Annotated in this window: 36 protein-coding genes (2 of these 36 cut by a window edge); 11 read left to right on the top strand and 25 right to left on the bottom strand. The window is 63.3% G+C overall.

The window, feature by feature from the left end:
* The 8 genes from HPY44_01300 to HPY44_01265 all read right to left on the bottom strand — a co-directional run.
* Positions 1-1,814, bottom strand: the 5' portion of a protein-coding gene (locus HPY44_01300; GenBank protein NSW54623.1) for a S8 family serine peptidase. Its footprint begins 1,558 nt before the window's first position; the window shows 1,814 of its 3,372 coding nt (coding positions 1-1,814); the start codon lies at positions 1,812-1,814; its stop codon lies off the left edge, out of view.
* A gap of 91 nt (positions 1,815-1,905) precedes the next feature.
* Entirely contained in the window at positions 1,906-3,069 is a 1,164-nt protein-coding gene (locus HPY44_01295) for a hypothetical protein (GenBank protein NSW54622.1), read from the bottom strand.
* Between the two features lie 15 nt (positions 3,070-3,084).
* Positions 3,085-4,995, bottom strand: a complete 1,911-nt coding sequence (locus HPY44_01290; GenBank protein NSW54621.1) for a hypothetical protein — start codon at positions 4,993-4,995, stop codon at positions 3,085-3,087.
* A 196-nt stretch (positions 4,996-5,191) separates the two neighbouring features.
* A complete protein-coding gene (locus HPY44_01285) occupies positions 5,192-10,435 on the bottom strand; it encodes a carboxypeptidase regulatory-like domain-containing protein (protein ID NSW54620.1) in 5,244 nt (1,747 codons plus the stop codon).
* A gap of 501 nt (positions 10,436-10,936) precedes the next feature.
* Positions 10,937-11,800, bottom strand: coding sequence for a hypothetical protein (locus HPY44_01280; protein ID NSW54619.1), 864 nt, complete (start codon positions 11,798-11,800; stop codon positions 10,937-10,939).
* A gap of 24 nt (positions 11,801-11,824) precedes the next feature.
* A complete protein-coding gene (locus HPY44_01275) occupies positions 11,825-14,686 on the bottom strand; it encodes a hypothetical protein (GenBank protein ID NSW54618.1) in 2,862 nt (953 codons plus the stop codon).
* A 76-nt stretch (positions 14,687-14,762) separates the two neighbouring features.
* Complete coding sequence (locus HPY44_01270; protein NSW54617.1) at positions 14,763-15,239, bottom strand: hypothetical protein; 477 nt, start codon at positions 15,237-15,239, stop codon at positions 14,763-14,765.
* A gap of 1,026 nt (positions 15,240-16,265) precedes the next feature.
* Positions 16,266-16,514, bottom strand: a complete 249-nt coding sequence (locus HPY44_01265; protein ID NSW54616.1) for a hypothetical protein — start codon at positions 16,512-16,514, stop codon at positions 16,266-16,268.
* A gap of 244 nt (positions 16,515-16,758) precedes the next feature.
* Here HPY44_01265 and HPY44_01260 point away from each other — a divergent pair, with 244 nt between their 5' ends.
* Complete coding sequence (locus HPY44_01260; GenBank protein ID NSW54615.1) at positions 16,759-17,778, top strand: glycosyltransferase; 1,020 nt, start codon at positions 16,759-16,761, stop codon at positions 17,776-17,778.
* An 18-nt stretch (positions 17,779-17,796) separates the two neighbouring features.
* Here HPY44_01260 and HPY44_01255 read toward each other — a convergent pair whose 3' ends face one another.
* Positions 17,797-18,864: a glycosyltransferase gene (locus HPY44_01255; GenBank protein ID NSW54614.1), complete on the bottom strand. Its 1,068-nt coding sequence runs from the start codon at positions 18,862-18,864 to the stop codon at positions 17,797-17,799.
* Between the two features lie 167 nt (positions 18,865-19,031).
* Between HPY44_01255 and HPY44_01250 the strand changes: the two genes are divergently transcribed.
* The gene (locus HPY44_01250) at positions 19,032-20,021 is read left to right on the top strand and encodes a pyruvate dehydrogenase (acetyl-transferring) E1 component subunit alpha (protein ID NSW54613.1); all 990 of its coding nucleotides are present in this window, start codon (positions 19,032-19,034) and stop codon (positions 20,019-20,021) included.
* Between the two features lie 15 nt (positions 20,022-20,036).
* Positions 20,037-21,014 carry an alpha-ketoacid dehydrogenase subunit beta gene (locus tag HPY44_01245; protein NSW54612.1) on the top strand — a complete coding sequence of 326 codons (978 nt, stop codon included), beginning with the start codon at positions 20,037-20,039 and terminating at the stop codon, positions 21,012-21,014.
* A 121-nt stretch (positions 21,015-21,135) separates the two neighbouring features.
* On the opposite strand, the gene HPY44_01240 is transcribed toward HPY44_01245, so the two are convergent.
* Positions 21,136-22,278 (bottom strand): glycosyltransferase family 4 protein, encoded by a 1,143-nt coding sequence (locus tag HPY44_01240; protein ID NSW54611.1) that lies wholly within the window; start codon positions 22,276-22,278, stop codon positions 21,136-21,138.
* A gap of 41 nt (positions 22,279-22,319) precedes the next feature.
* A complete protein-coding gene (locus HPY44_01235) occupies positions 22,320-23,033 on the bottom strand; it encodes a 2-oxo acid dehydrogenase subunit E2 (protein ID NSW54610.1) in 714 nt (237 codons plus the stop codon).
* Positions 23,034-23,687: 654 nt separating this feature from the next.
* Here HPY44_01235 and HPY44_01230 point away from each other — a divergent pair.
* The 4 genes from HPY44_01230 (at position 23,688) to HPY44_01215 (ending at position 29,593) form a co-directional block, all read left to right on the top strand.
* Positions 23,688-24,407, top strand: coding sequence for a DUF1559 domain-containing protein (locus HPY44_01230; GenBank protein NSW54609.1), 720 nt, complete (start codon positions 23,688-23,690; stop codon positions 24,405-24,407).
* Positions 24,408-24,539: 132 nt separating this feature from the next.
* Positions 24,540-27,614: a heparinase II/III family protein gene (locus tag HPY44_01225; protein NSW54608.1), complete on the top strand. Its 3,075-nt coding sequence runs from the start codon at positions 24,540-24,542 to the stop codon at positions 27,612-27,614.
* Between the two features lie 62 nt (positions 27,615-27,676).
* Positions 27,677-28,741 (top strand): Gfo/Idh/MocA family oxidoreductase, encoded by a 1,065-nt coding sequence (locus HPY44_01220; GenBank protein NSW54607.1) that lies wholly within the window; start codon positions 27,677-27,679, stop codon positions 28,739-28,741.
* Positions 28,742-28,912: 171 nt separating this feature from the next.
* Positions 28,913-29,593, top strand: a complete 681-nt coding sequence (locus HPY44_01215) for a DUF1559 domain-containing protein (GenBank protein NSW54606.1) — start codon at positions 28,913-28,915, stop codon at positions 29,591-29,593.
* Between the two features lie 76 nt (positions 29,594-29,669).
* On the opposite strand, the gene HPY44_01210 is transcribed toward HPY44_01215, so the two are convergent.
* From HPY44_01210 to HPY44_01195, 4 genes are read right to left on the bottom strand one after another with little or no spacing between them, the layout of a single operon-like run.
* A complete protein-coding gene (locus tag HPY44_01210) occupies positions 29,670-30,806 on the bottom strand; it encodes a hypothetical protein (GenBank protein NSW54605.1) in 1,137 nt (378 codons plus the stop codon).
* A gap of 31 nt (positions 30,807-30,837) precedes the next feature.
* Positions 30,838-31,281: an SRPBCC family protein gene (locus tag HPY44_01205; GenBank protein NSW54604.1), complete on the bottom strand. Its 444-nt coding sequence runs from the start codon at positions 31,279-31,281 to the stop codon at positions 30,838-30,840.
* Between the two features lie 37 nt (positions 31,282-31,318).
* A complete protein-coding gene (locus HPY44_01200) occupies positions 31,319-31,540 on the bottom strand; it encodes a DUF951 domain-containing protein (GenBank protein NSW54603.1) in 222 nt (73 codons plus the stop codon).
* Complete coding sequence (locus HPY44_01195) at positions 31,503-34,379, bottom strand: CHASE2 domain-containing protein (GenBank protein NSW54602.1); 2,877 nt, start codon at positions 34,377-34,379, stop codon at positions 31,503-31,505. The genes HPY44_01200 and HPY44_01195 overlap by 38 nt, the downstream gene beginning before the upstream one ends.
* 193 nt (positions 34,380-34,572) lie before the next feature.
* Here HPY44_01195 and HPY44_01190 point away from each other — a divergent pair, with 193 nt between their 5' ends.
* Positions 34,573-35,028, top strand: coding sequence for a hypothetical protein (locus tag HPY44_01190; protein NSW54601.1), 456 nt, complete (start codon positions 34,573-34,575; stop codon positions 35,026-35,028).
* A gap of 452 nt (positions 35,029-35,480) precedes the next feature.
* On the opposite strand, the gene HPY44_01185 is transcribed toward HPY44_01190, so the two are convergent.
* Positions 35,481-36,698 carry an MFS transporter gene (locus HPY44_01185; protein NSW54600.1) on the bottom strand — a complete coding sequence of 406 codons (1,218 nt, stop codon included), beginning with the start codon at positions 36,696-36,698 and terminating at the stop codon, positions 35,481-35,483.
* A 217-nt stretch (positions 36,699-36,915) separates the two neighbouring features.
* Here HPY44_01185 and HPY44_01180 point away from each other — a divergent pair, with 217 nt between their 5' ends.
* Genes HPY44_01180 through HPY44_01170 form a run of 3 tightly spaced genes read left to right on the top strand, consistent with a single transcriptional unit; the run spans position 36,916 to position 40,024 of the window.
* Complete coding sequence (locus HPY44_01180) at positions 36,916-38,010, top strand: DSD1 family PLP-dependent enzyme (GenBank protein NSW54599.1); 1,095 nt, start codon at positions 36,916-36,918, stop codon at positions 38,008-38,010.
* A gap of 44 nt (positions 38,011-38,054) precedes the next feature.
* Entirely contained in the window at positions 38,055-38,858 is an 804-nt protein-coding gene (locus HPY44_01175; protein ID NSW54598.1) for a 3-oxoacyl-ACP reductase FabG, read from the top strand.
* Between the two features lie 29 nt (positions 38,859-38,887).
* The gene (locus HPY44_01170; GenBank protein ID NSW54597.1) at positions 38,888-40,024 is read left to right on the top strand and encodes a class I SAM-dependent RNA methyltransferase; all 1,137 of its coding nucleotides are present in this window, start codon (positions 38,888-38,890) and stop codon (positions 40,022-40,024) included.
* An 80-nt stretch (positions 40,025-40,104) separates the two neighbouring features.
* On the opposite strand, the gene HPY44_01165 is transcribed toward HPY44_01170, so the two are convergent.
* From HPY44_01165 to HPY44_01125, 9 genes are all read right to left on the bottom strand, one after another.
* Entirely contained in the window at positions 40,105-44,313 is a 4,209-nt protein-coding gene (locus HPY44_01165) for a CoA activase (protein NSW54596.1), read from the bottom strand.
* Between the two features lie 188 nt (positions 44,314-44,501).
* Entirely contained in the window at positions 44,502-45,293 is a 792-nt protein-coding gene (locus HPY44_01160) for a DUF1559 domain-containing protein (GenBank protein NSW54595.1), read from the bottom strand.
* Positions 45,294-45,416: 123 nt separating this feature from the next.
* Entirely contained in the window at positions 45,417-46,130 is a 714-nt protein-coding gene (locus tag HPY44_01155; GenBank protein ID NSW54594.1) for a DUF1559 domain-containing protein, read from the bottom strand.
* Between the two features lie 225 nt (positions 46,131-46,355).
* Complete coding sequence (locus HPY44_01150) at positions 46,356-48,308, bottom strand: peptide transporter (protein NSW54593.1); 1,953 nt, start codon at positions 48,306-48,308, stop codon at positions 46,356-46,358.
* Positions 48,309-48,509: 201 nt separating this feature from the next.
* Entirely contained in the window at positions 48,510-53,585 is a 5,076-nt protein-coding gene (locus HPY44_01145) for a M28 family peptidase (GenBank protein ID NSW54592.1), read from the bottom strand.
* A 267-nt stretch (positions 53,586-53,852) separates the two neighbouring features.
* Positions 53,853-54,647, bottom strand: coding sequence for an ABC transporter ATP-binding protein (locus HPY44_01140; protein ID NSW54591.1), 795 nt, complete (start codon positions 54,645-54,647; stop codon positions 53,853-53,855).
* 180 nt (positions 54,648-54,827) lie between these two features.
* Entirely contained in the window at positions 54,828-55,553 is a 726-nt protein-coding gene (locus tag HPY44_01135; protein ID NSW54590.1) for an FtsX-like permease family protein, read from the bottom strand.
* A 256-nt stretch (positions 55,554-55,809) separates the two neighbouring features.
* Positions 55,810-57,273 (bottom strand): glycerol kinase GlpK, encoded by a 1,464-nt coding sequence (gene glpK / locus HPY44_01130; GenBank protein NSW54589.1) that lies wholly within the window; start codon positions 57,271-57,273, stop codon positions 55,810-55,812.
* Positions 57,274-57,320: 47 nt separating this feature from the next.
* Positions 57,321-57,671, bottom strand: partial view of a heparinase II/III family protein gene (locus tag HPY44_01125; GenBank protein NSW54588.1) — the 3' portion only. It continues 2,319 nt past the right edge of the window; 351 of the gene's 2,670 nt are visible here — the last part of the coding sequence; its start codon lies off the right edge, out of view; the stop codon is at positions 57,321-57,323.

Here is a 57,671-nt window from a genome sequence, read left to right as displayed (position 1 = left end):
CCTGTGGCCGCATCAAACACGATGTCGGAGGGGTTGATTATCTCGCCGTCGACTGTGAGCACGATGGTCGCAGGCTTGACGCCGCTACCGACGTCGCTCAGAAACGCGGTTATGACGGGCTCAGTAGTGCTGATCGTTTCCCCGCTGCGCGGGTAGGTGATCTGACACACCGGTTTCGCCACGTCAGTTCCGACGCGCAGATTCAGGCGGCCCTCACCGTAGGTGTTATTAGGGAGCGGCTCTGCCGGGGGCAGAGGTGGCGGAACGTCTACCGCGAGTCGAAGGATCGCGTCGCGCAACTCTATCTTGGACCGTGTGGTGTCCTCGCTCCACAGCAGTGCAAGCGCTCCTGCTACATGAGCAGCGGCGAAGGACGTGCCGAACGCGTTGGGGGCGATGAACTCGCCTCCCGCACTGATCGGCGTTGCTCCGACCGCGGCAAGGCTTGTGCGGCAGGCGTCAGGCGCGACCATATTGGGCTTCATCGCGCCAGTCACCGTGGGGCCTCGCGAACTGAAGGGCTCGATGTTATCCAGCGCGACAGCAGTCAGGTTGTAAGGGGCCGGGTCAATTGTTGTTCCGCGCACGGCGCCTACCGTGAAGGCTCCCGTTGCTTCTGCGGGAACGGGCAGGCTTCCCTCGGCAACCTGGAGGGTATCCGGTGAGATGTCCACGTCGGGGATGAAGAGCTGGAATGTGTCCGTGATGCTCTCGTCGATGGACACCGCTCTTATCTGCAGGTTGTAGGTTCCGGCCACCACTGTAGCATGCAGGCGCTCGCGCGGGTGGTCATCACCATTTTGAGTGATCGATGACTGCGCCACGACGTTTCCCTGGCCGTCCACGAGAACGAGATCATAGTCCTGGCTGGTCTTCGTGCCTGCAGTCTGATACCAGCTCAGGTAGGCGTCGAAGGTCCCGCTGTTGAGGGCCAACGATATCCCCTCGACGTTCTTATCGTACTCGTGTATCCCGTCGCCATCGTCGTCGGTATACTCACCCGACCAGTGGCGGCGAGCGAGGTTCCCGGCGGCCTGCACCCATAGCAGACCACTCGCGTCCGCACTGTTCACCGCGCGTGACAGAGGATGGGTGCCGTCGAACGGCCCCTCGACCACGACAAGACCTGACACGGCGATCTCAACACCGCGTCCTGCCACGAAATCAGCAGCGGCCTCAATCGACAGGGGAGTGTCCACCGCGACCAGCAGCAGGTTCGCGCCAGGGGCCATGTCGGCGACCGTCTCAGCCATCGCGGTGCCGTGATTGCTCGCAGTCGTCGATTGGTCGCTTCGAAGCGAGACCAGTTCGTAGCCCGCAGGTATCTCGGCCGCGGCGATACCGTTGAAGCCGATGTCGATGATCGCGATGGTTGCAGGTGCTCCGGAGAAGCCCGACATCTGCATGGCCGATGCGTTGGTGAACTGGACTGCCTCGCTTACCACGGCGCCGAAGCCTTGACAGGTGATGGGACGCGCCGGCTCACTGACTTGAGCCACCTGTGGCAGCGCCGCCAGAGCAAGAAGGTTGCGCGCAGGCACCAGGCACTGCGCTCGGCAGTCACGCCGGTATTCAACGATCGCGCCCAGAGCCGAGAGGTCGGTGCACGCCGCATCCTGTGGCGATCGGAAGGTCACCTCCACCTGTTGCAGGGCACTACCTGCGGACGTGAGTGCCCGCAGAGGCCCGGCCAGGTCATCCCACCCGGCAGGCGCCGCTGATGCGAACGCCGACGTGGCGATGAGCCCCGCCAGAATGATGAGGCTGGCCACAGGGGAGCGATGAGCACTGCGTTCCTGGCCGAAACGTCTCACCTTTGTTGCCTCCTTCTGGCAGTCCGACGCGCCAGTTCCGCGGACCCTCAGCGCTTTTCGCACCGAGGTCTCCCGGCCGTCCTGCGTAGCGTCAGGCTGTCGGTCCCAAGCCGGGCACCAAACGGCCGCAGTACTGGACATAGAACTCAATCAACCGATCGTAGCCAGTGCGCTTTGCAAGGGAACTCCACGATCCCAGGTCTGCGTGGCCGCATCCCAGCGCTCCGGGCAGGTATACCGTTATCCCACACGGGTGGCCCCTGCTATCCGCCCCTGCGGGCCCAAGCACGACGTGCTGGACTGCTGCCTGTTCCGCTGCCGTCGCGAGAGCCTGTCCTCGGTCGAAGAGGATCGTTCCCGGCTGCTCATTCCCGACTGTCCTGGCTAGTCTTGCGAGTTCGACCATTTCCCGGCGTTCCAGCATTGCCGAGGTGCTCGCGCGAAGTCGCAGCAGGCTCGCAGCACAGGTTTCAGGGCTTCGCTCTGCTGCCTCGCAGAAGCTCTGCAGCGCATCGACAACGCTCTCGAACCTTCCCGGCTGTACCCAGAGCAGAGTCCAGGAGCGCATCCATCTCTGTTCCGCGCCACGCGAAAGGTCCTCTGACAGCGAAGTATTACGATCCCCGGAAGCCGCAGCAATGACGGCCAGCGCCGTCGACGGCCACGGAAGCCCAGGACTCGGCACTTCGCCCGGGGCGACGAGGACAAAGTCGGCCACGTCGCGCAATGCGTAGATCGAATCCGCCGATGCACTGAAGCAAGTCTCAAGGACCACGACCGTCGTAGTGTCCGGCTCGCTGCCGAGATGCCCGCGCAAGCACTCTGCCAACTGGTCCGGCGTTATCCCCGGGTCGTCATCGGCGTGCAGCAACCGAAACGGGGCCGTTCCTGCGCCTGCCGCTGCGGGGGCTCCGTGTCCCAGGAGGCACACCAGACGGTTGTACCCCTGCGTTCTCGGCCGAACCCACTCGAGGAAATCAGACAGTCCTCGCTCAGACGAGATTGGAGCCTGCGGCGCACCGCCGGGGAACCGCGTCACCCGGCCGTTTTCCCGAGACCAGATTCCGCCACCCGCACCGCTGACAGCCACGTGTACCGGATTCGCTCCCGGCAGACGCAGCATGCCCCCAGCGTGCTCAACGGCGTCTGCGCCAAGGTCCCCTCGTCCATCCAGGTACGCCACCAGGGCCCAATCCCGGGCGCAGACCGGGCAGCATGCCATCAACACCAGAAAGAAAAGGAGCGCGTACGGCATTGCGGCCCTCACAGACTACTTCGGGCGGGTCGGCATCTCGCCAAATATCCCGCCGCGGTCGGTGGGACGCGGCTTGCCGCCGTCAACAGAGCTCGACGGCCCGGAAGGCGGAAGGACCGCTGTCGTGAACCGGAAGGGCTCGCTCAGCAGCCAGCCCGTGAAGCCGTTGCTGCGTACCCGGGCGGGAGTCTCCCCACTGCGGCGAGCAGCCACGAACCAGTAGTACTCGGTGGCCCCTTGAAGGTCCATGTTGAGCACCCAGTTCATCGTCGTGGTCGAGCCGGTGGAGTTGAGGACGGGGCTCTCCTTCACTGCGGTGCCCGTCGCCTGCGGGTTGGTGAAGATCAGGACCTTGTACTGATCGGCCCCAACCGATGGGGTCCACCGGAATGTGGTCCGCCCACTGCGCGGGTCAACGGTCTGGTTGCCGTTCGATGGCGTCTCCAGCTGAGGCGGATAGAAGAAGGTGATGGGCCCGGCAGGGCTGCTCGCGTCGCCCAGCGACTGAGGCGGATCGATCTCGAAATCAACGTCTTCCAGCTCATCCGCAGCCTGTGTGGTATCGGCGATCGGGATCTCGACGAACCCGGGGTCGACGATACGTCGCAGCTTGTAGAAGTAGGTCTGCCCAGCGGTCAGCGGAAGGTGGTTGTAGGTGATGCTGACGTCCCCATCCTCCTCGTCGCCGGCCCTATCGAAATACTGGAAGGTCAACTCGAACTCGAGGCCGGCCTGGAAACTGGGGTCGTCCTCGAAATTCGATAGCTTCGAACCGGGCACCGCGGCAACCAGGAAGTTGCGATCATCCACCAGGGGCGGGAATCCGGCCCAGCTGCCCCGGTACACGAGCCATGCATGGGTCTTTGCCGACCCGGGGAATGTCCCTGCATTGGCCTCAACCCGAATGCGGGGCTCGGCGCCCGGCGCGGATTGGCTCAGGAACGCGGTGACTCCGGGAGCGCTCTGGTTGTCATCCCCGGTCGCGACGGCGTAGATGCCCAGACCAAGGCCGAGGGCAATGAGCACCCGGCTCATCTGTTTCGTCTTGGCCTGGCGGGCTTGCATAGCAACCCGCTCGGAGGGACGATACATCACGTATACCTTGTCGGCCGTGCGAGGCAGGCTGCCACTCACACTGCGGCAGACGCAGTCATTCACCTCGACCCGACTGACCTCGATCACGCCGATCTTTTGCAGAACGACTTTCTCAATGCCGGCATTCCACACGCCACGCACTACCAGCAGTTGCATGCCGACTTCGATACCGTCGCGGGCACCGAGGTTCACGATGATGGCGCCGGAATTGTCAACCATATCCACATTACCGCGTGGTGTGCGCGTGGTCTGGATCTTGCGGACGCACTCCTCCGCAGCCGAGCGCAGGGCCTCGTTCATGGCACTGGCTTCGTCGCCCGTCCAGCCGGGGATCGGGCGCGTGGTATAGTCGGCAGTCGCGCCTTCCAGGAACTCCTGGGTGGCAATGTCCAGGAGGGTGAGGGTCAAGCGAACACGACACTGCCCATTCTTCTGGATGGACAGTGCGTCCACAGAACCGGACGCGACTTTCTCCACACGGAGTCGTTCCCCAAGACGGACCATCTGCTCGGTGGATACCGAATGACGGCCGGTCTCGGATCGCAGAATGCCGAGGGATTCCATCTCGCGACGGGTGTCTGCGCGCGTGGTGACCACGTACTCCTGGGAGTCATCGAGCGCCAGAGCCACAGCGTCAGTGGCCTTATCGGAGATCAGCAGGCTAGGGTTCCCGGAGCGGTTCGCGAAAGGCACAACCGCAACGGAAATGGCCTGGCTGATCTTCTGGGCATGCGCTGCGGGAGTGTCAGTGAACCCGAGGGCCAGCACCAGCAGTAGGGTGAGGACAGGAGCTACGGGGCCGGTTACGATGCAATGGTGCAATCGCCTCATGACGGTCGGTTCCCTCCCAGGCGTGTTCCGCTTATAGCCGGGGCAACGGCCCCGCAGTATAGCACACAAGTTTTCGCTTTGTAAACTCTGCGCAGGGGCCGCCGAAGCGCTCGGAAGCCCCTGTGAAAGCCTCGATCCCCGACCGTTACCGGGGCTGGCGGCCGCAGGCCGCCGACCAGCCGGTCGGGCTGAGCTGCTAGCGCACGACACTGAAGGCCTGAACCGCGTTGGCCTGTCGCCCATCGTCGGTGCGGGCGGTGATTCGAACAAGGTACCGTCCTCGCGGAACACGAGTACCAGCTTCGCTCACACCGGTCCACAACGCTGTATTCGCGCCCGCCGCCTGGCTCTCGCCTGCCAAGACCCGCTTCACCAGCCGACCGGCTACGTTCAGAATTTCAACGTCCACGTCTGCAGCGCTCGAGAGGGTGTAGGCGATTTGGCTTACACCACCGCGGGCTTGCTGAGCCGAAACTCCGCTGACTGTCAGCGGGGCCCCGGTTGCCGGGCCTACGGTGATCTCGAACTCGCGCGGCGCGTCGCCAGCAACGAAAGTGTAGCTGGGAGCAGTCCGCATGTACACGCTCTTCCCCGTGGCGAGATCGGTCAGTACAGGGCGGACCTCGGCGGGCACCGCACTCAAGTCCGGCCAGCGGAGTGTCACGCTGGAACCCGTCTGGCTCGTCGCGACCTTCATGGTCCAGCGGCTATCTTCGGCCTGTGCCGACCGCACGTCCACGGCATAGGAGCCCCCGGTGGCACCGACGAAGCTTGTGTAGACATACGGGCCCAGATCAGCCGCAGGCGGTTTGCTCATGTCGAGCCCGGCATCGTGCCCGGCGGAGGCAGATGCCGCCTGCCCGAACAGCGCAGAGCGGTCCTGCAGGCCATCCACGTAGGTTTCGATGGACGCCAACCAACCGTCCTCGGGCTGGCGGATGGCAGCCTTTGTCGCCGCGGTCTCGGCTGACAGCGCCCCCGCGGACTCGCTAACAATCAGTGTGACCGGTTTGTTGGCCTTGATCCAAGCCCCCACCCACGGGTTCAGTATCGCCGTGGTCTGGTAGCCGCCGAGTACGTAAGCGAACATGCCGCCGTCCACGGAGCCCTCGGTCAGGGCGGCCTGCATGGTGACGGTCACCCCGGCCTGATCACGCACCATCACGGTATACAGGTCGATGAGTCGCGTCGACGGGTCACCGATGATGTTCCACCCCGTCTCCAACGGAATCTCCGTCGGGTCCGGCGCAGGAGTTCCGGGCGTGGTAACATCCGTCGCGCTATCCAGGCGCAGCCAGTAACCCGTACCCAGGCGGAACTGGTCCGCAGGGGCGAGCGGGTAGATCCGATAGCGCTGTCGTGAGGCCTCCCAGGCAGCAAACTTCAGGTCGCCGGGAGCCACATTGAGGAGAGTCGCCGCGTCGATGCCCTCGTAGTCGTAGGGAGCGCTGACCAATTGCAGGCCCCGCGGGAAGACGTAGAGGCTGTTGAGAGTGAAGTTCACGTTCGGGACAAGCGCGCCACTGGCGACCGTGACCGTGCGCTCAGTGGGGCTTGCGGTGAAGCCAACCGGCGACGGCCTGACCACAACTTCGCCGGTCGGAACATCCTGATCGAAGATGTAGTTGTACTCCGGGTCGTCGCCCGCCGGATCAACGAAAGCGGCCAGCGTGCGGGTAGTAGCAACAACCACGTCGTTCACCAGCAGGCTGACAAGGATGTTGCCTACGGGAGCCCCACTTGTGGCCGAGACGATCTTCCCGGACAGGGCGCGCGCACCAGCCTCGGCGGTCAGGCGCACGGTGACCTCCGACGTGGTGATGGACTGGACCAGGGCCGGTTCGCCATCGGCCTGTCCGTAACCGGCGGCTGCCACACGCAGCAGGTAATTCCCCGGCTGCAGACTGAAGGTGGCCACCCCGGTGGCGTCGGTAGTGCCGGTCTGCACCCGCACGCCCGCCTGGGTGCGCACCTGGACGCTGGCGTTGGCGATGGGTGTGTCGTCCGCATCGTCAACCACGGTAACCTCGAGAGTGCCGTCGGCTGCAGGCAGTTCGAAGTCCTGCGTGGTGGTGTTTCCAGCAGTGATCAGGATCTCCGCCCAGTCGTCGCCGTAACCGATCCCTGTCCCGTCAGCACGGATGTAGTACCGGCCGGGAGGAAGGTCCTCGATCTTGTAGGTTCCGTCCACGCCGGTCTTGATCGTCTTGACCTTGCCGTTTATGGTCACCGGCTGCAGGGCATCCCAGTCTGGCTCGTCGCCCTTCGTCTGGGTGGTTCCTGCCGTGCCGCCCTCATCTTCATCTTCCTCAACCGGGATCTCGTAGACGGTCACATCCACGAGAGCCAGTGTCTCGTCATTGGCCTCGGAGGTCACGGTGCCGGTCACGACGCCGGGCCGGGCCCGCGTGATCGCGAAGTCAACGATGAACGGCTCCCACCCACCGTGGACCACATAGCCGTCATAGTGGTCTATGTCGTAGCCCGGACGGGTGGCTTCCATGCTGTAGAAGCCCGGAGGAATGCCCGAGATAACCCACGTTCCGTCGTCCTGGCAGCGCACCGCGTAGTCCGGCGCGGTGGTGCGATCGCCGGGGTTGTGGTTGCCCCGCCACAGCAGCACGATTGGGTTCGGATCGGTAATCGGCTTGCTTCCTGCTACATCCACGACCTTGCCTTGGAAGCTGCCGGTGCGCATCCAACAGAAGGCATTGTGAAACAGCGTCGCCCGATGGTTCTTGCAGTGCGCTGGCAGATTGGACGGAGTGTGGTAGCCGCGGTGGATGGACTCGAAGCCAAAGGACAGGAAGACAAGCCTGCCGCCGCTAATCGGGTCCTGGTATCTCAGGCCGGCCGTAGGCCCCTCCGCGCCACCGTAACCGTAGAGCTTGACCGCGTCCGGACCCGCCTGGATTACGTCCGGTCGCCAGGAGTATGGATGAGCATCATGAGAGGTAGGCGTCTGATCGCCCCAGTTTGACGGCGTGGTCAGACTGTCGGGCATGTCATCCGAGTCGTAGACGGCGGGTTGCGCCAGTGAGTGGTAATGGGACCAGGGGCCGGCCGACGTGCCTGCCCACGGGTCGAAGGTCACCGGGTCACTGCTACTGCCGACCACCGCCCAGTCCAGGTCAACGCGCTGCGACCGACTGCGGTTGGCACCCACCGGCGTATAGTACATCCAGTAGTTGCCCAGATAGGTATCGCTCACGAAAGTTGCTTTGAGCGTGTTGGTTAGGAAGTCGTTAGCAACCGTTCCGTTGAGGGTCAGCGCCCAGGCAATGTCGCTGCCGGAAACGAACAGGCGGCCGCTTCGCTCCAGGAACAGGTCCAAGTCCGCCTGGGTCCCCGCATCGATGAGGGATCCGTCGGCGACCCACAGGTTGCCCGCGTGGGGGCAGGCCCAGAAAATGCCGCGTTCGGCAACAGGCACGGTCCGTGTGGGAGCGGCGTTGGGCGCTCGCTGGGGATCGGCGGCCTCCACCGGATCAAGCTGCTGCTCAACCGTGGGCAGGTAGTACTGATATACGCCCTGAGGAATGGGGCCGCGACAGATGATGCGCCAGATGGAGTACTCCTCATCCACTCCCCAACCGGCAGCGTAGGTCTTGATGGTATCCTTCGTGACGCTGTAGGCCTCGGTCGTCGACTGGTTCGTCGCATTCGGGGAGTAGCCAGGATTGAAGGTGTAGAAGCTCTCGGTGTACCACTGGGAGCCTGCGTCATTATTGAAGCCCATCTCCCAGATGAACTTCTGGCCTTCGCAGTAGTCGTTGACGAAAAGGATATTCCCCTTGGGGCTGAACACCAGGCTCGTGAAACCGTAGATGCTGTCGTAGTTCTGGCCGTTCGCAGCTGCGCTGGCGTCAATGGCGAGGACATCGATCACGAAATCGCTGGCCAGACTGGCGGGGATACTCCACACGCCGCTGAAGACCCCATCGCCGGCGGTGAGGTCTCCGTTGGCCGGGTCGCCGTCGTCGAACAACTCCACGCTGGCGATCGGGTAGTAGTCATACTCCAGATACTGGTATCCCTCGAAGCCGCTGTCCCAGCTCTGGCTGCCCGACCAGTAGTCAATCACCCATTGCTTCAGGTCCGGGTCCTTGATGGTCACGAAGACCCGGCCCACTCCGCTTCCGGCATCGTAGACCGGCACGTGGAAGTAGACATCGTCGCCCGGCGAGAACTGGCGGATGCGCGTCATGTTGTCGGTGCCGCGGTTCACCCAGGGCAGGTCCCGCAGGATGGGGGCTTCGGTATCCGTGGAGAACGTGGCCCAGATGTCCGGCTCTGCGCCGACCCCGTCATTGCGCTTGGATTCGTAGACGATCCGAACCGGCTGGCGCTCCAGAGCCGCCGTCCAGGTGGGGTTCGTGTCGTCGGTGGTGTCCGCAACGTTGGTGTTGGAGATGAGAACCGCTTCGGGGCCACTGAGCTCGCCGATGGCGAACATAGACCAGATATTCCAGTCAGGCAGCGTGTCGCCTTCGGAAAGACGGTTGCTGGCGAAGGCGATGCGCTGGCCGTCCCAACTCCATGCCGGTTCCTTGTCGCTGGAGATGCCGCCGGCTGAGATGGTTTCGACGTCCCCGGTCTCCGCGTCCACCCAGTTGATGGTGCTGAGCGTGCCAGACTTGGCCGTGTACAGGATGGCATTCCCCGCAGGGCTGAGCGGATTGCCCACCGGGTTCCAGGCAGGATCAGTGTCGTCGTTGTTGGAGGTGGTGAGCTGCTGCTGGGGCAGGGAGCCGTTGGCCGGCATCTTATAGATGTCCCAGTTCGCAGCGCTGTCGATCCAGCACTGGTAGGCGATCCAGTTGCCGTCAGGGTTGAAGGTCGGGTGCATCTTCCGTCCGGGCTGCTTGTCCGTGAGACACTGCACGACCCCGGTTACGAGCTGGACCGTGTAGATCTCCCAGCGCCCGGTCTGGTTGCCGGCGAACGCAATGACATTGGACCCGGGGTGATAGGCGGGCTCGATCTGGTCGCCCGGCAGATTGGTGACGCGGAACTGCTCCGACCCATCCGGACGCATGATCCAGATGTCGTAGTTCGCATCAGCAGGAAGCGTGTCGTCGATGCGCCCGTCGGCATCCTCATCTACGCCGTTGGAGGCGAAGGCCACCCGGTTCAGGTTGTTGTTGGGAACGCCGGCAGGCTGAAGTTCCTGGCTGCCGGTGGCATTGAGGGTGAGGTTGACGTCCGGGTTGGGCCCGCCGGTCTGAGCGGTGCTAATGGCCCGGGGCAGGGGCGGAAGCGTGTGCCCGATGTACCGGTGGTGGCTCACGCGACCGAAATCGTCGTAGTGGGCAGTCGACGCTCCACCCACGGGAGGGAACGGTGCGGCTGCGGCCTCATAGGCCCCAGCCAAAGCGGCGAAGACGGCCAGCGCTATCAAAAGTCCGATGCCCGAGGACAGGGCGTGGCCCTTGCGCAACACGATCACTCCCTATGACACCTACTGCGGTGACGACCTGACGCGCGTGCCTGCTGCTGCGACGGTGCCTGCAGTCGCTCCCCGGCCCCCATTGTCCGACTGCTACCCCGGGCGAGGGCGCGCCCTACACGCAAACGAGCGCGTACACGTTGTCACGCTTACGCGCGCCCCGGTACGCGATCGCAGCTCTCTTGGGAGAGCGCATACCCCTGTAGGAACGTTCGGCGCCTTCCCTTGTTCCGACGCGCCTTCGTTCAAAGCTGAAGACGCGGCGATTATAGCACAGCGTTCGAAAATATGGCAAGCAAACCGCCGAGCCAGTCGCCCGACGCTCCAGAGCACACCGTTGTCAGAGCTTCCCAGGACCCTGTGCCGCCCCGACGCTATCACCACACGCCCACCACACTCGGCTTCTGTAAAGTAAGACCGCCGCCACTGCCAAGGGTTTCGCCGTCCCGTCACGTATACCTCTTGCCGATTCTGCTCACCGCGCCGGCTATCTTAGCCGGTGCAGACGATAAGGCTTCCGGGAGCGTCCGCATCGAACCCGTCGCGGATCCAGATGTTGACCCGTCGATCGACCGCAAACTGCACGGCTTCCTTCTGGATCACCTGGGGGAACGGGTCCCAGTCCAGCAGGTCAGACGCTTTGACTTCCGGCAGCTTGCGGGCATCAGGGTGCCGCCGCGGGTCTTTGTCATAGATCCCGTCCACGTCAGTGAACATGGTGCACTCACTCTGCCCCAACGCATGCGCAAGCGCCACCGCCGTCAGGTTCGAGCCCCCGCGGCCCAGGATTGATACATCGTTCCTGCCCAGCTTCGGGTTGCGGAAGTACCCTTGAAAACCCGCAATCACCGGGACCACACCGCGCTCGATGAGGCTGCGCGAGTAGCTCGGGTAAACCCTGCGCACCAGAGCGTCGACGTGCTGTGGGGTGGTGTTGATGCCCGCCTCGTGGCCGGTGAGGGAGCATGCCGGACATTCCATACACTGCAGGACCATCGCCAGGGCGGCGTTCGCCCGCAGCTCGCCGGACATGAGCAGACGTGCGTACTCCCGGTCATCCGGCTTCTCATGCACGCAGTACGCTAACTGCTGCAGTTTGTCAGTGGTCCAGTCGAACGCCGAGACAACGACCACCGGAATCACTCCGGCCCTGGTGAGGGGCAGAATGAAACTTTCGGCAATCTCACGCAGGCGTTTCGAGCGTGCCTGGTTGCGCCTTGTCTCAATGTGACGGTAGATGGCATTGACACTCTCAAGCCGGCGACATTCCTCGAGCAGTGCGGGCTCATCCGGGCCGAAACGCTCGCGCCCCTGTAGGGTCAGCCCGCCAAACTTGAGTACAGGTATGGGTGCCACTGCAAGCCCCCTTCCTGGGTTGCCTCAGACCTCGATATACAGACGCACCGGACCGAAAAGGCCTGACGGCAGGGACTCGGACATCATCGGCAGCGAGCGCTCGAAGTACGTGTTGAACCACCCGCGGTCCTTCGCTTCGTGAACCACGCTCTCCTTGCAGCACTGGTTGGCGAGAGTGTTGGTGACCTCCACCCGTAACCGGTTTTCGCCCTCCTGTAGAGCCGGCGTCACGTTGTGTACGAAGGGCGCCCATCCGTACAGCGGCAGTTCTTTCTCGTTGAGAATCACCCTGGCCACATATTTCACCATACCGAGATCAAGATATACTGGCCCGGTCAGATACTCGGGCGCAATCGTGAAGGTGAACTCATAGGCAACCGTTCCGCTGAAATCGATCAAGTCCAGATCATCCCAGGAACCGATGCGCAAGGGCAGATCGGCTTGGGGGGTCTGTCTCGTCCGAATGTCCATATCGCCGTCAATAATGCGGTAATCCGACACAATGCGTACCCGATCGGGTTCGTCGAGTACTTCGATGACCACAGGCTGGGATAGCTTGCGCACCTTATGAGCGGGGATCGCGGGCTGAGTGTCGGGGTCAAGCACCAGCAGTGCCGACTCTCCCGCTCGCATCCGGAAGGGCACGCGGGTGATCTCGGCGACCTCCGTATGCATGGTCAGAAGCTCGCGCTGGCCAGTGGCCGGGTCCCACTGCTCGAGGCTCACGGGCTGATCGCGCACGATCTCCAGCTCGAAATGGATCGGCTCCTGGCTCTCGTTCATCATGAAGGCGACCTGCAAGTCGCCCAGGTCTCGCACGGCCAGGCGCAATTCGGGCACAAAGCCGGAGACCTGGAAGCCGTAATGCCCGGCACGCAGTGCGAGCAGACGTGCCAGCCGGGCCAGCTCCACTTCCGCGACCAAGATGACCGCTTTGTCCTCCAGTAACTCTGACGGGAAGTAGTCCTGCCTTGACATGCCCAGCCCGGCGGCGAGTCCGTCCCAGCGCGCCGCCTCAGACAGCCCCTCGCGCGTGTCGCCTCCAAGTCTGCCGCTCTCGCTCTCCCTATCCATGGTCACTGCGCCCGCGATCAGGCCATCACGAGCGGCCTCGAACTCTCTCTGTTTCCCGAATTCCGCGGCCAGACGCGGCACATCATCCAGGAACACCACCCGGCCGCCGCTCTCGTAAAACGCCAGAAGCGTCTTCAGGACTCCAACCGGCAGCACGCTGGCCTCGGGCACCACAATGGTCCCGTAGAACTGCCCGTCTGTCTCAAGCGCACCTTCGCTGACGGCCGCCCTCTGGATCGTGTCCGCGTCGATGTAATCAAAAGCCACCTGTTCTTCGGTCAGCGCTCGGGTGATTGCCTGCAAGGACTTCCAGGCGCGGTCGGTTGAGGGCCCGCGCGGGTCGGCCCAGACGGATTCAATCGGGTAGTAGACCGCGATGTCCGCCAGAGCCACACCACTGCGCAACACAGAGCACAGCCGCCCCACGTAGTCTGCGTACCCTTTGAACAGCGGCCACAGGGGGTTCCCGGGACCCACGTGATCCATGGTCCGATACAGCCGGCCGCCCGCGGTGGTGTAGCTGTAGGACATATGCCCGATGAGATTGATGCCGCGCAGGCACTGGTAGTCCACAAGCCACCGCATCTGCTCGAAGGTCAGCCCGTATCCGTAGACACCGTTGGTTTCGGTGACAACCAGGTTATCGAAGGGGCTCTCTTCGTCCGGCGCGCCGCCCTGGCCGGGCCTTTGGTGTGCAGCCGATGAAGCGAACAGGGGAAAATCGAAGTTGTCTTTGTTCCAGCAGATTTGGCGCCAGATCGCGTCCACTCCCGGCGCGTGCAATGCGCCGGCCGTCTTGAAGAAGTGACCGAAACCGTGGCGCCCATGGTCCGGCAGGTTGTCCTCGCCGCCCACGTGGCCCGTATGAATCAGGTTATGGCGCTCGCACCAGCGGTTGATCTGCAGCCAGTACGCGGCATGGAACAGATCGGTCCAATGGTCGCTGAACTCGCAGCGAGCGCGGAACACGTCGGCTTCATCGAGATGATGCAGGACCTCGTCTGAGAGCTGGTCAGAGGCGAACAGCGCTGGAAGGAACGGGCGCAGGTCGAAGCCACGGTCGCGCTCAAATGTGAGCAGCATGTCCCCGGTCCACGGGATGGCGTCGGTACCCACGGCCCCCGATACCGCCGGCTCGTCGGTGAACATGCCCGGAATCACGCTGCCGAAATACTCCCCTACACACGGGACGTACTGCTCGTGGGTGACCTCGATGAACCGGGCGACAGCGGCGTGGCTGAGCAAGTCTACCCGGCCGTCACGCGTAACCTGACGGAACAGAAGCAGGCCGTGGGAAAGCGACGGTACGGTGACCGCGCCGGACACGATCTCCAGGACTTCGGGCGCATGGTCGCGGAACACCGCGAGAACCGCGACGGTCTCCGCCGGGCAGGCGAACTGAGTACCCGGGGTTGCGGCGACCTGTTCCATCTGCAGGACCTTGGCCGTGTGCTCGGGATGACCCTCCAGCACCTTGCCCTGAGCGGTGCCACTGGGCCAGCCCCCCTCATCGTACAACCACGCGTAGATGCCCTGCGCCGCTGCTTCCTCCGTGGCCCAGCGCACAGCCTGGAAGTACCCGTCCGACAGATACGGCGGCCACTGGCCCTCAATGAAATCCTTGAGTCGGAAGTTCTCGCCCATCGGGTGGATGAAAAACCCGCCGCAACCCTTCTCCGCCATGTCGCGGACCTGCGCGCGCACGGCTCGTTCCTCCAGCACCCCGTTCCAGATCCAGAACATCATCGGCCGGTATGCGGCGGGTGGATTCTCAAAGCGTGCCAGGACCGTCTCACGAGTCGAGGAAGCCATTCTGAGCCTTTCCTGCGCGGGGTGGGTTTTCGGGGGATTACTTCGCGACCGGGACGGGGTTTTCCTCCATCCGCGCTTACGGCGAGCCGGTCACCACGGCCGTGACCTTGCCGTCCGTCCCAATGAATACGAACTCCCCGTGCTCCAGTGTGGTGCGGTAATGCAAGACCTTGCAGAAGTCGGACATGCCCGGCTGATCGGGAGAGACATCGCGGTCGAAGCGCGTGTACTGTCCGCGCCCTGACAGGATAGGTTCGATGGATGAGCGGGTGAAAAAGCGTCGGTACGGTTCGCCGAACTCGGCGATGACTTCGTCCTCGCCCACCCCCGGCCGTACGAAGGCGCGGAACTCATAGTGCTCCCGGTTCACATTGCGCCGGACCGCATAGACCATGAGCGCGGCGAAGGCGCACAGTCCCGTAAGCGCCACCACTGTGACGAGGACGAGCATGCGGCGGCGCCGACGATCGTAGTCATCGCCGGCCTCCCCGCGTCCGTATTCATCGAGTGTGGGGAGCTTATCCGCGCCGGGCTGCGAAGGTATGTCAGGCATGGTCGACGACGTCCCTCTCATTGCCCTTTCAGGGCTGACTGCGTGACGGGAGAGAAGTATGCGTTCCCGCGAATGTGTTGTAAAGCCCCTCACGACCGCGTGAGCCCCCGGAGGGGGCGACAGGTCGTTCCCCTCGCACCGGGTTTCATCCGCCCCTACGGGGGTCACAGTTGGACGGCCCCAGGACCGCCGAGGCTGGACGCCGCCCACGCACGTAGGCCGGCACGCATACTGCAAAAGCGATGCTCATGCCGCGCCCGCGGGCGCTATGGACGGCTCTCGCGCGTACGACTATAATAAAGCAGTGTGGTTTGCGTCCCCGGACCAAGTCGTCTGTGTGCTGGGGTTCTGGAGGTGCAGAAGGATGCCGATGAATTCAGCCTTTTCCCGGTTGATTGCCGTGACCTTCGTGCTCTTATGCGGATGCGCGGCAGCGCAGTTCCAGTGGTCGGCTCCCACAGCCCCATATGGTGGCCCCATGCCCTCGCTCTACGGTAGTCCCACCACGCCTGCGTCATCCGCGGCACCCGCGCCGACGGCTAACCCGCTCCAGCCCTGGCTTGCTCCCGCTCCCACTGCCACCACAGCCCCGGCGGGGGCCGTTCCTGCCCCGGGCGCCGCGACGGGCGGATGGTACAACCCCTGGGGCACCACCCAGCCTGCGAACGCTGCCCCCTTGCCCACCATCCCTCCCGGCGGCGGTTTCACCGGCCCCGCGATGGGGGGCTGGTACACGCCGGCGCCAGAGACTCAGCAGCCGCTCGCGCCCAATCCGTGGGTCCAGCAGACACCGTCCAGTTGGTCACCAAACATCACTGTGCCTGCGCCCGTTTCTCCATGGTTACCCACAGCACCCTCTGTAGCCATTCCACAGAGCGGGTGGCAGCAGACCGCTTCACCGGGCGGCGCTGCCCCAACGGCGCCGGGCATCACTTGGAACACCGCGCCGACGCTGCCGCAATCCAACTCGGGGCCGCTCGCACCAGCCGACGGTCTCTTGCCCAACCCGTGGGTGAGCGCGGCCCCTCAGGCCACTGTCGCGCCGAACCCCTGGGTGAACACCGCAGTGCCAGGTCTGGCCGTCCCCCAGGACACAACGCTAACGCCCGGATGGCCCCAGCCTGCGACCAACGGGTGGCAGTACGTGCCGGCAGCACCCGGCGCGCCCGAGGTGCAGTCCACGGCGCCGAACCCGTGGATGACCACGCCTCCCAGCCAGGGAACAGCCACGGCTCCGACGGCGGCGCCCAATCCCTGGTTGCCCAGCGCAGCCACCACTCAGCCCCCGGCGGGTGCCTGGTGGCAGCGAGACACCGTTCCTACGTCGCCCGGCTTGTACGGCACGCCGGCGGCATTTGATGGAAACGCAACGAACCCAACTCCCTGATCGGGGGGCCAGGTTCGACTACTCAGGTAGCGGCGGGGGGGGGACCGCACGAGCCACTGCCCCCCTGCGAGCCTGCCGATGAACATCCTGTTTGTTGACCGGAACGCCAAGATTGGCGGAGGGTCCACTTACTTGCGAACGCTGGTCCCGGCCCTTTCTGATCTGGGCCACGCCTGCTACCTCGTATCATCCGGTGGCAGCAGTTACCACCAAGTGAGACCTGTCTTCCGCGATGTAGCGGCCCATCCCCCACTGCCCGTGCTGGCCTCGATAGCGGTATCCCGAGCCCTGGAACGCTGGTCCATCGATATCGTCGTCACCCAGACCCTCAACAGCGCAGTCCATGCGCTGGGCGCCTGTCGCCGGGCACGCATTCCGCTGATTATGAACATCCACAGCCTGCGGGACATGCGTCCCGGCTTGGAGGCCTTGGCGTACGCATCGCGGATCATCGGCATGAACCGGGGCACGGTCGAGCACATCCGGCGCGAAGTCCCCGAGTATGCCGACAAGGTCTACCAGTCGATTCTGCCGGTGGACTGCAAACACTTCAGCCCCGAACCGCGGGAAAGCACAGCAGACTTCACGGTGGTCCACTGCTGCCGCTTGAGCCGCACCAAAGGCGCGCAGGTGTTCGCCACGATCGCTGCCGTCGAGGCTCTTGTGCCCGAAATGCCCGATCTCGCGCTGGTGGTGGTCGGCGGCGTGGCCAACCGTCTCCGGATGGTCCGAGACGCCGCGGAGAGAGTCAACATAACCCAGGGGAAGATGGTGATCACCGCGCCGGGGCAGGTCGACGACCCAAGGCCCTACCTGCACCAGGCGGACGTGGTGATCGGTGCCGGGTACGTGGCTCTCGAAGCACTTGCGATGAACCGCCGCCTCATCGGGGTCGGTTTCGAGGGCGTCTGGGGGCATGTGGATGAGGCTGAATTCATGGATGCCCTGGCGGGCAATTTCGGGGATACCGCGGCGCGCCTCGGCGAGGCCAATCCCGAGATCATGGCCGAAATGATCCGGGATGCCCACACGCGGCACCGAGAGCAGGGGCAAATCACCTGGGGCAGCGGACTCGTGTGCGCCATGTGCGACCCTCAGAAAGTGGCAGCCGATCTTGTGCGGGTATACGAGGACGCCCTGGCCGGCAGATAGCCCACGGAGGCGCCCCTCTCACCTGCCGGCAACGGACGCGTAGACCCTCTCCAGATCGTCGCATGCCCGGGCGACACAGAACTCCTCACCAATCGCTTCGGAGGCCCACCCCAGAACCTTCTCGCGCTGCCAGGCTGCGTATGCGGCCAGTACCTGTGCAGCCAGAGAGTCGGCCGTCACGTTGCGGTCGAAGGCGTCGTGATCCCCGAAATTGGCCTCAATCGACGCTTCCAGATTCTCCCGCGTCACATATCCGGTCAGGCCCTGAATGCCCACCCCGATGGTATGCCGTCCGGTGGCCAAAGCTTCCAGCGCCACATACCCCGCCCCGATGACGCAGTCCGCCGAGGCGATCAGTGGCGCCGTGTCCAGAGTCTCCCCGGCATACCGCACAGCTTCCCGGCCCAGTCCGGCATTGGCCGCGCGCACGGTCCGCCCCATATATACCTGGCGCGAGCCCCCGCCGACGATGGTGAGGCGCAGACCCGGAATCTGCTTGTCCACCGCGGCCAGCATTTCCAGCAGGTCCTGAGCATAAGCCGCCTTCCTGCGAGACATCCGGCCGCAGTAGAGCACGTGGAAACCGCCATTCTCGTGCGGAGGGCACAGATGGAAGCGTGCGGAGTCTACGGCCAGACGACTGAGAAAGGTCTTTTCGGCAACCCCCTCGACCTGCCCCACCCAGTCTTGCACTGAACGGTTCATCACCATCACTGCCCCCGCCCCGCGCAGAACCGGATTGGCCTCGTCCAGCGGGATCAGGCTGTGGGCATGCTGGACAAGCGGCACTCCTTCTGCTCTGCAGGCCGCCAGGGCCAGCGCGCCAGAGGTGACGGTGTGGGCATTGACCACGTCGATTTGCCGAAGACGAATGGCCCGGCGCAGGACGAAACTGCCCGCCGCGCGCACCGGAGGAGCGACGATGACCCGGGTCTGAACGGCCTCGCGCAGTTTCGGCAGGAGCGGCCCGGGGCCGATGAGCAGGTGCACCTCATGCCCTCGCGCGATCAGTTCCGGCGCGACCGCAAGGATGTAAGTGTTTGCGCCGCCAATGCGGGCATTGCGGTGGACGATGAGGATTCGCATGGTCCCTGTATTCCAGCGAGAGGTGGACTGCCCCACCAGTATACACCAACAGGGCAAGCGCAACCCGCCCCAGTTGAGGAGCATCGGTTCGCAGGTCATCCCGTGTGCCGCGGCGAACTGGGCTGACGGAAGCCGGCACAGTTGGCGAGAAGGAGGCTGAAAAGGCCATGGCACGCAAGAAAAAGGACGCGGAGCTTCTCCTTCACTTCTATGAGGATATGCTGCGCATCCGCTTCTTCGAAGAGAAGATTCGGGATGTGTTGCTGCCCAAAAAGCTTTTCCGTGGCAGCTCCCACCTGGGCATCGGGCAGGAAGCGGTTGCGGTAGGCGCGATCCATGCCCTGCGGGAGGATGACCCGGTGATCAGCACCCATCGTGGTCACGGTCATGCCATCGCCAAAGGCGTGGACCCTTACGTGATGTTCGCCGAAATCATGGGCCGCCGCACCGGCTGCTGCAAGGGCAAAGGCGGCTCCATGCACATTGCCGATGCCTCGAAGCACTTCATGGGCGAGAATCCGGTGGTAGGCTCGAACGCAGGCATGGCGGCGGGCATGGCGCTGGCCGCGCGACTTGAGGGCAGCGGCCGCGTTGTAGCCAGCTTCTTCGGCGAAGGCGCGCTGAATACTGGCGCATTTCTCGAATCTGCGAATATGGCAGCGCTCTGGAGCCTGCCGGTGCTGCTGCTGTGCGAGAACAACCGTTATGCCATCTCCGTGCCCCTGGAGAAGTCCAGCTCTCTCATGGAACTCGAGAACCGCACCTGCTCCTACGGCATTCCCGGCCAGAAGGTCAACGGGATGCATGTGATGCAGGTCTACGAGGCGGTGTCCAAGGCCGCCGAGGAGATGCGCGCGGAGCCGGCGCCCCGGTTCTTCGTTTTCGATACCTACCGCTTCGAAGGGCATCACACCGCAGACAAGGAGAGCTACCGCACGGAAGACGAGACCATCGCGCAGTTCCGCGAACGCGACCCGATCCACATTCTCGAAGTCGAGATGATCGACGACCACACGGTTGATCTGGACACTACCATCGACATGCGGGAGCGGGTGCAGGCCGAGATCGACGAGGCTTACGCGCGGGCGGTGGAGGATCCCTGGCCGAACCCCGAAGATGCACTCACCGGCGTGTACGCGGAACCGGAGGTGGAGTAAATGAGCGAACCCAAAATGCGATCAGTCACCTATGCCCAAGCGATCCGCACCGCGCTGCGGGAGGAGATGAAGGCCGACGAGAAGGTCATCCTGTTCGGCGAGGACGTCGGGCAGTATGGCGGGGTCTACGGAGCCACCACCGGCTTGCAGCGGGAGTTCGGTGAGGACCGCGTGCGTGACACGCCTATTTCGGAAATGGCCATCGCGGGAATGGCTGTGGGCGCGGCCCTCGCCGGGTTCCGCCCGGTGGCCGAGATCATGTACTGCGACTTCCTCACCCACGCCTCGGACGCCGTGGTGAACAATGCCGCCAAGTGGCGCTACATGAGCGGCGGGCAGTTCCGCCTGCCCATCGTGTTTCGGTCGCCGGCGGGCGGAGGAGCGGGTTACGCCGCCCAGCACTCGCAGAACCTGGAGGCGTGGTTCACCCACATTCCGGGCCTCAAAGTGGTCATGCCGGGCCTGCCCCGGGACGCGCGAGGGCTCCTGCGGGCCGCGATTCGCGACGACAACCCCGTGGTCTTCCTCGAGCACAAGGCCCACTACACCTTCAAGGGCGAAATACCGGCGGAGAGTGAGGTCATTCCGCTGGGTGTGGCCAAAATCCAGCGCCCCGGCAAGGACGCGACCTTGGTCTCCTGGAGCCGGACGCTCACCTACTGCCTCGATGCGGCGGAAAAGTTGTCGGAGGACGGCATCGACGTGGAGGTGCTGGACCCGCTGACGCTCCAGCCACTGGATATTGATGCAATCTGCGAATCCGTGGCCCGAACGGGCAACTTGATCATTGCCCACGAGGCCGTGGTGTTCGGCGGGCTAGGCGCGGAGATCGCGACGCAGGTGACCGGACGGCTCTGGGGCAGCCTGAAGAAGCCGCCGCTGCGCATCGGCGCACCCTTTGTGCCTGTCCCCTACTCCGAGCCGATGGAACTGTTCGTGGTCCCGCAAGTCGACCGCATCGTGACCGAGGTGAAACAATACCTGGGTGGTTAGCCATCCGGAAGAAATCGGCCCGGAGAGATCCGTGCCACTGCTTCCGGCGCAGTCGAGGCAGTGTCTTGGCGAATAACAACGCCACGCCGGGCGTGGTTGCGGCACTTGCCGGGCGCCTCTCTCAGGCGCCCGGCGACGACAGCGCCTCCAGGAAGCGCCGGGCGACGCGGTCCCAGTTGAAATCGTGCCGGACACGCTGCTGTCCATGCCTGCCCAGCTCTGCCGCGTACTCGCGGTCGGTCAACAATCGCACCGCTGCTTTCACCAGCGCCTCATCATCCCCAGGTTTGACCAGCAGCCCTGAGACCCCGTCATGGACCGCATCAGCCACTCCGCCACAACGGGTCGCGATCACCGGCTTGCCCGCGGCGTTGGCCTCGAGATACACCACCCCGAAGCCCTCCAGGGGATCCCCTCGAACGTCTTTCGTGGGCATGATGAAGACGTCAGCCAGCTGGTAGTACGCCGGCAGGTCCTCGTCGGCAACGTCGCCTGCAAAGATCACGGAATCCAACAGCCCCAGGCCGGCTGCGAGATCGCGCAGATTTTTCTCTTCGGGCCCGGTGCCTACGATGAGATAGGCAACAGGCCCCGCCTGCCGGATGATGGACGGCAGCAGGCGAATCACGTCGGCGTGGCCCTTGCGCTCCACAAGGCGGCCCACAGTGAGCAGCACCGGACGGTCGCCTATGTTCAAGCTTTCGCGCAGTGGAGCCAGATCATGGGGCTCCATGAAGGGTTCAGGACGGACGCCATTGTTCACCACGCGAACGCGTTTCGAGGGCACTCCTGCGCGGATGAACTGCTCGGCGGTCCAGTGGCTCACCGCGATGCAGATGTCGACCTGCCGCAAGATATACTTCTGGGCCAGCCACTTCAGCGGGTTGCCGCCGGTCAGCAGGAACTCTCTGCCGTGTCCGATGAGCAATACCTTGGGGCGGTTGATCTTGATGGTGTTGATGGCCGCGAGGCCTTCGGGAAACCATTTGGTGGCAATGATGGCCCGTGGGCGCTCGGGGATCTGGTCGATCAGCCCCGACACGCCCGCGCTAAGGTTCGCCGCGACCTGCATCTTTGACCCGTCCGGCACGCGCACTACGGGGTACGGGCAGGTCTCATCAAACTCGGTTCCACCCTCGCGGCAGACCGTGACCACACCTACAGCCTCCCCTGAACGGTGGATGGCCAGGGGCAACTCATACGCCACCGTCTGGATCCCTCCCCGAGACGGGGGAAAATCCGCGGCGAGAAATACCAGAGACATGCACGGAACCTCACGATGGGTGTGGGTCGATCCCCTCGGGCTTACAGGCTTTCCAGGAACTCGCGGCTCTCGATGCGTTTCTTGATGTCCCGCAGGAAGTTGGCGCCGTCCGCACCGTCAGCTGCGGCGTGGTCCACGCTCAGGGTGCAGATCATGGTGCGTCGGACCGCCAGTTCGCCACCCACCACCACGGGGCGGGGCTTGACCGCGCCGATGCTCAGAATGCCGGTCTGCGGCGGGCTGATGATAGCGCTGAAAGAGTCCACGTCCGAGGGGCCGATATTGCTGATGCTGAACCCTGCGCCCATCTGGAGACTCGCCCGCAGCTTGCCGTCGCGGGCGAGAGCGATCATCTCCCGAGTCTCGGCGGCAATCTCCTGCATGCTCTTGGTGTCGGCATCCAGGACAGTGGGCATGAGCACGCCCTTCTCCGTGGCCACGGCGAAGGCCACGTTCACATGCTCCAGCACGTGCAGGCCGTCTTCGGCGACCCAGGCGTTGAACCGCGGGTTGTCCCGCAGCGCGAGGGCAACGCACTTGATGATGTAGTCGTTGTAGCTTGGGATGTCGGTCTGGCCCTGCTCGCGTAATGCCGCACGCAGTTCAGTGAGCGCGGTGGCATCCATCTCGCTGCTCATCCAGAAATGGGGCTTTTCATTGACACTCTTGAGTGTGCGCTCACCAATGGCCTGCCGCATGGGGGTATTGGTGAGGAGTGTGAAGGGCTGTTCATCCGGCCTTGGACGACGGGACATCTCTATCACTTCCCTTTGGATGTATCTGAAACCTGAATTCGCCCTGTCCCCCCGGTATACCTGCACCTGTGGCCACGCGCCGCCAGGGACTGCCGCCCGGATTTTGAGATAGTGTAGAGGGCGACTTATCCACAATGTGGAAAACCCGCGTGGAAAATGAAGCCCACCGTGGAATGCAGCCGCAAGTCACCCGGGGCACCAACTTCTGGCGATGGGCCGATAAACGCCTTTCTGGGGGATTCTAGCGGTGCGCTGACACGGCGGGTTGTGGAAAACCCTGTTGAAACTACGCTGCGTAGGTGGAAAACCCCCTTATATATGGGATGTTTGGCACTATCGGACCGATTCCCGATGAATTGTCGAGGCTGTGGCCCAGAGCGGAGAGATCGCCCCACAGGTCCCTGGCGGTGTGGGCGTTCCACCCGACGGAATGGATCAGAATACGTGTTCGCATCCGAGTTATCCACACCGGGAAGGGGTGCAATAGCGCTTGGTCAGTATTCCGTGTGGGCGAGGCGGGATGCCGCGGTCACGTTCATTCTGCGCGCGCGTCGCTAGCAAGGTTATACAGAAGGACTCACCCCGCAGACAAGCAGAATAGTATCGGATGGGAACGGCCGTGCGGCCGCGAAACTAGAGAAAGGATGGGTTCCTATGCAGGCGAGTCGGCGTGGTGGCTTCACTCTCATCGAGCTTCTAGTGGTCATAGCTATCATCGCAATTCTAGCCGCTATTCTTTTCCCCGTGTTCGCACGCGCTAGAGAGAAGGCACGGCAGACCTCATGTCTGGCCAACTCCAAGCAACTGAACCTCGGCGTGATCATGTACGTGCAGGACTATGATGAGTGCTTCCCGCCGCTTATGTTCGGGACCGCCACGGGTGTTGTTAGCATGTTCGACGTGGTCATGCCGTACGTAAAGAACAATCAGATCGGAGATTGTCCGAGCAGGAACGCGGCGATCAAGGTTTTCGCAGGCGGCGCGTGGGTAACGCCATCTGGTGGCGACGCGGGCATGGACCTGAGTCTGATCCAGCCTGGCCACCCTGATCCGAAACATTCCTACGGCCCCAATGACCGCCTGGTGCATGAGATCAACCCGGCAGGCGCCTCATATCAGCGCACCCCCACCGCGTTAGCCGAGGTGTCCAGTGTCGCGGAAGTGCCCCTGGTCTTTGAAGCAGTCGGGCACAACCACGGGAACCCCGCCACGACCGGCCCGATTGATCTGGCGACGATCAACGGCTGGGGCCCGGCGCGCAGGCATAACGAGGGCCTGAACGTGGCTTTCGTGGACGGTCACGCCAAGTGGTACGCCAAAGACAAGTCACCCGGATGGTATAACGTATACGACGAAATCTGGGGCATCTGGTAGGCCCCGGAACCGAAGAGCGTACTGCCGTGGGGTCCCTGAACTGGGACCCCACGCTGTTTTGGGGAAGGCTCTGAAGGTCGCAACGAGGCCCGGCGCGAATCATCCTTGTAGCTTGAGCCCCAGGAGGTTGGCATGACACACTGGATCGCCGCTGCCATCATTGCTGTTCTCTTACCCCTCTGCTGTTTCGCCCGGGATTCTGGGGGCATGTACACCCCCGAACGCCTGGCCAATGTACGCCGGAACGTGGAGAGACACGACTGGGCGAAGACGATGCGAGACCGTGCCGTGAGAAATGCTGCTTCCTGGGTAGCAAAGTCCGACGAGGAGCTCTGGCGGATGGTGCCCGGGCAGGACCTGCCCCGTTGTATCGACGCGACGATGACTTACACCAAGTCGGGGAAGGTCCGTCCCGGATGTCTTGTCTGCGGCGAGAAAGTGTTCAAGTTCGGCAATTACCCCTGGATTGTGGATCCTGCCGGGAAGCCCTGGAAGATCACCTGCCCGTCATGCAAGACGGTCTACCCTACCAACGACTTCGGCAAGTACTACGAGAGTGCCCTCGACGAGCACGGGCTGTTCGACCCCGAGAAAGGCGACCGCTCCTTGTTGTTCAATGCCGAACACCCGGACCCGGCCGACCCGCTGCACAAGTGGGGCGTGGATGACGGCTACGGATACATCGATGCCGACGGCAACTCCCACCGGTTCATCGGCTACTACACCTGGAAACACTGGCAGTACGTCTGCGCCGGCGTGGGTGTGCTCGCGGAAGCCTACGTGATGACCGGCGATCCGCTCTACGCTCGCAAGTGCGCGGTGCTCCTGGACCGCATCGCCGACGTCTATCCGGCTATGGACTGGGGCAAGTACGCCAAGATGGGCTGGTACCACTCGGACGGCGGGAGTGGACGCGGGAAGATCGAGGGGCGGATCTGGGAGACCGGCGTCCTGACCAACTTCGCGCGAGACTACGACAAGATCATCACCGGCCTCTCGGACCAGCCTGAGCTGTATGAGTTTCTGGCCGAGATGGGCCGCAAGTACCAGTTACCCACCGCAAAGGGCAGCCGTGAACTGCTCATGGCCAACATCGACGATAACATCCTGCGTTGCGGCGCCGAAGCGGTGCGCAACCAGCAGATCTGGGGCAATGAGGGCATGCACCAGCGAGCGATGGCCGCCTGCGCCATCGCCCTGAACACAGAGCCCGAGACGTCCCGGATGCTGGACTGGATCTTCGCTGAGAATGGCGGACATGTGCCGGGCATCATCGTCGGTGGTATCGATCGGGACGGCGTCGGCGCTGAAGCCGCTCCAGGCTATGCGCTGGGATGGGGCGCGAACCTCGGCACTCTGGCGGACATGCTGGCGGACTACGGCAAGTACGAGAAGCACGATATCTATCGGGACTTCCCGCAGTTTGCAAAGACCTTCACCGCGGGATCGCGCATCACAATCCTGGACTATGACACCCCCTCCATCGGCGATACCGGCGCGACCGGAGACATTGGCAAGGTCCAGAGCTCGCCTGAGTTCATAGTGCGAGGATACCGGTATCTGAAGGACGCGCAGATCGCCCTGGCGGCATACCGGGCCAACGGGAACTCAGCAGCGGGCCTCGGACGGTCCATCTTCGACGAGGACCCGGACCGTATCAGCCGCGAAGTGGAGCAGATCGCGTTGCAATCCCCAGCGCTGTCGGGTCTTGGCCCGCATCACATGCCGGGCTATGGCTTCCTGACCCTGGAGTACGGTCAGGCGAAGGCCGGCACCGGCCTGTTCATGTACTACGGGCGCAATGGCGGTCATGGGCACAAGGACCGGCTCAACATCGGCCTGTACGGGTTCGGCTTTGACCTGACGCCGGACCTGGGCTACCCTGAGTTCGCCACAAGCTGGCCTCAGCGCAATGAATTCACCGACCCCACGATTTCCCACAACACCGTGCTGGTGGACCAGATCCCGCAAGGCGTCAACTGGGTGGGCCACCCGCGGTTCTTCAAGGTACTGCCGGGCTTCCAGTGCGCCGAGGTAGAGAGCAGTGACGTGTATGCGTCCACCCGGGATTACCGCCGTACTGTGGCGATGATACAGGTCTCCGACTGGCTGGGCTACGCGCTGGATGTATTCCGGGTGGAAGGCGGCACCGACCACATGCGTGGTCTTCACGGCCCCGGGGTTGAGGTAACGACATCGGGCCTCAAGCTCACAGCCCAGGAGACAGGGACACTCGCAGGGCCGGATATCGCCTTCGGCACCACGCTTCCGGTGGGGCCGAAGTACGGGTATTCCTGGCTCGGGCGGATTGAGTATGACAACCTGCCTCCGGACAACTGGACGGTGGACTGGAAGGTGCAGGCCGGATACCGCGGGGCCACGGGCGCCGAAGATGTTCACGTGCGGATGTGGGACTTTACGCCGGCGGACGACGTGGTTCTCGCGGACGGCGAGCCCCCGCAGAACAAGGCCGGGAACCCGCGCTGGCTGCGCTACTGCCTCTCCCACCGTGCAGGCGAGGACCTCACCAGTACCTTCGTCGCGCTGCTCGAGCCTTACCAGGGAGACCCCGTCATCGACCGCGCCGAGCGACTGCCACTTCCCGGCGACCCGCACAATGGTCCAGTGGCCTTGCGGGTGTACCTCAAGTCCGGCGCAGTGGACACCCTCATCTATTCACCGGATGGAGCCGCCGTTACGGTGGACGACGCTATCTCCTGCCAGGGCCGGCTGGCAATAGTGCGGACCCGAGACGGTGTGGTGGAAAGCATGGCGCTCATCGCCGGGACCCGCCTGCAGTACGGGGACATAGTCCTGAGCGCGCCCGATGCCGGTCATACCGGGAAAGTAGTGCGTTTCGACAAGGACACGCTGGACGACGCGCGGCTCTGGGTGGACGCGGACTTGCCTGCCGGCAATACGCTGGTCGGGCAGGAGATCATCATCGAAAACGACCGGGCGCGAAATGCGTGCTACACCATTGAGCGCGTGGAGAAAGACGGCGACTTGACGCTCATCTCCCTGGGTCGCGTGAGCCTGGTGCGCGGGTACGTAGACCCGAACGACTACTCGAAGGGATTTGCGTACAATTTCAAGGAAGGTGCTTCCTTTGTGATCCCGAACCACATTTACGCCGAGTGCCGGGGTAACCAGGTGCTCAACGTCGAATCCACCACCCGGATGGATGTCTCGGTGAGGCAGCCGTAGGGCGCCGGTCGCGATGGGTTTCTGGGGAGTACTGTCTGGATTGCACCAGGAGGCACAGCAAAATGACTGACGTGCGTGTCGGTTTCGTAGGCGCCGGATACATGGCGCAAGTCGCACACATTCCCTGTTTTCAGCAGGCTTCCGGGGCAAGGGTCACGGCCCTCGCCTCTTCGCGGCCCGGACTGCTCAACCAGGTGGCTGACCGGTTCGGCATCGAGAAACGTTACGCGTCCCATTCGGAACTCGGCGCCGACCCGGAGATCGACCTCGCGGTGGTCGTCGTGCCGCCGGAGCTGAACGTGGACATCTGCGCGGACCTGCTCGAAGCGGGAAAGGATGTGATCTGCGAGAAGCCTGTCTCACTCCGGGCGGTTGACGCAGAGCATTTGCGGGACGTCTCCGCGCGTACCGGTAAGCAGCTCCTGGTGGGGTTCATGAAGCGCTTTGATCTCGGCGTCCGGGCAGCCAAGGCGGTTGTAGACCACTGGCAGACCACAGGCGAGGCGGGCAAGTTGTTGTACGCGCGGGCGCACTCCTTCATCGGCGGCGACTGGCAGGCCAACATCGGCGGTCTCTTCCCTACCATCAAGACCGATGAGCCGATGAGCGCCAAGCCCACGTCGCCTATGCCCGACTGGCTGCCCGAGAAGTTTGCGGGGGCTTGGGGCCCGTACTACTTCACGAACCACGTCCACAGCCACGACATGGACCTGCTCGCGTATTTCCTCGGGCAAGATTTCCGGGTATGTGATGCCGACTGGAGCCGGGATGTGAAGCGAGTCTGCATCGAATACGGCAATGCGGTCGCCCAACTGGAAATAGCAAAGTGCAGCGCCAACACGCGCTGGGACGAGGAGCTCGCGCTGTATTTCGAGGGCGGTTCGGTGCGAGTGAAGCTCCCCCCGCCGCTGCTCATCAACGTTCCGGCAGACGTAGAAATCTATGCGATGGGTGACAGGCAGGAAATCAGGCTGCCGCAGGTGAAGTATAGCTGGTCATTCCTCGAACAAGCGCAGAATGCGGTGGATGTGGTGGCGGGGAAAGCAGAGGCAATCTGCACCATTGAGGACGGTCTGACGCAGGTGCGGATGACGGAAGCCATCTTCACGGTACTGGCGGGGTCATAGCGGACGGCCCCCGCTTCGGGCCGGATACGAGCCCGCTGCGTACGGCGGTCTTCCGCAAATCGCCATTCTCTCGACCTACCGGCGGTGTAGTATAGGGTGAAATACCCGAGGAACCCGCCAATATCGTGCGTCAGACCAGTCGTCAACTCACAGAAGCAAGGAGGAGACAAGATGACCCGTCGCGGCTTCACACTCATCGAGTTGCTGGTGGTGATCGCGATCATCGCCATCCTTGCCGCTATCCTCTTCCCGGTGTTCGCGAGAGCGCGGGAGAAAGCGCGGCAGAGCAGTTGTCTGTCCAACGTAAAGCAGATCGGACTTGGGGCATTGATGTATTGCCAGGACCACGACGACCGCTTTCCCCCCAAGTGGTGGTGGTATGTGCACGTTCCCACCGGGTACACGTTGTCCACGAACTACCTGACATGGGCGGAGTGCATCATGCCGTACATCAATAACGACCAGATTTTCCAGTGCCCCTCATACCAGCAGACCCAGAACCAGATGCCCTATGCCACCTTCCCCTTCACATACAACTACAACGGTGCGAACCCGGACCCGGCACTGGGGATCGACTCGGCGGGTCTCGACTGGTGCCCACAAGGCAATGTGAAAATGCCCGCGACGACAATTATGATCTACGATGGATGGACCATGGACACGTGGTGGTATGCGCCCAACCACGCGGCGCTGTTCAACCGCGAACCGGGGACAACCGGGTGGACCTCCGTTCACTGGGATCTCGTCGAGCGCCACAATGACGGCGCCAACGTCTGTTTCGTGGACGGACACGGCAAGTGGCTCAATACCGCCACGGCGAGCATGTTCACCCGCGGAGCCGACCCGAACTAGGCCGCACCACACAGCACAGACGACAAGAGCGCACTCCGACGCCGGAGTGCGCTCTTGCTTTTCCCAATAGTCGGTCTCAGCGCGTGGCGAGGACTTCCCTCAATGCATCCAGGCGTGCCTTACCCTCCTGCAGCGTGGGCACAAGCCAGCCGCCCTCGTCATTTTCATTCCAGGCATAGATCAGCACTGCCCGGGCCGGCGCAGCCTCGGGGTTGGCATCCACCCAGCGCAGAGCGTCCCCGACATGTGCCGCGAGTTCTTGCGGGGTCGGCGCCTGGTAGTACCGCTCCATGCCCTCGCCGGGTCTCTGCCACGGTTCCCACGGATGGGGGCGCTCAATGCGCGGTCGACGATCCCACCCGGCCATGGCAAGGGGCACCACAGGGGCTCCTGTGGCCTTGCAGCGTTCCCACCATGCCGCCACGACTTCGGCCAGCTTCCGAAAAGGCGCCTCGTTACCGCCGCCGGCCATGGCGTAGGCCCCGATGGCGTCCATACCGAGCAGCTTCATCCTCTCGGCGGCCACGTCCGGCGACCAGTCCTGCACCACGAAATACGGAGTAGGAACCCCCGCTTCTGCGGTGGCCTGGCGCAAACGGTCAAAAGCCTGGCGGGCCTGTGTCCAGTCGGCGAAGCGCCCTTCGCCCACAAGATCGCCCACCGAGTACAGGTACACCAGCGGCCTGCCTCCGAGAACCGTCTGGTAGCATGGATCAGCGAAATACTTGACGTATCGCTCTACTTTCGCGGGCCAGGCAGCCATGCCGCCGGCGCTTTCCCACCCGCCCTGCAGATTCAGGCAGAAGTGGATGTCCTGCTTGCGTTCGCTGGACAGGTAGAGCTCCAGCCCTCTGCTCATGGGGATATCCGGGGGATAGGTAACAAAAGCCCAGTAGTCCAGCCCGGCTTCATGGGCGTAGGCGATCTCCCGGTCCATGATTTCCTGAGTGTCGCCGCGTATCTCCACCTGGTGGTCGGAGATGATTTTGGCGAAGAACGGCAGGCGACTGTGATAGCACTTTGGGCCGAGAGTCGCCTCCACCACTCTCCCGACGCTGGACGCTTCGCCATGCCAGGCATCCCAGCGGATGGCGCCGACGACAGTGCGCGGAACCGGTTGCGCTTCGGCAGGCGGAGCCACCGTCGGGTCATCCCCGGCGGCGAATTGCGACAGAAGGAGCAGCGAGAGCCCGCAAAGGGCGACAGTGGTCATGGCTATCAGCGGGTTGAGACCCGGCGCGGCTCTACCCCTGTTCGGCCCGGGCCTTGATGGCCTCCAGCATCGACTGCACGTTGGCCTGCATTTTCTTCAGAAGCAAGCCCTGGATCAGCGCGCCGATGAGTGGCACGGTGTATTCGTAGTTGATGGTAAGCCGCGCGATGGAACCCTCGCCGTCTGACACGAACTGCCATTCGCCCTCGTACCGGGTGAAGTCTCCTTCGAGCTGCTCCCACCGGCAGGTCTTCGCCGCGTCGTCCCAGTAGTCCGCTTCAGTCCAGGTGATGGTGCGGTTGAACTCTTTGATTATGCTGCCCCACTTGCTGACCTGCTTCTCGGGGGTCTGTTCGAGGATCTCCACGCTCTCGACGTCATCCATGAACTCCGGGAACTTCTCAATGTCCCGGGCAATCTGGTAGACGCGATCCACGGGCGCGGCCACGGCAATCTCAGCGTTGACAGTTGGCATTGGGTGTCGCCTTTCAGTGTGTTAGCGGGCGTCTTCTTCAGCTTTCCGACGGCGCGGAATCCACGGGTCCCTCGATCTTGCGGATGCGGCGCTCCAGTCTTGACCGCGGAAGCATCACCAGGCGGTCGCAGCCCTGGCAGCGCAGGCGAATATCCTGCCCCAGGCGAATGACTTCCCAGCGATTCGCGCCGCAGGCGTGCGGCTTCTTCAATTCTAACACGTCACCCAGCTTGAGCGGAACCGGTGGCCGGACGCCCATTGTCATCACTCCCGTCCACCGGGCGCAGGGGGATGGTGAACCGGAATGCAGAGCCCTTCTCCCGGGGCTCGGCATAGATGCGACCGCCCTGGGCCTCTACGAGATACCGGCACAGGAACAGTCCGATTCCGGTCCCCCGCACTCTCTCACGGGTTCCCGGGGCGCGACGGAACCGCTGGAAGAGGTGCTCGACGTCCTCCTTGGAGATGCCGATGCCCTCGTCGAGGACGGAAAAAAGCACGTCATCGCCACTGCGCTCGACGACGACTTTCACCTCGCCGCCGTCCGGCGAGTATTTCACAGCATTGCCCACGAGGTTCACCAGGACCTGCTCCAGCTTGCGCCGGTCTGCTTCGAAGGGCGGCAGTTCCTCGGCAACCTCGACCACGAACTCGTGGTCCTGAGTGGTCACCGCGTATAGTTCGAAGACTTGCTGGATCATGCCCTGCACATCGTCGATCTCCCGAAACTGGATGGACAGTGGCACGCCCGAATCGATGCGCGAGATGTCGAGGAAGTCCTCGACCAGCCACTGCATCCGCGTCGCCTGCTGGTTGAGGAACCGGATCAGGCGCGCATTGGGTGAATCCGCCTCGGTCTTCTGCTGCAGGAGATGGGCGAAGCCGCGGATAGACGCCAACGGATTCTGCAGTTCGTGTGAGACGAAAGAGACGAAATCGGTCTTCATCCGGTCCAGTTCCTTGAGCCGGGTGATGTCCGTGAGGAGCACGAGCTTGCCGAACCCGTCTTCCTCGGCCACCGTGTTCACCGACGCCCGCAGGAAGACAGTGTGCCCATCCACCGACATCTCAAGCTCTTCTGCGGCCCGTCCGCCCATGAGCGACAGCGGTCGGGCAAGGAGGTCAGACAGGCCGGGGTGGCCGATGAGCGCCAGGACCGGCTGCCCGATTGCCTGCTCGGCCCGGACTCCCAGGAGGCGCTCCACGGTGCGGTTCCAGGTGACCACCCGATCACGGTTGTCGGTGTAGATGACCCCCGATTCCAGTTCCGCGAGAAGGGTCTCCAGGCGGGCCTTCTGGCTGGTGATGTCTCGGTTCGCCCGGCGCAGACCTGCTGTGGCCTCATCCACCCGCCGCTGCATTTCGGAGTACAGTCGGGCGGTCTCCAGGAACAGCGCAGCCTGCTGGGCGATGACGGTGAGCAAGTCGGTGTCCTGGCTCGTGAATGGCCCCGAGCGCTTGTTCAGGGCCTCGATGACCCCGATCACCTCGCCGTGAAGAGCGATGGGGACGCAGAGGATCGACTGCACCGGGAAGTCCACGGCATCGGAGATGAATCGCTGGTGGCGGGGATCCGCTGAGGCCTTGTCCACGATAAGCGCTTGTCCGGTGGCCGCCACAGTCCCTGCTACTCCCTCGCCCAGCTCAAGTGAAAACGCCTGGACCTGGCGGCCTTTCTCGCCGGAGGCCACCTCGAAGACCAGCTTCCGCCGGCGTTCATCCAGGAGCAAAATCGACACTGCGGGCACGTCGAGTTCGCGCTCAACCCAGTGAACCACCTCGTCCAGCAGGCGCCGGCGATCGATGGTGGAGACGATCAGCGCGCCGATGCCCGTGATGGCGTCCAGGCGCGAATCCAGCCGGGCTTCGGCGCGTTCCCGTGCACGTTCGGCATAGGAGGCCGAGCGCACGATGAGCACCAGGCCGCCGATGACCACAGTGGCCAGGACATTCCCGGCGGGCAGCCATAAGCCGGACGTAAAGAGCAGTAACGCGACCACCAGCACCCCGGCCACCAGGGTTCCGCTCACCATTGCCGCGTAAGCCGCCCTGCCCTGCGGACATGCGAGCCCCAGAGCCAGCGCAAGCAGCAACGACACGAGCACAGGGACCCACGGCGCAGGCTGGCGCAACCAGCTGTTCTGCAGCAGATTGCCCACGGCGTTGGCGGTCAGTTCGACTCCAGGCATGACCGGGTGGATCGGAGTGCGCCAGTATCCCGTGTGGCTTGTTGGGCCAATCAGCACCACCTTGCCTGATACGGCTTCGCGCAGGCTCTCCGAATCGCTCTCAAGCACGTCGCGGGCATCCAGATAGGGGTAGTGCTTGTATCCCCCGGCGAAGTTGATGAACATCTCGCCTGCAGGGGTGACGGCCAGGTGGGTGTCTCCCAGGCGCACATTCCCCGCGCTAACAGCGGCGGAACCCGGCGGCAGACCACGGTGGACGCGAACCGCTTCCAGGGCCAAAGAGGGCCACAGGAGGCCGTGTGCGGAGGTGACCACGGGCAGCGTCCGGATGACCCCATCCACGTCAGGGTAAAGGTTCACGTGACCCAGCCCGGCGGCGTGCCGGGTGAGCTCCAATGCCGGCGCAAGCAGCACCCCGTCCACCAGCTCGGCCGGAACGGGGAGCGTGCCCTCGCCTAGACTGAACCGTGCCGGCACCTGGGGGTAGGTGCGCCCCGCGGCGATCCCCGGTGGCTCCAGGACGCACGGCAGGACCACATTCCGGGCCTGGCGGATCGCCTCTGCAAGTCGCCGGTTAGCCGGCGATCCGGCGCCGCGAGTGGCCAGCAGGGAAGCCATGGGCACGTCCAGCGCGATGGCCTGCGCGCCGCCGGTATGAAGGCGCTCAACCAGTGCGGCATACGTCGCGGCAGGTGATGATTCCGGCGCGCCGGGATCAGGGTACACGTCCAGGGGATCAAGTGCGATGACGGTCACCTGCGGCGCCGCAGGGCGAGTCCCGCGCTGGTGGAATGCCAGCGACAGGAGTCCGTTGTCCACAGAGCGCAGCCATCCGGCCCAGGAGAGCACCTGGGCAGCCACGAACCCCATCAGAGCCAGTGTCAGGGATGAACGTCGGTCGCGGAGCATCGGCCTATCCTTTCGAATAGCGCCCTCAGGCGCAGGGAAGTGTATGCCACTTGCCTGCGCCGGTCAAGCTGGCGCGGACCGGGGAGAAGGCCTCCCCGTGCGCCAGACATGGAACCCCGACATGGCCCGCGGTGCTATACTTCCCGGTAGCTCATGTCGTCATACACCCATTTGCACGCGCGGAGTGAGCTGGATGAGAGTCCTTCTTGGCGTCCTGGCCCTGGTGGTCGCCCTGGTTGCCGGCTACGCCTGGTGGCGCGCGCGTCCCACAGAACCCGACGAACTGCAGATCAACCGCGTCATCCTACAGGTGCAGCAGGCCGTTGAGAGGAAAGACGCGGGAGCCGTGCTCCGGCATGTTTCCGACAAATACGACGATGGCACTCATCGCAAGCGGGATATTACCCGCATGGTGGTCAGCGGGTTCCGGCAGCCCGAGCCTTTCCGGCTGCATGTGGAGCCCCCGCGAGTGAGTATCTCGGGCAAGAGGGCTCAGGCGGTAATCCGGGCGCGGTTCGCCGCGGGCCATCACAGTGAACTGGCAGACGGTATAGATTTGAGTGTGAAGGTGGATTTCGCTAAGGAAGGCGGGCTGTGGAAGGTCATCAGTGCCAGCGGCTGGGAACCGGCTGCCTACGAGTACGATTGAAGGGAGGCCATCCGGAGAGGTCGCCCGAGGCGCTGACAAGGCCCTTCGGCCAGCCGCACGGGGTATCACGGCCGCGCAGTGGGCCTGGAGGGGCCCCGTCCGGCCCGCCGTCGTTTTGCCAGATCAGCGCCCTCCGGGACCCTTCCCTGCCCGTCCGCCCGAAGACAGACCGCCAACGGGCGGGGTCACCAGCGATAGCATGCGGTCGCAGAGAGCCTTCTCGTCGCGCGGGTGCAGCCAATGGCCGGACCGGTCTGGGGGCTAATCGCGAAGAGGGGGAAACTTCACAGGGAGCGGTTGGGAGGGCGGGGAACCTGCGGGTATTGCGCCAGAGAGTTTGGGGGCGCACTCTCAGGGGTATATGAAGGACAGCCCTCCTCCCTATAAAGGAAAGCCGCGAGAGACCCTTCTGGTCCACGCGGCTTTCCTGATTCATGGGCGCAGATTGGCTGTCAGAGGCGCTCGAGGGCGTGTTTGCGCAGCATGAGCGCCACAGCGCCGCAGGCCAGGAAGACCAGCGCGAAGGTGTTGAAGGTGTGTGTGAACTCCGCGCTGGGGCCCATGAGGACCTTCCCCCAGACCGCCGCGAGCACCACACCCAGGTCCCGAAACGCGAACACCGCACCGTATGCAAGTGGCTGGCGCTTACTGTCGGCAGAATCGCCGATCATCGCGGTAGCAACCACCGGGACGGTTCCGTTCAGCAGGGCCAGTGCGGTGGCGGCGATTGCTGCCGAGACCACCGTAGACCACTGGGTCGCCAGCCACAGGGCCACGGCTGCCGACACAAACCCTCCGGCCATGGTCCATGCCTGCCCGATGCGGTCGTTGAGAGCCCCGCCCACGATGCTGGTCACCATGCGGCAGCCTGGATAGAACATTGCGGTGACCCAGATGTACTCCTCGCCGAACTGGGCCTTCACATGATCCCCGAAGACGCTGAGCATGAAGCCGAAGGACAGCGAGGACGTGGTCAGGAGAAAGCCCGCGATGCGCACCTTCGACCGCTGCATCAGCCGGCGGAGCTCGCCACGCTGGGGCTTCGCCATTGTCGAATCGTCATCCACCGGGTGCAGGGCGGCCAGCACGTTCCCGATGATGGTGATCGCCATGGCCACCACATATACCGTGTATGGCTCCCAGTTCTGATTTTGGTATACGATCCCCAGGACGATGGTTCCGGCAAGCCATCCCGCGTGCGTGGCGCTATACAGGATGCCGGTACTGATCCCATACCGCTTCCCCTCTTGGGCGGCTTTGAAGACCATCATCGTGGTGCCCGTCCACATAGCCGCCCCGCCCCAGCCCCAGATTGCCGCTCCGGCAAGCGCAAGCGGGTAGCTCTTGACGTAGAAAGTAGCGAGCATTGCGACGGTGAAGAGCGTGTAGGTGAGCGAACCCACGAAGGTCAGGCGCTGGTGTGACCAGCCGCGCAGGAGGTAGACATTTGCCACGCGGAAGACCATCATGCTTATATATACGGTGGCTGCGACCATACCCCGCATCATGCCGGTCCAGTCGGTGCAGTCCTGCAGGTACGGCGTGATATACAGTTGCTGGGCTCCGGCGCCTGCGAAGAGGAAGAAGAAGGTGCCGGAAAGGAGGAGAATGGATCGCCTGGCCTGCCTCCGGGTAGCCAGCGCGTCCTCAGTCAGGTTCTCGGTTGCCACGTGAACGGCTCCCTTACGCGTCTACACGGCCCGTCTGGGCCGGGCGGTTTGCGACGCTGCATTCTACACCAAAGCGGGCACGGGCGCACCCCGGGGTTCTCAGCCGGCCGGCCCGCGCACCTCCGCGGTTGACGCGAATGCCCGTCTCCGGTACTGTTGTGGGCCGGCTCATACACAATGGCGCGCTCCGGCGCCCTTTTCGCATGGAGATGGACGGATGGCTCCCCGCTGGCCCATCGGCCGCCCCGTGGAAGACCTGGACACACCCGCGCTGGTGCTGGACATCGACATTGCCCAGCGCAATATCGACCGCATGGCAGATTTTTTCGCGGACAAGCACTGCAAGCTGCGCCCGCATTTCAAGAACCACAAGTGCCCCCAACTCATGAAGCGGCAGTTGGTGCGCGAGGCCGTGGGCGTCACCTGCGCCAAAGTGAGTGAAGCCGAGGTCTGTGTTCGCCGCGGCATGATGGATGTGCTCATCGCCAACCAGGTGGTGGGCGCGCGGAAGATCGAGCGCCTCCTGGGTCTCATCGACCCCGCGATAGTGCGCGTTGCTGTGGACGATGAGGACAACTGCCGCGAGATCTCGCAGATGGCCGAGGCCGCAGGCAAGCAGGTGGGGGTGCTCATCGAGGTGGAGATCGGGATGAAGCGCTGCGGCGTCATGCCTGGCGAACCCACGCTCGAACTGGCACGGCTCATCCAGAGCCTGCCCGGCCTGCGCTTCGACGGATTGCAGGGCTTCGAGGGGCATTCGGTGCTCATGGTGGACGATGATGAGCGGAACTCGGTGACCGGAAGCTCCATCGGCCTCATGGTGGAGACGAGGCGGCTCATCGAGGCCGCAGGCATCCCGGTTGCCATCGTCAGCGGCGGTGGAACGGGTACCTACGACCTCACCGGTACCACGCCCGGGGTGGACGAGCTCCAGGCCGGGACCTATGTGACCATGGACTGGCGGTATAAGGACACGCGGCCCGAGTTCGAGCTTGCGCTGTCGGTTCTGGCGACCTGCATCAGCGCGAAAGAGCCCACCCGCGCGGTACTGGATGTGGGCGTGAAAGGCGTGGGCGCGGAGTTCGGCCCGCCGCGTGTGATGGGACGTCCCGACATCGACATTACTTTCTTCCTGTCCGAAGAGCACGGGTTCCTCAATGTTCACGGCGAACCCCTGCAGGTCGGCCAGAAGGTCCACCTGCTGCCTTCTCACGCCTGCACAACCTGCAACCTGCACCGGCGCATGTTCGTGTGCAGCGAAGGCCGAGTGGTGGACGTCTGGCCTATTGAAGGCTCAGGCAAACTCCAGTGATTCCATGCGACTCACGGGTGGGTCGCTCTGATGCGGAGGCGTTCATGTCTGCTTTTGATCTTACCGGACGCAAAGCCGTGGTGACAGGAGGGTCTCGCGGCATTGGGAGGGGGCTGGCAATCGGGCTTGCGGAGGCCGGGGCCGACGTGGCCATTGTATTCCGCTCAGCGGCCGCTGCGGCGGACGAGGTGGTGTCCGAAATCCAGGCGCTTGGCCGCGAAACACGGGCGTTTCAGTATGACCTGTCCAAACCCGAGGGGCTGGCCGATCTGGCCGCGACGCTCTGGTCGGACTTCGGCGAGATTGACATCCTGGTGAATAACGCTGGAGTCGCCAGCCTGGAGCCTTTCGACCGGGTGAGCCTGGATAGCTGGAACTTCACCTTCGCAGTGAACGTGACGGCCCCCTTCTTCCTGACACAACAGATAGCGGCGCGGATGATCAAGCGCGGCGGGGGCGGGCGGATTATCAACATCTCTTCCACCAATGGCTACCAGGCCGAAGCGCACCTGGCGCCATACAATACATCCAAGGGCGCGCTGGAGATGATGACCCGGTCACTGGCCATCGAACTCGCGCCTCACGGGATTACGGTGAACTCCGTGGCACCGGGGCTGATCGAGACGGAGATCGGGGACGATTTTGAGGTCGCCGACGGTTTCTGGGAGTACCTGCTGGAGCACATTCCACTGGGGCGCCTGGGCAAACCCGCGGACTGTTCGGGTGCGGTTGTACTTCTGGCCAGCGAGGCTGGCGCGTACATCACCGGCCAGTGCATCACCGTCGACGGCGGGATCCTGTGCGAGCAAATACCGCGGCTGAAGTTCGGCGCGCCGCCAACTGCTTAGGGGGTCCGGCAGCCCGGAAGGTATCCCCGATGATCACGCTGGTCGCAACATGTGCCTTTGGCCTGGAGGGACTGGTGGCCGATGAGCTTCGGGCTCTCGGCTACGCGGACCTGCGCGTGGACCGAGGAAAGGTCACCTGGTCCACTGATCCGCCGGCCATCTGCCGGGCGAACCTGTGGCTGCGTTGCGCGGACCGCGTCCTGCTGGAACTGGGGTCTTTTCGCTCCACCACCTTCGACGAACTCTTCGATCAGACCACCGCGCTGCCCTGGAGCGACTGGATTCCCCCGGATGCCGAGTTCCCCGTGATCGGCAAGTCAGTCAAGTCCACGCTCTCGAGCGTCCCGGCCTGCCAGAGTGTCGTCAAGAAGGCGATCGTGAACGCGCTCCAGCGCCGGCACGGCGTGCGCACGCTTCCGGAGACAGGGCCGCGTCACCGGGTGCAGGTTGCGCTGCTCAAAGACGTGGTTTCTCTCACCTTGGACACCAGCGGGGATGGCCTGCACAAACGCGGCTATCGTGATCTGTCGGCGCCTGCGCCTCTGCGAGAGACCCTTGCGGCGGCGATGGTCACTCTCAGCCACTGGCAACCCGGCTTCATCCTGGCCGATCCCTGCTGCGGCTCGGGCACCATACCCATTGAGGCCGCGATGATCGGCCGTAATATCGCGCCGGGCACGTTGCGAACCTTCGATGCGTTCCGCTGGCCGGCGCTACCCCGCGAACTGTGGAGTGACGCGCTTGACGAAGCCGATGAACTCGCTGTGCACGACCGCAAACTGCGCATCTGGGGCAGCGACATATCTTCGGACGCAATCCGGTTGGCCGAACACCACGCCGACCGCGCCGGATTTGGCGGCGAGATCGAGTTCGTCCAGCGTCCGCTCGCCGAGTTCCGGACCCATCACAAGTATGGGTACCTGATCTGCAACCCGCCGTACGGAGAGCGTCTGGGGGATGTCAGGCAGGCGGAGGAACTCTACGGGCAATTGAAGGGCGTGCTGGACGGCCTGCGCGACTGGTCCATGTTCGTGCTCACGCCACATGCTGAACTGGAGCGCTTCGTGGGAAGGCAGGCGACCCATCGCCGGCGCCTCTACAACGGGCGCATCAAGTGCATCTACTACCAGTTCTTCGGCCCGAAGCCGCCCGGCACGACAGACTGAGCGGGATGAGCAACCGTTGGAATCACGCGGCGCACCTCAGAAGGTGCGCCGCGTTTGCCTCTGCGACAAGCGTGGGGTTGTCAGAGCGCAGCAGCCGCGCGGTTGCGGTTCATGTACTCCCGCGCCTGGTACATGAAAGCCTCAAGGCGAGTGCGCGCGGTGGACTGCTCGAAGCCGTCGTACACCATGTTGAGGAAGGGGATCTCGTTCTCATCTTCGCGGACGCGCTTCATGAGGGCTTCGGAGATCGTGCCCGGCATGCAGGTGAAGGGCATGACCGCCACCACGCCGCTGAGTCCTTTGCGAGCGAAGTCCACTGCCTTGCCCACGGTCATGATCGCCTCGCCCTCGAAACTGCGGTGCACGTAAGGCTCGGCCATGGCCAGGACTTCCTGTGTGGGGGGCTCATAGGCATTGCGCAGAAGCCCGTCGAAAGCAGCGATCAGGTGGTGTTCATCGGAGACCATCACCCGGTCCATGAGCCAGTTCTTGAGCCGCAGCTTCAGGTTTCCGGCAAGCTTCGCACGCATGTCACGGCGGAAATTTCGGTACAGGAACCACTCGTAGATCGGCGATGCCCAGACCTCCCCGCCCAGTTCCTCGATCTTGCGCACCAGGTCCTCATTGCTGAAGGCGTTGGCGCGGATGTAGAACTCGCCCACGAGCCCGATGATCGGGCGTTCCTGCGAGCGGTCGATCTCGATTGCCGCGAACCGGTCACGTGAACGTTTGAGGGCTGCAAGGAGATCACCGTTGCCGGCGACAGCCTCGGTCACATCCTCAAGCGAGACCTGGTGGACGGCATCGGTTGTGCCTGGCCGCACCTCATAAGGGCGAATCTCCATCAGCGCCTTATCCAGCAAGTCTACTGCCACCATTCCTCGCCAGGCAAGCCGCAGGAACTTGCGTCCCACCACGCCCAGGTCGTCAAAGAAGCCGCTTGCCTGGTTGGGGGCGTAGAGCGGGACGTCGGTGTAGCCCAGATCATCCAGCACCATGCGCTGGAGGGCGTTGTACTGACCGAATCGGCAGGGACCTCCGGAACCGCCCATGAAGAACGCGGCGGTGTCCCGGTCGAAGTCCGGGCGCATGACCTCGCGCACCATGTCGCCGGTGGTGACGATGCAGGGGAAGCACTCCTTGCCAGATGTGTACTTGCGACCCCACATAAGGGTCTCATCATCCGGCGGATCCATGACGCGCGCAGGCATGCCACAGGCCCGGAAAGCGGCGGCCACGGCATATGCATGGCTGCTCATGTTGGGGATGAGCATCTCGCGCCGCGACCCGGTGGCGATGCTCAGAGGCCGGAAGGTCCGACCCTTCTCGAAGACCTGCCCCTTCGTGGACTCCAGGCTGTCAAGGAAGGCCTCGCAACGGGTGATCATCCCCGCGTCGGCGCTGTGCTCATCGACCTCGATCATCAGCACGGGTTCGCTTCCGAGGCGTTCCTGGAAGTACCGCATGATGAAGGAGTCGGGCCCGCAGCTGAAGTTCGTCAAGTAAAGCGCGTGCAGTTTCGGGTTCTGCGAGATGACCTCGGCGGCGGCAAGGATTCGCTGGCCGTAGCGCCAGTACATGTTGAACCAGTCGCCCGGCAATTCCACATTGTCCAGCGGGAGGAAGTCCAGGGGGATCGCCAGTACCCCCATGTGCCGCAGCTTCTGGGGGATCTCCAGGTTAGCGCCGGGATCGCACCCGTTGTACGCGCGACTGACGATGACGATTGACGGCCGGTCTTCGGGCAGGTTGTCCAGCACCTGCTTTCCGCGGACCTGCAGCAATTGGGCGAACCGGCGCTGAGCGGCGATTCCGGCATCCACTGCGCGCCGGGCATCGGCTTCGCTCCTTCCCAGTTCCTTCGCGATCGGCGTCATAGCCGGCACAAGTTGGCGCGATCCGTGTTCGAGATAGAATACGGGGCGCAAAGGCTTCACGCCGTGTGCTTCGATGTCCACCGCCGAATTGACGGTGTATGGGAAGCTCTGCCCGTAGGGGCAGACGAAGGAGTCGGTCATGCTCTTGTCCAGCTTGGGCAGGTTGATCACGCTGGGCAGGAAGATGTACTCGATGTCCTTGCTCAGCAGGTCCAGGACGTGCCCCAGCGCCACCTTCACGGGAAAACAGGTCTCGACCACCGATTTCTCCACGCCTTCATGGATGATGCTCTTGTTTGTGGGGTCGGAGAGGACCACTCGGCAGCCGAGTTCCGTGAGCATCGCGTGCCACATCGGAAACAGGTCGTGGAACATGAGCGCCCGGGGAATGCCGACCCTGGGCGCATCTTCCGGAAGCTCCGTGCGAGGCTGGTACGCCGTAAGCAGCATCTGCTCGCGTTCGGCGAAAAGGTCCGGCAGATCGATATCGGTGCGCCGCGAGCGGTCGACATCGTACTTCTCGCACCGACTGCCGTAGAAGAGCGGCCTTTCGCCCTCAACGGTGACCTTGTTGATTTCGCAGCGGTTCGCACATTCGCGGCACTCAAAGGACTGGATGGTGTACTTGCGCTCGCTGAGATCAAAGCCTTTGAATCGGCTGCCCTTGCCCTGGTCTTCCTCACGAGCAATGAGGGCGCACCCTAGCGCGCCAGTGACTTCATTGTGTGCGGGGACGGTGATCGTCTTGCCGGTGACCATGCCGAATGCGGCGACTACGGCGCGGTTGAAAGCGGTGCCCCCCTGGAAGAAGATCCGTTCGCCAACGGGCTTGCGAGCCACCACGCGGTTGAGATAGTTATAGACAACAGAGTACGCGAGCCCGGCGACGAGGTCCTCAGTGGGGGTGCCGGCCTGCTGGTTACGCTGCAGTTCGGTCTCCATGAACACGGTGCAGCGCTCGCCCAGGTTGGCCGGGTTTTTCGCCTGCAGAGCAAGATTCCCGAACTCTTCTTTGATGCTGATGCCCAGTTTTTCCGCCTGCTCCTCCAGGAAGGATCCAGTTCCCGCGGCGCAGACCTTGTTCATTTCGAAGTCGACGACGTGGCCGTTCTCCAGGCGAATATACTTGGAGTCCTGGCCGCCGATCTCAAAGATGGTGTCCACCTTCGGGTCGATGGCCAGAGCGCCCCTTGCCTGGGCGGTTATCTCGTTCTTCACCACGTCCGCACCGATGAAGTCGGCGATCAGGTACCTGCCGGAACCGGTGGTGCAGGCGCCCCGGATGTCCACGATGGCGCCGACTTCCTGCCCCACTTCGCGAAGGCCCGTACGGACCGCCTCAATTGGCGCGCCGGCGGTCATCAGATAGCGTTTGCACAGCACATTGCCGTCGGCGTCGATGACCACCAGATTCGTGCTGATGGAGCCGATATCCACACCCAGGTACGCGGGAATGCGCTCGCCGTCGCGAGGCTCCGGGCGCGTTACTTCAGCGGGCATAATGACCGCATTGTCGAGCTTCAGCGGAAGCAGGGTGCGGTCGGAGCCGGCATGAAAGACGTATTGTGCAAGTTCGTCAAGCCTCGAGAAATCCGGCTGAGCGATGTCGTCGCCGGCCTTGAGAACGGCGCCAATTGCGCCCATGGCCGCGAAATGCTCAGGGATTACGAGTTGGTCTTCGGTGAGTTCCAGTACGTCGCGCATGGCGCGAACGATGCCGGGATTGGCCGCGACACCGCCCTGGAAGGCGACCGGCGGCTCCAGGGCCCGCGCCGAGCCGACGGTGCTCTTGAAATTCCGGACAAGGGCATAGCACAGGCCCGCGACGATGTCACTGGTGGGTGTGGCTTTCTGCTGCAGATGGATCATGTCAGACTTTGCGAACACGCTGCAGCGTCCGGCCACGCGCGGCGGTGTCTGGGATTCCAGCGCCAGGCGTCCGAAATCCTCAATGCTCAGCCCCAGGCGCGAGGCCTGCTGATCCAGGAACGAGCCTGTCCCTGCCGCGCACATGCTGTTCATGGCGAAGTCCGCGATGTCGATGTGGTCGCCCGACTGTGAAGGCTGCAGGTACAGGAGCTTGGAGTCCTCCCCGCCTATCTCAACGACTGTGCGGACCTCTGGGTGCAGGGTACTGGTTGCGGTGGCTTGGGCAACGACCTCGTTAGTGAAGGTGGCGCCCAGAATCTGTGCGATGACCCTCCCCCCGGCTCCAGTAGCGGCGAGGCCGGCGATGTTCTCGATCCCCAGCTCGGAGATCGCCTCGCGCAGCACTTCGGCGGCGACCTTCATCGGCCGGCCTTTGTGCCGAACGTACCGTTCCTGGATGACTGACTTGTTCCCGTCCAGCACGGCAAGATTCACGCTGACCGATCCGACGTCAATGCCCAACAGGCACTTGCGACTGCTCACTGCTCACAGCCCCTTGTCGGCTGAAACCGCGACCTCTCGGGCCCGCGTTTCATTGGGTTTGAAGGAATTCTTGCTGTGGATCCAGCGTGGCGCGTCCCACGCTGGATGCCTGGCTTTCCGGCACGCGCATTATAGCAGATTTTGCTTCGTTGTTATATAGCGTGATTATGCATTGTGGGTTGCGCGGGTCATTGGGGGATGTCGGCGCGTGTGAAGACCATACCGGGGACGGCGTAGGATGCGCCGACTTTCGCGAAAGGCCCGGTGGTCTTGGTGAAGTACTTGGCGTGGCCGTCGAGGAAGAGGATGTTCTTTCCGTCACCATGGAACATGCGGACGTTGATAGTCTGGCCGCCCGACGTCTGCTCGTCGTTGTCGTTGGGGGCATACTGGTCGATGAGCGGTCCGTTATGGCTTTCGAACACGTTCTCGCCACACGCATCGCCCCAGGATCCGGGGAGATTGTTGCCTTTCTCGAAGAGCAGTACGGTCTCTGTGGGCTTGGGGAAGTCGCCCTCCATCATACCCAGAGAGGGGCCCCAGATGCCCCCGGCGACTACCTTCTGGGTGTAGCGCGCGATGGCGTACGCACGGGCCGCGCGCCCCACGTCGGTCCTTGGGTTCTTGTTGGACGGGCAAAGGAGCACCTTGTCGCTCTTCAGGTATCGCATGATGCTCAGGTCCCAGGTCACGACGCCGTCAGCCGGATCGTTCTTCACCGATTCCGCCGGCGGCGCGGGCCACCCAGGGGTGGCAGCACAGGCCGGGTGGCTGACGCACCAGTTCACGATGTAGCCGCCGTAGTCCGACGAGTACGCGCGCATCGCCACACCGACCTGGTTGAGGTTGGACAGGCAGTTGGTCTTGCGGGCATTCTCCCGCACACGGGAGAAGACGGGGAACAGGATGGCAGCCAGCACAGCGATAATGGCAATCACCACCAGAATCTCTACGAGGGTGAAGCCTTGCTTTCGTCCCATCGTCCATCACTCCTCCGACATCCGCACCGCAGTCTGTAAACCAACCGAGCGCGCGCCCGGGCTCGGGCCGCGCGCTCGGAGTTGAGCGCCAGCGGGTGGCAGCCGCTGGGAGCGGCAGGTTCGTTACTGGGTCGGCCAGTCCTCAGGGAACTCGCAGCGGCCGGCGCGGTCGCCGGTCCAGTAACCGCCTCCGGGATCCGATCCTACGAAACTGTTCTCGACCCACGGCCCGGACGAGAACTTGTACCACTTGGAGTGGCCGTCAAGGAACGCGAAGTTATTCCCTTCATTATGCCGGCACGCGACCTGGTTGGGGTACTCCTTGCTGAAGCCGGCCTGGATCGGGTGTTCGCTGGCCGCGTCCTCGTAGCTGGCTGGCAGATAGGCGCCCTTCTCGACGAGGACCAGGGTCTTGACTGGGTTCGGCGGCGCGTCCTGCATTTGGGCAGCAACGTAACGGGGCAGAGCGTATCCGCGCTTCTTGCCGTCCTGGTTCGGATGTGTGTTCCCGCCGCTGTTGAAAGTGTTATCCGGGCAGATGAGGATCTGTTGGTTCTTCATGTACGGCATGATCGAGACGTCCCACGTGATGTCGTTCGGGTTGTGATCACTGGACCCGGCAATGCACCAGTAGGGCAGCAGTTGGTCATAGTCCGACGCGTACATGATCATCGCCAGCCCGATCTGCTTCATGTTGGAGACACACGCAGCCTGTCGAGCCTTACCTCTGGCCCTGGCGAACACCGGGAACAGGATAGCGGCCAGAATGGCGATAATGGCGATGACCACAAGCAACTCGATGAGGGTGAAACCGCGGCGGTGTACTCTGACCGACATTCACATTCCCTCCTGCGGCGGTATCGGGTGATTCACGGCGCGCTCTTGACAAAGAGCGTGGTGGCCGATTTGGCGGGCAGACTCACCCTTCTAGAATAACATCCCGCGGCCGCATGGGTTCCAAGAAATCTGCGGACCGCGGGAGGTGTTCGCTCTCGTGCGGTTCTCTTGTCCGCAGGCTTGTTGCTTTGACAGGTTACCCGCCAGAAAGTTCAACTATGCGTCCTAGTAGGGCATCTGGGAGACGGACTTACTGATCATCGCGATGGCCACCGTGCCCATGCCCACGAGCCCCATCCCGCACGAGTACCCGGCCATGAGAACCGTCGCATACTGCTTCCAGCGGCGCGCGCCGTAGCGCGGCACGAAGTAGTACTGGCTGATCAGCGCCCCGACCATCTCCGGGAACACGAAGTGTGGAAGGGTCCCCAAGCCACGAACCATGCCGAAGACCAGCATAGTGGGCAGTTTGAAGGCCGCCAGTATGTAGTAGAAGAGGGTCCCGAAGACAAACCCACCGATTGCGATATTCTTGTTCCAGGCGCGGTAGAAAACGCTGCGCTCGGGGTTCACCGTTGACGTGAGCCACAGGCCGCGTTCCAGCGCCGAAAGGTGCCACATTTTCTGGGCGTAGGGGTAGTAGACGGACGGGATCGGCGCAAGGCGCCACACAAACTGCCAGAAGAGCAGGCTGCAGAAGATAGTGATGGGCCAGATGACCAGCTCGGCTTTGATCATACTGGTGATCTTCGTGCCCGTCAGCTCGATGACCCGGAAATGCTGGGCCATGCCGCCGAAGTCAGACAATGGAATGGGCGCGAACCAGATATCGACGCCCTTATAGCCGCTGAAGATGATGGTCGCTTCGCGCACCATCGGGACGCCCACGTACTGGCCGGTCATGCCGATCATCGTCGCATCAATGATCGACTGAATCGGCGTGACCACGAACCCGAACAGGATTACGTAGAACAGCGGGAAACGTGGCACCAGGAGCCAGCACAGGTAGATGTAGGCAATGGTCGAGACGGCGAACAGGGTCAGTGACAACCACGTGGGAATGTCGCCCCGTCCCGGTGGTGGCGTCCAGCTCCCCTTGGTGCCCTGCCCGCCCTCCTCTCTCTGCTTCCGCAGGTTCTCCCGGAAGATGGCGACGATAAGGTACATGCTGACTACAAAGACGGCGAACGCGATACCGATTCCGAAGGAGAAGTAGAAGTCGATACGGTTGGCAAACTGGGTCTCAATGGTGCCCATACCTGCCTGCCAGCTGCTGAGGACACCGATCTTGTGCATGTACGGGTTGAAGACAAGGGTCAGGAGCGCCGAAAGGAACCCGCCTACGACTGCCCAGAAAGGCACGACGAACCCGGACCCGATGGAACCGAGGTCGGTCACAAAGCCTGTGGGCATGGCCGGCAGTATCTGCTCGGTGTTTCGGGTGAGATCTACCCACGGGATCGGCAGAAGCTGCAGCGGCTTGCTCATGATGGCGCCGGTGAAGGTAGGGATACCCACGTAGAACGCGCCGAAGACCAGTCCGATCATTGCGCCGATGGAGAAGGTGCGCCAGCGCCAGGTCTCCTCCTTGCTCGAGGCTTCCGCGAGAGCGGTGGAGCCCTGCGCAGAAATGGCCGCGAAGGGGAAGGGCAGCTTCTGATAGTCCGAGGTCAGGCGGAACAGGAAGTAACCCAGGCCCCAGCTGTTGAAGCGGCCGAGGACGGTGCCAAGCAGCAGGAGCAGGCTCGGTATGAGCCAGTCAGGGTGGAGAAACGTTCGCTGCAGAATGGCTTCGGAATCGGGCCCAGGCACGACCCAGGACGGAATCTCGTTGGCAATTCCCATTCCTTTGGCCGCGGGAGATCGGACGAAGTACTGGTCCCACATCTTTCCCGCGAAAGCGCCGCCTGCAAGCTGCAGGCCGCCGTGTCCCGTACTGGCCAGGGCCGACGCGATGTAGAAGAGGATATAGACCTCCTGGCGCTTGAGGGTGACGAAGGACCGCCTGGCAACCTCTGTGAAGAGGATGACGGTGGTCCACTCCGCCGCGGGACCCAGTGACCGGCCGGCCACGAGCCCGAGGTAGATGGCGCCGGGCATCATGACGAAGCCGACGAAGAGGGCGCCGACGACGGCTTTGATGTCGAAACCCTCCTCGAACTTCTCCGGCTGATCCATCAGCCCTCGATAAAGTTCAAGTTCCGGATCGTGTTGTACCACTTGGCACCTCCGGCGCTGACGCCGCGTGCTGATTGTCCTGCCCGTCCCCGGGAGCGGGGGATGCTTCTGCCCGAGCAGGCCAGCCGGGCTGCTTCCACTGCTAGTTTGATCGATTCCCCGGGGCCGGCTTGGCGGCCCCTCGTCTGCTTCTCTGCGCTCCTATTCCTCTTCTTCCAGTTCGCCGGCCAGGAGCCTCATACCCCGCTGTCCGTACTCGCCCTTGAGACCCGCGGGGAAGGTGCGCCACAACAGGTACTGCTTGCGCAGCATGTTGATGAAGTTGCGCGTCACACGGATCCAGGAGGACTCATCACCGCTCTCGCGGATGATCACGGCCCGGATCTGATAAACCTCGGCGTCTTCGGTGGGCACCGTCTGCAGCAAGAGCCGCTCCGAAACGCCCAGGTCGTAAGGCGCCAGCCAGACCATGACGCTCAACTGATAGCCCTCGCCGAGTTCCGCCTGAATCGTGCCAAGGTCGATGTCAGCGGTGGAGAAGTGCCCCAGTGAGTAGTCGGCGTGGGCGGCGAGGTACTCGCGCAAGAACATGTTGACACCCAGAGCCTGGTCGCCCGTGACGGTGAAAGGCAGGCCCATTGCGATCTGGTCGTTCTCAGGCTCGGGCAGGGTCCAACGGCGCTCAATGCCGGGCATCGCGATCTGCGACGCCCGTTTCGCGGGGTAGATAACGGATAGCAGCACCGTGAACATGATGATGGCCGTGGAGGCCACCGCCGACAGTGACGAGTAGTTCAGGTTCAGACCGGTGAGCAGGTTGAAGGTGAGCAGGAACTTGGCCATCGCCTGACCCACGAGGTACCCGGCGATAGCGCCCAGGATCGCGTACACGCTGGCCTCCGCGATGAAGAGGGCCGCGATGTGGGTAGGCGCCAGCCCCAGGGAGCTGTAGATGTAGATCTCACGGACGCGTTCGTAGACGGACCCAAGCATAGTGTTGAGAACGATGGCAGCGGCGATGAGAATCGGGATCGCGAGGTCCGAGGCGCCTTTGAAGCTGGTAGCACCGACCGCACTGCACAGGAAGGTCTCGCCATCCATTCCCGCATACAGGTTGAGCTCGACGCGCTGCATGAGGTCGTCGAGGTGCTTGCGCACGTCATCTGCCTTGTCCATCTTCAACGCCACGGAACGCAGGGTGCCGCCGGCATTGATCACGAACTCGTATGGGACGAACAGGACACTGTCGGGCGCGAGATGGATGTACTCGCGCAGTTCGTCCTCGCTCATCTTGTCTCCGCGCTGCTGCTGTTGCTGCTGTGCCTGCTGCTCCTGCATGAGCAGGTAGTCAACCGGCGTGATCGATTCGCCGTCGAGGTCGATGGCGTGGTTCTTGAACTTATTGGAGCGCACAATTCCGATGACCCGCAGGCTGGTTCCGAACACGGATACAGAGGCCGTTCCCACCTGGGATGGCGAGATATTCAGCTTGTCGGCCATGCCTTCGGGAATGATGCAGACCAGGGTGTCGTCGGGCCGGAACCACCGTCCGCCCTTCTTCAGGTGCTGTGCCGGGTCCACGGTGATCTCGGCTTCCTGGGGTGTCAGACCCACCATCGCCGTGGCGGCGTAGGTATCAAGGCCGCGGCTGACGGTGACGAAGGACTGGTCTCCGACTTTACTCGAGAAGTACCAGGCGCGCGGGGCAACCGGGTAGCGGTCGCCGAACTCGTTGTTCATGACGCGCTGGGTCGGTTCGCCGATGGGCGCCCAGGTCTTGTCGCGGATCAGGATGCCGTTGTAAGGCGCTTCCTTGGGAAGGCGAATCCGGTTGTTGCGCACGCCCTCGACGACGGACGTGCAGGACAGAACAGTGAAGGTGAGGAGGATCAGTGTCAGACAGGTGAGCATTGTGCGGACCTTGCGGCGGCGCAGGTTCGCGATGCCGAGGTTGAATGCCGCGCCGGACGCGCTAAGACGGCCCACGTCCGCGGTGCGGATACCTGTCTGCTCGTAACGGACCTCTTTCATCTGGTCCTCGAACTTCTGGACGATGATGGAGATAACGATCATCGTCAGGGCCAGGATGATGAAGGCCAACAGGATAATGGCCGGCGTGAACGTGATGGCGAAGGCCGGGTGCACCAGGGCGATCAGGAAGAAGATCAGCATGAAAATGCCAAAGAATCCCACGATCTGCCAGCGCACGTCGGGGGCGGCAATGAACAGGCGCTCGCTGAAGAAGGCGAAAGGCAAGAGGAGCGCAAGATAGAAAAGGATGCCCTTGATGACGTCGTTCGCCGTGCGGCGCACGTCGGGATATGCCCGGGACTCGAAGCTCCACGCCGAGCGGGCAGCGGTGAAGAACTTGTCATACTGCCGCCGCTCAAGATACTTCCTGGCTTCCTCAAGGTGCGTGCGGGCGGTGACGTGAGCTTTATCCACGCGGCTGTTTTCGATGCCGTGCTCGCGCAGACGGGTCATGCGCTCCTCGTCGAGCTGCCACATGTCCATCGCCACTCGGAACGGCGTTGCGTACATGGAGGGGTACTTGTCGATGAGATACCCTTCGCCCTCATGGTCCTCTTCGGTGGGGTTCACAAGAACGAACCGCAGACCGAGGACGCTGGCACCCATGGTGACCTTCACCTTGGTGCCACCGGGTGCGAATACAACCGCGCAGGGCTCGTAGGCGGAGGTGAACTGCTCCGGCGGAAGCGGCAGACAGTAGCCATACTCGTAGGGTGCCGCGTCCGTGGTGGCGTCGTAGACGTTGATCTCGCGCAGCAGCTCGAAGAACCGCTGGTCAACCATGTCGAAGATCGCCATGGACTTGCAGGCGAACAGGACGCTGGTGACCGGCTTGACTTCCTGATCCATAGTGAGCGCGGTGGGGTAGGCCTCGTTGCCGTTGACGCCGCGGTCGGGGGCCATGCAGACACGTCCGTCCTCGGCGTGCAGGTCGTAGCCCTCAATGGGGACCTGGCCGCCGCGGGCACGCACGTTGGGAAGGCCGATGAGCGAGGTCAGGCGTCCGCCCTTGTCCTTCCACTCCTGGTGCGCTTTGGGGTCTCGCTTGCGGTCCGGTTCCTTGTCCCTCTCCAGGTTCGTCGGGATGTCGAAGAGCTCGCAACGCACCCCCATCGCTGTCTTGCCGCCGGTGCGGGCAACCACGACGCACGTATTGCCGGCGCGGGTGCCTTCCACGGGCTTGCCCTCAATAGGCTCATCCGGGAATGTGGTGGTCTCCGGATCGAACTCAACAACCCGGCCCTTGACCTCGACGAAGTTATCGTCAAGCTGCAGGTCGTAGAGGTCCTTGCTGCGAGGGTCGGAGATATTGATCAGGTCGCACATGAGACAGGCAAGGAACTGTGTCTGGGTGACGACGTTGTCCATGTCCACCCGTTCAGGGACGTCCATGGGGGTGTCCACGTAGGGGCGCGAATCGTTGATGGTGGCAAATCCGAGGCCGGGAATGCCTCCAATCGTGGCGACTTCATTGGCGAGGGCCAGCTTGCCGGCCATGTAGGTCTGCCAGCTCTTGCCCTGGATCGCGTTGATCCCGTCCGCGAACCGGGTAGTCGGATCGACACCCAGCGCCTGCCCGATCAGTTCGCTATATTCGCGGGCCTTCTTGCCGATGTCCGAGAACTTCCACTGGATATTCTCGGCGTAGTTGTAGAAGTAGCCCTTGTAGAAGATCCCGAAGGCGTCATTGTGACTGGACAGGTCCAGCGAGAACCAAAGGGAGATGCCCTCGTGAGAGAAGTCGAGGGCGTCGGTGGCGGCCTGGATGGACTCTTGGACTTTCGCCAGGATATCCTGCTTCGTGGCCGTGTCGGCGTGGCGTCCCTGGGCGCGGCCATTGTCCACCACATCGAGGCAAGCTTCCAGCGCCTGTCTCATTTCGGGCAGCGCCTGATCAAACTCATTGATCAGCCGTTCGCGTTCTTTGAGCTCCTCCTCGGTGAGCTTCTTCTCCTCAAGCTTTCCGCGGTTCGGGTCTTCTTTGCGGGCCTTGCGGATGGTCTTTTCGAGCCCGCGCATCTTTTTCAGAGCGATCTTGAGGGACTTGCGGATGCGGCTGAGCGCGCGGATGCGCTCGTCGGTAATCTCTTCTTCGGTCTTCTCAACGCGAGTGCTGCGGTCCTCTTCCCAGACTCGATCCGCGGCTTCCTCGATTTCGCGCCGCGCGGTATCGACCAGGTTGAACATCTGCCTGACCCGCTTCTCGCTGCGGCCGCCGCGAATCCGCTCGCGAACGAACCACTTGCTTCCGCTGAGCGCCTGGAAGTGGCCAGACGTTGCGAGGAAGGTGATGCTGCGCTTGGGCTTCTGGTCGAGAATCGCCTTGATAACCTGATACATGGCGGAAAGGCTGCAGGCATTCTCCGCCCCGGGTGCGGCGGTGGGAGCGACGGAGATGGAATCGTAGTATGCCTGCACGACCACCTGCTGCTTGCTGAGCCTGGGGTCGGTGCCTTTCACACGGGCGACGACGTTCTTGCCGGTGACCTCCTGCCACTCCATGTCGCACTTGAGGGTCACGTCGACGCGCTCCCGGGACTGGAGCATGGCCATGAGGTAGTCCGATGCGGCCTTGGGCACCCAGAAGCGGGGGATGTTGATGGGGATCGACAGGAACTTCTGCTCAGCGTCGCCGCGCAGGGTCTGTTCAGGCTCGATGAAGAGCACGGCCTTTGCCCCCAGGAGCGGGGCGTTGAACCAGTCGGCGCCGCAGTTGAAGTCCAGGAGCACGATGGAGTTGGAGATGTCTTTGCCGTTGAAGGCCCGAAGGTTGCCGGTGCCGCCGTAGATGAGCCGGCCGGAGATGCCTTCAGGCGGAGTCTTGGGGGTGCGAACCAGGTTGGGCCAAAGGGGCAGGATCTCCAGGTCTTCGCCGCCGGAGACCTCGATCGACGCGGCGCGCCCTTTCTCATCAGGCTTGACCATGGGGACGACCACCGGGAACTCCTCGATGGTGATGTCCTTGAGACCAAGCTCCTTGAACTTGTCGACCACCATATCGACGGCCTTCTCGCAACCGGGGTAACCGGTGACACGGGAGCCGAGCGCGGCCATGTCTTCCACGACTCGCTTCATCTCGGCGCCGTCGACGAGAGTGACGACCCGCTGGTAGTCGGTCTCAGACTTGAGGACAATGTCCTCTTCGTCTTCGGCCCGCTGCGCGAGGGCCACGCCGGCGCTGAAGAGCAAGACAAGCACCAGCAGAACACTCGTCAGCCCCACAAACCGCCCTGAGCTAACCTGCATCAAGACTGACTCACCGCCTTGGGTCTACAACTGCGCTGCCGGCGCGCCAATGCCCGCCGGGCCACCGGCGAGGACCCGGGTTTGCTTGTTCCTGATTTTGAGTGCCCACCCATATTCCGCAGCGTTGAGGGCTGCGGAAGGCAATGGGCGAATCGGTGGGACCGTAAGGCGAACACGGCGCGCGACAGTGCCTGCCGCGCGCTCCGTGCCCTCACTGATGCACAATGGGACCTGCCTTCCCGGCAGGGACCGGACGTATCGGTTGCACTACTCGCCGCCGAGGGTCCCGACTTCAAGTTCAATGTCCTCGCGGCGCTCGATGCGCTCCACATCTCCGTCGCGAATATGCACAATGCGGTCGGAGACGTCGATCATCTTCAGGTCGTGGGTGGCGGAGATGATGGTGACTCCGCTTTCCTCATTCAGCTCTTTGAGGAGGTCGATGATTTCCTTACCGGTCTGCAGGTCGAGGTTACCGGTGGGCTCGTCGGCGAGAATAATAGCCGGGCTGTTTGCAAGGGAGCGTGCGACCGCCACGCGCTGCTGCTGGCCACCGGAAAGCTCGAAGGGTTTGTGGTGGATGCGCTCACCCAAGCCCACGAGTTCCAGGAGGGTGCGGCCGCGCTCCATCATCTCGTCGGTGCTCATGCCCGCGAAGATCATTGGCAGAGTGACGTTCTCCAAGGCCGTCATGACGGGGATCAGGTTGAAGCTCTGGAAGATGTACCCGATCTTGCGGCACCGGAGCCACGCCAGCTCGAAGGCGTCAAGCTGAGCCATGTCGACTTCCTCGATGAAGCAGGTGCCGGAGGTGGGCTTGTCCAGTCCCCCCACCATGTTGAAGAGGGTGGATTTGCCGGACCCCGAGGGGCCCATGATCGACAGATACTCGCCGCGCCGGATGTCCAGGTTCACACCTCGCAGGGCGCGCACGGTCTGGTCGCCCATGGTGTATTCCTTGGTCAGCCCCTTGGTGCGGACGATGAACTCGTGGGTTGTCACCGAGTCGTCGCGCACAAGCCCCCCGCGGCTTTTCTTTTCGATCTTGCCCACTTCGTGCATGACCTGCGTCAGGTCAGCCTTGCATTTCGGGCAGACCGTGACCAGCCCGGTAGTATCTTCCTCGTAGTCGCACTTGGGGCATTTGATGAGCGCCATGGGTGGCCTCCTGCAAGTGTGCACCGGCTGCTTGGCCGTGCTGTAAGGCCCCGCACCTTTCGCCCGTGGGCGGGGCGACCTTTGCTATATTTCGGTCTGGAGCGCGGCGGCCGGGGGCATGCGCGCAGCACGCACCGCGGGCGGGATCGCCGCGAGGAACGAAAGGAAGGTGCCTATCGCCAGAGCGATGAGCACGTACACGATCATTTCGCCCCAGTCCATTTTCGCCGCAACGGAATGGTCCTTGATGGTGTAGACGACGAGCATGGTCAGGTGGCCGATAATCACACCGACCACGGAACCCAGGAAGCCGAGAAAGGCCGTTTCGATGAGGAAAAGGCGGACGATGAAAATGTCCAGCGCGCCGAGGCATTTCATGGTCCCGATTTCCCGGAACCGTTCCGTAACGGACATGAGCATGGAGTTGGTGATGCCAACAGTGCAGACGAGGAGCGACATGACGACCAGCCAGTTCTGCCGGGCATTGCGCCTGTTCTTCTCTGCAAGCGCTTCCTCGGCCCCGGGACCGATGAGGTTGCCCTCTTCATCCACTGCGGACACTGCTCGGGCGCTTTGCTGCTCAAAGCGCTCGATGCCCTCGATAGCGACCCGGCTGGTCCAGACGGACATGAGGAACGCGATACCGAGAACGACACCGGAGGCCGTGATCGCCGCGCGACCAAGCCTCAGGGTGACGTTCCGCATGCTGATCTTGAAGGCGTTGCTCCAGGGCAGAGTGATCTGACGACCGATGGTCATGTCCGTATCGGTCTGCCGCGATAGCTCCGCCAGCTTCTTGATATCAATCATGGCGTAGTCGGCTCCACTGTTGAGAAAGCAACGTCGGAGGTCCCTATGATGGGTAGATTTATATCGTATCACGGCCCATAGGCACCGTCAAGGTCAGCCACCCTCTGCCCCGGGACTGATCCAGCGCCGCCTTCATGGTGTGCCACCGCGATTGCCGCGGCCCGGCACGGCGAGGCGTTCTCGCTTGCGCCCATAGGCTATTCCCCACCCCGCGATGTTCTCCTTCATGCTCGCGAAAAAAGTTGCGGGAGGTCTATCAAATTCCCCGCCGCACCTGCGCCACCGCCTGCCGCCATCCCGCGCGCATGCGAGCCCGTTCGGTTTCATCCAGCCGCGGGACGAAGTGAACGATGTCCTGGCTCCGCAACGACCAAGGGTGGTCCCAGAGGCCGACAGAGATCCCGGCGAGGTACGCCGCGCCGAGCGCGGTCATTTCCCGCTGTGCCGGGCGAACCACAGTCACGCCCGCGAGATCAGCCTGCATCTGCATGAGCAGGTCGTTGGCACACGCCCCACCATCCACGTCCAGTTCGCCTATGTCAGCCCCGTCGGTACGCATGGCGTCGATCACATCCGCGCTCTGGTGGGCGATGGATTCCAGGGCCGCCCGGGCGATGTGAGCCCGCCCTGCGCCACGTGTGAGGCCGAGAATTGCCCCTCGGGCGGCGGAATCCCAGTAGGGCGCTCCGAGCCCCACGAATGCCGGCACGAAATGCACCCCGGCGGTGTCGGGAACGCTCGCCGCCAGGGCCTCGATCTCCGAAGAGTCGCGGATGATCTGAAGCTCATCCCTGAGCCACTGGACAACCGCTCCCGCGATGAACACGCTGCCTTCGAGGGCGTAACAGACATTGCCAGATGCGTCGCATGCCAGTGTGGTGAGCAGGCCGGCGCTGGAGTCAGCCCTGTCGACACCGGTGTTCGCCAACAGGAAGCAGCCCGTACCGTAGGTGTTTTTCGCCTGTCCGGCGCGCACGCACCCTTGGCCGAAGAGCGCGGACTGCTGGTCACCCATGACCGCCCGCACCGGGATGCCGGAGGGGAAGCCATCCATGCCCGAGGTGAACCCGAAATCGCCACCCGAAGGGACGACTTCCGGGAGCACCTGCCGGGGCACGCGCATCAGGTCCAGCAGCTCCTCGCTCCAGGATCGGGCGTCGATGTCGAACAGCATGGTGCGCGAGGCATTGGTGGGGTCGGTAGCGTGGCGGCCGGTGAGACGCCACACCAGCCAGGTGTCGATCGTCCCGGCGGCGATCCGGTGGGCGTCCTGATTGGGCGGGTTCTCCAACAGCCAATGCAGTTTTGGCCCTGAGAAATAAGGGTCCACGGTGAGTCCAGTGATTTGCCGGATGCGCTCGCCCGCCCGGGTTCGGAGGTCGTCGCACACCCGCGCGGTGCGCCGACACTGCCAGACGATGGCCGGAGCAAGGGGCCTTCCGCTCTCGCGATCCCATATGCCCACGGTCTCGCGCTGGTTGGTGATGCCGATGGCCGCGATCCGGCTCCAGCCCCCCGCAAGGCCTGTGATAGCGCCGCTTACGGACATCACGACGCTGCGCCAGATCTCGTCCAGATCGTGCTCCACCCAGCCCGGGCGGGGGTAATGCTGAGGGAACTCGCAGCTCTGCTGGGCCAAGATATCCCCTGACGGGCCCACCACCAGCGCGCGGCTGGAAGTGGTACCCTGGTCAATGGCGAGAATACAGTCGCGGGGCATGCGATCACCTGTGTTCACTTGCCGGATGTGCGCAGCAGATTCTTCCCCTAGTCGGTCGCCCGGCTCACCGCAATCACGCTCTCTACTGCGAACTGCACCGGGCCGACGCTCTCGCCCTGCGGGAAGGAGACGAACCGAGTCTTTTCGTCCTGGAAAACGAACCCGGGGTCGCCGTCAAGCCAGACGCGGCTGCCGGCCCCTGAATCCTCCACGGAAGCGATGAGATGCCCGTGGGTGCGGCCGTCCTGGTGGATCAGCAGGATCATCTGGCCGGTCAGCGCAGTGCCTGCGGGCAAGCGCGTGGATACATCCAGGCCGTACCTGCCGCCTTGAGCGTCGAGCAGTCCCGCGCGGAGCAGTTGGCCCTTCATTGGCCCGTGGCAGCGCAGGGAGACATC

Source organism: Armatimonadota bacterium (genome assembly GCA_013314775.1).
In the GTDB taxonomy this organism is placed as follows: domain Bacteria; phylum Armatimonadota; class Zipacnadia; order Zipacnadales; family JABUFB01; genus JABUFB01.
This window is presented reverse-complemented; position numbering and strand designations above follow the sequence as displayed.

Coding starts and splice junctions, on each gene's coding strand:
- HPY44_01295 (NSW54622.1), bottom strand. CDS start 3,069: ATGCCGTACGCGCTCCTTTTCTTTCTGGTGTTGATGGCATGCTGCCCG.
- HPY44_01290 (NSW54621.1), bottom strand. CDS start 4,995: ATGAGGCGATTGCACCATTGCATCGTAACCGGCCCCGTAGCTCCTGTC.
- HPY44_01275 (NSW54618.1), bottom strand. CDS start 14,686: ATGGCTTCCTCGACTCGTGAGACGGTCCTGGCACGCTTTGAGAATCCA.
- HPY44_01270 (NSW54617.1), bottom strand. CDS start 15,239: ATGCCTGACATACCTTCGCAGCCCGGCGCGGATAAGCTCCCCACACTC.
- HPY44_01255 (NSW54614.1), bottom strand. CDS start 18,864: ATGCGAATCCTCATCGTCCACCGCAATGCCCGCATTGGCGGCGCAAAC.
- HPY44_01250 (NSW54613.1), top strand. CDS start 19,032: ATGGCACGCAAGAAAAAGGACGCGGAGCTTCTCCTTCACTTCTATGAG.
- HPY44_01245 (NSW54612.1), top strand. CDS start 20,037: ATGCGATCAGTCACCTATGCCCAAGCGATCCGCACCGCGCTGCGGGAG.
- HPY44_01240 (NSW54611.1), bottom strand. CDS start 22,278: ATGTCTCTGGTATTTCTCGCCGCGGATTTTCCCCCGTCTCGGGGAGGG.
- HPY44_01235 (NSW54610.1), bottom strand. CDS start 23,033: ATGTCCCGTCGTCCAAGGCCGGATGAACAGCCCTTCACACTCCTCACC.
- HPY44_01230 (NSW54609.1), top strand. CDS start 23,688: ATGCAGGCGAGTCGGCGTGGTGGCTTCACTCTCATCGAGCTTCTAGTG.
- HPY44_01225 (NSW54608.1), top strand. CDS start 24,540: ATGACACACTGGATCGCCGCTGCCATCATTGCTGTTCTCTTACCCCTC.
- HPY44_01220 (NSW54607.1), top strand. CDS start 27,677: ATGACTGACGTGCGTGTCGGTTTCGTAGGCGCCGGATACATGGCGCAA.
- HPY44_01215 (NSW54606.1), top strand. CDS start 28,913: ATGACCCGTCGCGGCTTCACACTCATCGAGTTGCTGGTGGTGATCGCG.
- HPY44_01210 (NSW54605.1), bottom strand. CDS start 30,806: ATGACCACTGTCGCCCTTTGCGGGCTCTCGCTGCTCCTTCTGTCGCAA.
- HPY44_01205 (NSW54604.1), bottom strand. CDS start 31,281: ATGCCAACTGTCAACGCTGAGATTGCCGTGGCCGCGCCCGTGGATCGC.
- HPY44_01200 (NSW54603.1), bottom strand. CDS start 31,540: ATGGGCGTCCGGCCACCGGTTCCGCTCAAGCTGGGTGACGTGTTAGAA.
- HPY44_01195 (NSW54602.1), bottom strand. CDS start 34,379: ATGCTCCGCGACCGACGTTCATCCCTGACACTGGCTCTGATGGGGTTC.
- HPY44_01190 (NSW54601.1), top strand. CDS start 34,573: ATGAGAGTCCTTCTTGGCGTCCTGGCCCTGGTGGTCGCCCTGGTTGCC.
- HPY44_01180 (NSW54599.1), top strand. CDS start 36,916: ATGGCTCCCCGCTGGCCCATCGGCCGCCCCGTGGAAGACCTGGACACA.
- HPY44_01175 (NSW54598.1), top strand. CDS start 38,055: ATGTCTGCTTTTGATCTTACCGGACGCAAAGCCGTGGTGACAGGAGGG.
- HPY44_01170 (NSW54597.1), top strand. CDS start 38,888: ATGATCACGCTGGTCGCAACATGTGCCTTTGGCCTGGAGGGACTGGTG.
- HPY44_01160 (NSW54595.1), bottom strand. CDS start 45,293: ATGGGACGAAAGCAAGGCTTCACCCTCGTAGAGATTCTGGTGGTGATT.
- HPY44_01155 (NSW54594.1), bottom strand. CDS start 46,130: ATGTCGGTCAGAGTACACCGCCGCGGTTTCACCCTCATCGAGTTGCTT.
- HPY44_01150 (NSW54593.1), bottom strand. CDS start 48,308: ATGGATCAGCCGGAGAAGTTCGAGGAGGGTTTCGACATCAAAGCCGTC.
- HPY44_01145 (NSW54592.1), bottom strand. CDS start 53,585: ATGCAGGTTAGCTCAGGGCGGTTTGTGGGGCTGACGAGTGTTCTGCTG.
- HPY44_01140 (NSW54591.1), bottom strand. CDS start 54,647: ATGCACGAAGTGGGCAAGATCGAAAAGAAAAGCCGCGGGGGGCTTGTG.
- HPY44_01135 (NSW54590.1), bottom strand. CDS start 55,553: ATGATTGATATCAAGAAGCTGGCGGAGCTATCGCGGCAGACCGATACG.
- glpK (NSW54589.1), bottom strand. CDS start 57,273: ATGCCCCGCGACTGTATTCTCGCCATTGACCAGGGTACCACTTCCAGC.